Annotated in this window: 58 protein-coding genes and 1 riboswitch (1 of these 59 running past the window's edge); of the genes, 39 read left to right on the top strand and 19 right to left on the bottom strand. The window is 38.4% G+C overall.

Annotated features, from left to right (window positions below; genetic code table 11):
• Window positions 1-139: 139 nt before the first annotated feature.
• Window positions 140-1,369 carry an IS110 family RNA-guided transposase gene (locus LMB56_RS06770; protein ID WP_229282092.1) on the bottom strand — a complete coding sequence of 410 codons (1,230 nt, stop codon included), beginning with the start codon at window positions 1,367-1,369 and terminating at the stop codon, window positions 140-142.
• 363 nt (window positions 1,370-1,732) lie between these two features.
• On the opposite strand from LMB56_RS06770, the gene LMB56_RS06775 reads away from it, so the two are divergent.
• Window positions 1,733-2,266 (top strand): GNAT family N-acetyltransferase, encoded by a 534-nt coding sequence (locus tag LMB56_RS06775; RefSeq protein WP_016496894.1) that lies wholly within the window; start codon window positions 1,733-1,735, stop codon window positions 2,264-2,266.
• A gap of 191 nt (window positions 2,267-2,457) precedes the next feature.
• Here the strand turns inward: LMB56_RS06775 and LMB56_RS06780 are convergent, their stop codons facing one another.
• Window positions 2,458-2,769, bottom strand: coding sequence for a hypothetical protein (locus tag LMB56_RS06780; protein ID WP_003666102.1), 312 nt, complete (start codon window positions 2,767-2,769; stop codon window positions 2,458-2,460).
• Between the two features lie 197 nt (window positions 2,770-2,966).
• On the opposite strand from LMB56_RS06780, the gene LMB56_RS06785 reads away from it, so the two are divergent.
• Complete coding sequence (locus tag LMB56_RS06785; RefSeq protein WP_229283491.1) at window positions 2,967-4,889, top strand: amidase family protein; 1,923 nt, start codon at window positions 2,967-2,969, stop codon at window positions 4,887-4,889.
• 81 nt (window positions 4,890-4,970) lie between these two features.
• A complete protein-coding gene (locus tag LMB56_RS06790) occupies window positions 4,971-5,246 on the top strand; it encodes a hypothetical protein (protein ID WP_003666104.1) in 276 nt (91 codons plus the stop codon).
• A 58-nt stretch (window positions 5,247-5,304) separates the two neighbouring features.
• Here LMB56_RS06790 and LMB56_RS06795 read toward each other — a convergent pair whose 3' ends face one another.
• Window positions 5,305-5,796: a DUF805 domain-containing protein gene (locus LMB56_RS06795; RefSeq protein WP_229283490.1), complete on the bottom strand. Its 492-nt coding sequence runs from the start codon at window positions 5,794-5,796 to the stop codon at window positions 5,305-5,307.
• Between the two features lie 353 nt (window positions 5,797-6,149).
• Between LMB56_RS06795 and LMB56_RS06800 the strand changes: the two genes are divergently transcribed.
• A complete protein-coding gene (locus LMB56_RS06800) occupies window positions 6,150-6,770 on the top strand; it encodes a hypothetical protein (RefSeq protein WP_229283489.1) in 621 nt (206 codons plus the stop codon).
• A 162-nt stretch (window positions 6,771-6,932) separates the two neighbouring features.
• On the opposite strand, the gene LMB56_RS06805 is transcribed toward LMB56_RS06800, so the two are convergent.
• The gene (locus LMB56_RS06805) at window positions 6,933-7,172 is read right to left on the bottom strand and encodes a HigA family addiction module antitoxin (RefSeq protein ID WP_229283488.1); all 240 of its coding nucleotides are present in this window, start codon (window positions 7,170-7,172) and stop codon (window positions 6,933-6,935) included.
• A gap of 396 nt (window positions 7,173-7,568) precedes the next feature.
• Here LMB56_RS06805 and LMB56_RS06810 point away from each other — a divergent pair, with 396 nt between their 5' ends.
• From LMB56_RS06810 to LMB56_RS10430, 3 genes are all read left to right on the top strand, one after another.
• Window positions 7,569-9,227 carry a coiled-coil domain-containing protein gene (locus LMB56_RS06810; protein WP_229283487.1) on the top strand — a complete coding sequence of 553 codons (1,659 nt, stop codon included), beginning with the start codon at window positions 7,569-7,571 and terminating at the stop codon, window positions 9,225-9,227.
• Between the two features lie 49 nt (window positions 9,228-9,276).
• Window positions 9,277-11,544: a phospholipase D family protein gene (locus tag LMB56_RS06815; RefSeq protein ID WP_122481277.1), complete on the top strand. Its 2,268-nt coding sequence runs from the start codon at window positions 9,277-9,279 to the stop codon at window positions 11,542-11,544.
• A 169-nt stretch (window positions 11,545-11,713) separates the two neighbouring features.
• Window positions 11,714-11,839 carry a hypothetical protein gene (locus LMB56_RS10430; protein WP_003666121.1) on the top strand — a complete coding sequence of 42 codons (126 nt, stop codon included), beginning with the start codon at window positions 11,714-11,716 and terminating at the stop codon, window positions 11,837-11,839.
• Window positions 11,840-11,961: 122 nt separating this feature from the next.
• On the opposite strand, the gene LMB56_RS06820 is transcribed toward LMB56_RS10430, so the two are convergent.
• Window positions 11,962-12,558 carry an XTP/dITP diphosphatase gene (locus LMB56_RS06820; RefSeq protein WP_122481276.1) on the bottom strand — a complete coding sequence of 199 codons (597 nt, stop codon included), beginning with the start codon at window positions 12,556-12,558 and terminating at the stop codon, window positions 11,962-11,964.
• Between the two features lie 122 nt (window positions 12,559-12,680).
• Here LMB56_RS06820 and LMB56_RS06825 point away from each other — a divergent pair, with 122 nt between their 5' ends.
• The 13 genes from LMB56_RS06825 (at window position 12,681) to ribH (ending at window position 23,667) form a co-directional block, all read left to right on the top strand.
• Window positions 12,681-12,833, top strand: a complete 153-nt coding sequence (locus LMB56_RS06825; protein ID WP_156249899.1) for a hypothetical protein — start codon at window positions 12,681-12,683, stop codon at window positions 12,831-12,833.
• Window positions 12,833-13,903, top strand: a complete 1,071-nt coding sequence (locus LMB56_RS06830; RefSeq protein WP_122481275.1) for a PfkB family carbohydrate kinase — start codon at window positions 12,833-12,835, stop codon at window positions 13,901-13,903. The genes LMB56_RS06825 and LMB56_RS06830 overlap by 1 nt, the downstream gene beginning before the upstream one ends.
• A gap of 152 nt (window positions 13,904-14,055) precedes the next feature.
• Window positions 14,056-14,991, top strand: a complete 936-nt coding sequence (locus tag LMB56_RS06835; RefSeq protein WP_122481274.1) for a carbohydrate kinase family protein — start codon at window positions 14,056-14,058, stop codon at window positions 14,989-14,991.
• Between the two features lie 12 nt (window positions 14,992-15,003).
• Window positions 15,004-15,696, top strand: coding sequence for a phosphoribosylanthranilate isomerase (locus LMB56_RS06840; RefSeq protein ID WP_122481273.1), 693 nt, complete (start codon window positions 15,004-15,006; stop codon window positions 15,694-15,696).
• A 6-nt stretch (window positions 15,697-15,702) separates the two neighbouring features.
• Window positions 15,703-16,326 carry a YczE/YyaS/YitT family protein gene (locus LMB56_RS06845; RefSeq protein WP_122481272.1) on the top strand — a complete coding sequence of 208 codons (624 nt, stop codon included), beginning with the start codon at window positions 15,703-15,705 and terminating at the stop codon, window positions 16,324-16,326.
• A gap of 14 nt (window positions 16,327-16,340) precedes the next feature.
• On the top strand, window positions 16,341-17,492 hold the full coding sequence (locus tag LMB56_RS06850; RefSeq protein ID WP_229283486.1) for an iron-containing alcohol dehydrogenase: 1,152 nt from the start codon (window positions 16,341-16,343) through the stop codon (window positions 17,490-17,492).
• A gap of 24 nt (window positions 17,493-17,516) precedes the next feature.
• Window positions 17,517-18,701 carry a NupC/NupG family nucleoside CNT transporter gene (locus LMB56_RS06855; protein WP_229283485.1) on the top strand — a complete coding sequence of 395 codons (1,185 nt, stop codon included), beginning with the start codon at window positions 17,517-17,519 and terminating at the stop codon, window positions 18,699-18,701.
• Between the two features lie 19 nt (window positions 18,702-18,720).
• Window positions 18,721-19,104 (top strand): hypothetical protein, encoded by a 384-nt coding sequence (locus LMB56_RS06860; RefSeq protein ID WP_122481269.1) that lies wholly within the window; start codon window positions 18,721-18,723, stop codon window positions 19,102-19,104.
• Window positions 19,082-20,026 carry a pyrimidine-specific ribonucleoside hydrolase RihA gene (rihA, locus tag LMB56_RS06865; RefSeq protein WP_003667955.1) on the top strand — a complete coding sequence of 315 codons (945 nt, stop codon included), beginning with the start codon at window positions 19,082-19,084 and terminating at the stop codon, window positions 20,024-20,026. The genes LMB56_RS06860 and rihA overlap by 23 nt, the downstream gene beginning before the upstream one ends.
• A gap of 57 nt (window positions 20,027-20,083) precedes the next feature.
• Window positions 20,084-20,224, top strand: a riboswitch (FMN riboswitch).
• Between the two features lie 147 nt (window positions 20,225-20,371).
• The gene (gene ribD, locus LMB56_RS06870; RefSeq protein WP_183144993.1) at window positions 20,372-21,430 is read left to right on the top strand and encodes a bifunctional diaminohydroxyphosphoribosylaminopyrimidine deaminase/5-amino-6-(5-phosphoribosylamino)uracil reductase RibD; all 1,059 of its coding nucleotides are present in this window, start codon (window positions 20,372-20,374) and stop codon (window positions 21,428-21,430) included.
• Window positions 21,423-22,025, top strand: coding sequence for a riboflavin synthase (locus LMB56_RS06875; RefSeq protein WP_122481268.1), 603 nt, complete (start codon window positions 21,423-21,425; stop codon window positions 22,023-22,025). The genes ribD and LMB56_RS06875 overlap by 8 nt, the downstream gene beginning before the upstream one ends.
• Window positions 22,025-23,206 carry a GTP cyclohydrolase II gene (ribA, locus tag LMB56_RS06880; RefSeq protein WP_122481267.1) on the top strand — a complete coding sequence of 394 codons (1,182 nt, stop codon included), beginning with the start codon at window positions 22,025-22,027 and terminating at the stop codon, window positions 23,204-23,206. The genes LMB56_RS06875 and ribA overlap by 1 nt, the downstream gene beginning before the upstream one ends.
• Window positions 23,207-23,208: 2 nt before the next feature.
• On the top strand, window positions 23,209-23,667 hold the full coding sequence (ribH, locus tag LMB56_RS06885; protein ID WP_122481266.1) for a 6,7-dimethyl-8-ribityllumazine synthase: 459 nt from the start codon (window positions 23,209-23,211) through the stop codon (window positions 23,665-23,667).
• Window positions 23,668-23,712: 45 nt separating this feature from the next.
• On the opposite strand, the gene LMB56_RS06890 is transcribed toward ribH, so the two are convergent.
• The gene (locus tag LMB56_RS06890) at window positions 23,713-24,438 is read right to left on the bottom strand and encodes a potassium channel family protein (protein WP_011953459.1); all 726 of its coding nucleotides are present in this window, start codon (window positions 24,436-24,438) and stop codon (window positions 23,713-23,715) included.
• A gap of 73 nt (window positions 24,439-24,511) precedes the next feature.
• On the bottom strand, window positions 24,512-27,400 hold the full coding sequence (locus LMB56_RS06895) for a YfhO family protein (RefSeq protein WP_229283484.1): 2,889 nt from the start codon (window positions 27,398-27,400) through the stop codon (window positions 24,512-24,514).
• Between the two features lie 168 nt (window positions 27,401-27,568).
• On the opposite strand from LMB56_RS06895, the gene LMB56_RS06900 reads away from it, so the two are divergent.
• Complete coding sequence (locus LMB56_RS06900) at window positions 27,569-28,753, top strand: MFS transporter (protein ID WP_065532889.1); 1,185 nt, start codon at window positions 27,569-27,571, stop codon at window positions 28,751-28,753.
• Between the two features lie 65 nt (window positions 28,754-28,818).
• On the opposite strand, the gene LMB56_RS06905 is transcribed toward LMB56_RS06900, so the two are convergent.
• Window positions 28,819-29,394: an RNA polymerase sigma factor gene (locus LMB56_RS06905; protein ID WP_153702485.1), complete on the bottom strand. Its 576-nt coding sequence runs from the start codon at window positions 29,392-29,394 to the stop codon at window positions 28,819-28,821.
• A gap of 347 nt (window positions 29,395-29,741) precedes the next feature.
• Window positions 29,742-30,116 (bottom strand): PaaI family thioesterase, encoded by a 375-nt coding sequence (locus LMB56_RS06910; RefSeq protein ID WP_003667940.1) that lies wholly within the window; start codon window positions 30,114-30,116, stop codon window positions 29,742-29,744.
• Window positions 30,117-30,149: 33 nt separating this feature from the next.
• Between LMB56_RS06910 and menB the strand changes: the two genes are divergently transcribed.
• On the top strand, window positions 30,150-30,971 hold the full coding sequence (gene menB / locus LMB56_RS06915) for a 1,4-dihydroxy-2-naphthoyl-CoA synthase (RefSeq protein ID WP_003667939.1): 822 nt from the start codon (window positions 30,150-30,152) through the stop codon (window positions 30,969-30,971).
• A 15-nt stretch (window positions 30,972-30,986) separates the two neighbouring features.
• The gene (locus LMB56_RS06920) at window positions 30,987-32,408 is read left to right on the top strand and encodes an o-succinylbenzoate--CoA ligase (protein ID WP_229283483.1); all 1,422 of its coding nucleotides are present in this window, start codon (window positions 30,987-30,989) and stop codon (window positions 32,406-32,408) included.
• Window positions 32,409-32,505: 97 nt separating this feature from the next.
• On the opposite strand, the gene LMB56_RS06925 is transcribed toward LMB56_RS06920, so the two are convergent.
• The 3 genes from LMB56_RS06925 to LMB56_RS06935 are packed head-to-tail and all read right to left on the bottom strand — an operon-like array spanning window position 32,506 to window position 34,870.
• A complete protein-coding gene (locus tag LMB56_RS06925; protein ID WP_124216061.1) occupies window positions 32,506-32,664 on the bottom strand; it encodes a FeoB-associated Cys-rich membrane protein in 159 nt (52 codons plus the stop codon).
• A gap of 6 nt (window positions 32,665-32,670) precedes the next feature.
• A complete protein-coding gene (gene feoB, locus LMB56_RS06930; RefSeq protein WP_229283482.1) occupies window positions 32,671-34,662 on the bottom strand; it encodes a ferrous iron transport protein B in 1,992 nt (663 codons plus the stop codon).
• A 1-nt stretch (window position 34,663) separates the two neighbouring features.
• A complete protein-coding gene (locus LMB56_RS06935) occupies window positions 34,664-34,870 on the bottom strand; it encodes a FeoA family protein (protein WP_003667931.1) in 207 nt (68 codons plus the stop codon).
• Between the two features lie 234 nt (window positions 34,871-35,104).
• On the opposite strand from LMB56_RS06935, the gene sufC reads away from it, so the two are divergent.
• The 7 genes from sufC to LMB56_RS06970 are packed head-to-tail and all read left to right on the top strand — an operon-like array spanning window position 35,105 to window position 41,544.
• Window positions 35,105-35,902, top strand: a complete 798-nt coding sequence (gene sufC, locus LMB56_RS06940) for a Fe-S cluster assembly ATPase SufC (RefSeq protein WP_035157461.1) — start codon at window positions 35,105-35,107, stop codon at window positions 35,900-35,902.
• Window positions 35,903-35,913: 11 nt separating this feature from the next.
• Window positions 35,914-37,203, top strand: a complete 1,290-nt coding sequence (sufD, locus tag LMB56_RS06945) for a Fe-S cluster assembly protein SufD (protein WP_229283481.1) — start codon at window positions 35,914-35,916, stop codon at window positions 37,201-37,203.
• Window positions 37,184-38,422, top strand: a complete 1,239-nt coding sequence (locus tag LMB56_RS06950; RefSeq protein WP_229283480.1) for an aminotransferase class V-fold PLP-dependent enzyme — start codon at window positions 37,184-37,186, stop codon at window positions 38,420-38,422. The genes sufD and LMB56_RS06950 overlap by 20 nt, the downstream gene beginning before the upstream one ends.
• Complete coding sequence (sufU, locus tag LMB56_RS06955; protein ID WP_035157455.1) at window positions 38,409-38,870, top strand: Fe-S cluster assembly sulfur transfer protein SufU; 462 nt, start codon at window positions 38,409-38,411, stop codon at window positions 38,868-38,870. The genes LMB56_RS06950 and sufU overlap by 14 nt, the downstream gene beginning before the upstream one ends.
• Complete coding sequence (gene sufB / locus LMB56_RS06960) at window positions 38,863-40,272, top strand: Fe-S cluster assembly protein SufB (RefSeq protein WP_229283479.1); 1,410 nt, start codon at window positions 38,863-38,865, stop codon at window positions 40,270-40,272. Before sufU ends, sufB begins: the two co-directional genes overlap by 8 nt.
• A 32-nt stretch (window positions 40,273-40,304) precedes the next feature.
• A complete protein-coding gene (locus LMB56_RS06965) occupies window positions 40,305-40,637 on the top strand; it encodes a metal-sulfur cluster assembly factor (RefSeq protein ID WP_003667917.1) in 333 nt (110 codons plus the stop codon).
• A gap of 16 nt (window positions 40,638-40,653) precedes the next feature.
• A complete protein-coding gene (locus LMB56_RS06970; protein ID WP_019253383.1) occupies window positions 40,654-41,544 on the top strand; it encodes a helix-turn-helix domain-containing protein in 891 nt (296 codons plus the stop codon).
• Between the two features lie 216 nt (window positions 41,545-41,760).
• On the opposite strand, the gene LMB56_RS06975 is transcribed toward LMB56_RS06970, so the two are convergent.
• On the bottom strand, window positions 41,761-42,414 hold the full coding sequence (locus tag LMB56_RS06975; protein WP_229283478.1) for a response regulator: 654 nt from the start codon (window positions 42,412-42,414) through the stop codon (window positions 41,761-41,763).
• Window positions 42,415-42,899: 485 nt separating this feature from the next.
• Between LMB56_RS06975 and LMB56_RS06980 the strand changes: the two genes are divergently transcribed.
• Window positions 42,900-43,136, top strand: a complete 237-nt coding sequence (locus tag LMB56_RS06980) for a cytochrome b5 domain-containing protein (RefSeq protein WP_019254016.1) — start codon at window positions 42,900-42,902, stop codon at window positions 43,134-43,136.
• A 57-nt stretch (window positions 43,137-43,193) separates the two neighbouring features.
• On the opposite strand, the gene LMB56_RS06985 is transcribed toward LMB56_RS06980, so the two are convergent.
• Window positions 43,194-44,006 (bottom strand): Cof-type HAD-IIB family hydrolase, encoded by an 813-nt coding sequence (locus LMB56_RS06985; protein ID WP_065533673.1) that lies wholly within the window; start codon window positions 44,004-44,006, stop codon window positions 43,194-43,196.
• A gap of 144 nt (window positions 44,007-44,150) precedes the next feature.
• Here LMB56_RS06985 and LMB56_RS06990 point away from each other — a divergent pair, with 144 nt between their 5' ends.
• From LMB56_RS06990 to LMB56_RS07020, 7 genes are all read left to right on the top strand, one after another.
• Window positions 44,151-45,518 carry an RsmB/NOP family class I SAM-dependent RNA methyltransferase gene (locus LMB56_RS06990; protein WP_229283477.1) on the top strand — a complete coding sequence of 456 codons (1,368 nt, stop codon included), beginning with the start codon at window positions 44,151-44,153 and terminating at the stop codon, window positions 45,516-45,518.
• A gap of 18 nt (window positions 45,519-45,536) precedes the next feature.
• Window positions 45,537-46,403, top strand: coding sequence for an SPFH domain-containing protein (locus LMB56_RS06995; protein ID WP_020843095.1), 867 nt, complete (start codon window positions 45,537-45,539; stop codon window positions 46,401-46,403).
• On the top strand, window positions 46,404-48,167 hold the full coding sequence (locus LMB56_RS07000) for a sensor histidine kinase (protein WP_229283476.1): 1,764 nt from the start codon (window positions 46,404-46,406) through the stop codon (window positions 48,165-48,167).
• Entirely contained in the window at window positions 48,148-48,879 is a 732-nt protein-coding gene (locus tag LMB56_RS07005) for a LytR/AlgR family response regulator transcription factor (protein WP_153702847.1), read from the top strand. The genes LMB56_RS07000 and LMB56_RS07005 overlap by 20 nt, the downstream gene beginning before the upstream one ends.
• 203 nt (window positions 48,880-49,082) lie before the next feature.
• Window positions 49,083-49,502, top strand: a complete 420-nt coding sequence (locus LMB56_RS07010; RefSeq protein WP_003666169.1) for a CidA/LrgA family protein — start codon at window positions 49,083-49,085, stop codon at window positions 49,500-49,502.
• Window positions 49,495-50,235: an LrgB family protein gene (locus LMB56_RS07015; protein WP_094500817.1), complete on the top strand. Its 741-nt coding sequence runs from the start codon at window positions 49,495-49,497 to the stop codon at window positions 50,233-50,235. The genes LMB56_RS07010 and LMB56_RS07015 overlap by 8 nt, the downstream gene beginning before the upstream one ends.
• A 27-nt stretch (window positions 50,236-50,262) precedes the next feature.
• Complete coding sequence (locus LMB56_RS07020) at window positions 50,263-51,237, top strand: L-lactate dehydrogenase (RefSeq protein ID WP_153702848.1); 975 nt, start codon at window positions 50,263-50,265, stop codon at window positions 51,235-51,237.
• Between the two features lie 75 nt (window positions 51,238-51,312).
• On the opposite strand, the gene scrK is transcribed toward LMB56_RS07020, so the two are convergent.
• Together scrK and LMB56_RS07030 are read right to left on the bottom strand one after the other, a co-directional pair.
• Entirely contained in the window at window positions 51,313-52,191 is an 879-nt protein-coding gene (gene scrK, locus LMB56_RS07025; protein ID WP_229283475.1) for a fructokinase ScrK, read from the bottom strand.
• Window positions 52,192-52,312: 121 nt separating this feature from the next.
• The gene (locus LMB56_RS07030; protein WP_229283474.1) at window positions 52,313-53,332 is read right to left on the bottom strand and encodes a LacI family DNA-binding transcriptional regulator; all 1,020 of its coding nucleotides are present in this window, start codon (window positions 53,330-53,332) and stop codon (window positions 52,313-52,315) included.
• Window positions 53,333-53,495: 163 nt separating this feature from the next.
• Between LMB56_RS07030 and LMB56_RS07035 the strand changes: the two genes are divergently transcribed.
• Window positions 53,496-55,685, top strand: coding sequence for an alpha-galactosidase (locus LMB56_RS07035; protein WP_122481246.1), 2,190 nt, complete (start codon window positions 53,496-53,498; stop codon window positions 55,683-55,685).
• A gap of 44 nt (window positions 55,686-55,729) precedes the next feature.
• Here LMB56_RS07035 and LMB56_RS07040 read toward each other — a convergent pair whose 3' ends face one another.
• The 3 genes in view from LMB56_RS07040 to LMB56_RS07050 are tightly spaced (at most 60 nt apart) and all read right to left on the bottom strand, a layout consistent with a single transcriptional unit that may run on beyond the window.
• Window positions 55,730-56,218 (bottom strand): DUF1440 domain-containing protein, encoded by a 489-nt coding sequence (locus tag LMB56_RS07040; protein WP_003674130.1) that lies wholly within the window; start codon window positions 56,216-56,218, stop codon window positions 55,730-55,732.
• A 60-nt stretch (window positions 56,219-56,278) separates the two neighbouring features.
• Window positions 56,279-57,325 (bottom strand): type 2 isopentenyl-diphosphate Delta-isomerase, encoded by a 1,047-nt coding sequence (gene fni, locus LMB56_RS07045; RefSeq protein ID WP_122481245.1) that lies wholly within the window; start codon window positions 57,323-57,325, stop codon window positions 56,279-56,281.
• 15 nt (window positions 57,326-57,340) lie between these two features.
• Window positions 57,341-57,671 carry the final stretch of a phosphomevalonate kinase gene (locus LMB56_RS07050; protein ID WP_003666183.1) on the bottom strand. It continues 797 nt past the right edge of the window, so only the last 331 of its 1,128 coding nucleotides appear in the window; the start codon falls outside the window, past its right edge — the gene reads right to left on this strand; it ends in the stop codon at window positions 57,341-57,343.

Raw genomic sequence — 57,671 nt, forward strand, 5'->3', positions numbered from 1 at the left:
AGTCATGTGGTAATAAGTCAAGATAAAATTATCACTGACAAACTTGTTTTGACCAGATTTTTGACGCACTTAAATAAGCCTTGATCCCAAGGTGTTTTAAAAGCTAAGCGTCGAGAATCAGTTTATCTTCCTATACCAATTACCTCTTTTCCTGATAGATTTGATGATTTTTGAGTAGGAAGAAAATCACCCTAATAAGTTTACGTGCGGTAAGGACGAGAGCGCGTTTTGATGGGGTATGCTTTACTTCTTGATATTTACGCCGATAATATTCACCAAAAACTGGATCTTGGATTCTAACTCTGTTGGCAGCTTCAACCAAATAGTATCTAAGATAAGCATTACCAGTTCTCTTGAGCGGAGTATTATCACTAGCGTAAGCTCCGGACTGCTTTTCTCGCCAGGAAAGCCCAGCATATTTAGCCAATTTAGCTTCATTATCAAATCGTTCGATTTGACCAATTTCAGCTAAAATACCAGCAGCGTATACTGGTCCAATTCCGGGAATGGAGCGCAAAATCTGTTCTTCATCAGTTACTTGAACTACTTTCTCAATTGCTTTGTCGAGGTCTTTAATCATCTTCTGAAAAGCTTTAATTTCCTCGGCATAAACGGAGAGAACTGTATCAACTGAATTAGCAATTACTTTGTCTAAACGATAAGAAGCACGAACTGCCTTTTGAATTATTTTCGCCAAGGCTTCAGGGTTCGCGAAGCGACCCCGGCCGTGTTCATTCAGATAATCGGCTAAATCAGTAATCGAAAGATTAAGTAAGTCATCAGTAGTCATATCTTCAGTTAGCAGACTCATCATCGTTGAACCAAAGATAGAAGTATTCAGTTCATCAGAAATTACTAATTTATTGAGCTTGTAGTATAGGTTCTCAATAAAGTGTTGCTTAGCCCGAGCTAAGCTTTGAACAAGCTCATATCGGGAACGCGTTAAGCGTTGCAGGGCAATGTAGTTCTCTTGACGAACAATCCCTACTGAATAGCGTCCAACACGTAGGAAGTCAGCAATGTAAAAAGCGTCGATTTGATCATTTTTATCTTCAGCGAAGACATCATGATAGCGCTTAGTTTTCTTAGGATCGATAACCACGGATTGTGTATTGAACTTTTTAAGGTCCGAGTCTTCTTGGAAAAACATTGCTGGGTGAAAGCTGTAAATGGAAGTGGCTTCCATGCCAATCACAACTTGGTCGAGATGATTTGAATTCGCCGTATCGATAATCATGTTTTTTAATTCTGTTGCGCCTTTCAAATCATTAACAAAGTTACCATGGAAAACAACTTCAGTTGTTTCTTCAGAAATCATTGAAGTTACTAAATCTTTTGAGCTAACGTCAATACCGACAAAAAGTTTCATTGGAATGGCCTCCTTTCATTAAAATTTACTGGTCTTAATCTGATCACTGCATGATAGCCCCTAATTACAATCACTAAAAACATCCTCGCAAGTATCAGTATTCATTGGTTAGAGAGTTAAAGCTGCACCTAATCCTACTCTGAATTAGTAAACTATCTAATCGATACAGCATGTGAGTTCGAAAATCAGTAGATTGGCTGGGCGGCAGACTTCATAAGTAGTTAAAAACTACAGGAGGTATTAACCTATACCAGTTGACCAAAGCCAATGATAATTAGAGGTTATCATGCGGTGACCAGAAAACAAGTTGTAATGTAGCAAAATCCGTAAGGATATATTTATAGAATACGAGGAGGGATTACAATGAAAATCCGGAAAGCAACAATGGCAGATTTAGATGTAGTAGTAGATATTTTACGTGATGGACGTAACCAGTTAGCTGAGCGGGGCGTTGATCAATGGCAGGGGGATTATCCGAACGTTACCCATGTAAAAGAAGACATTGAGAATGGCTATGCTTATATCGTTAAAGCAGATGATGGACAAACAGTTGGCACGTTAGCAATTGTTGAAGCACCGGATCATTTTTATGATAAACTCAACGGGGAATGGCTAATTAATACTGAAAATTATGTTGTAATCCACCGCGTAGCTATTCATTCACGACATGCAGGAAAAGGATATGCATCCAAATTATTTTTGAGTTTGATTGAATATTTGGAAACTGAACGTCCAGAGATCAAATCAATTCGTTTAAGTACAAATGAAAATAATATGGCAATGCAACGGATCGCAACTAAGAGCGGCTTTAAAAAGGTAGGGACCCTCCATGGAGCTTTTCGTCCAAGTGAGTTGTCTTATGTTTATGAACTGTTAACAAAAGTGCGTGTAGCATAAAAAAGGGAGCGAGACAGAAGTCACTCGTGACTTCGTTTTTCGACGCGAAGCTAGCCTCTGGAAGCCCCCGCAAGCAACAATAGGCCTCCAATGTTCGGCTTTTTTGCCGAGCGTTGGAGGCCATTGTTGTACTGCGCTATTTGTTTTTTTCTGAAAGTAACTTAACTTATGTCATAGTCCCTTTAATTTCACTATTTTTCATTAATTTTCTTAGCGTATTCGCGAGCGTTGTAAAGTTCGTAGACTACCCAGGTTTCAATAAGGGTAATGACACAGATGAGAATAGCGGTATACATGTCTGGTAAAACGAACAGTAAGAGTAAAAAGATCCATGAAATCCATGACCACTGAGTTTCAATTGTAACGATTCGCTGAACTCGTTTAGTAGGTTCAATACGGCCGGATTGGTTAAAAATGGTCCGAATTTGGTAAAAATAACGAACTTCAAAAATACTTTCGATAATAAAAATTGCTGTTAAGATGATTAATAAAATGTTCATCATAAATAAGAGCCCCTTATCTTTCAATTTATCTCTAATTTTAGAACTCTTGGGCAAGAGAAGCAATTTAGATAGTCAAAAAATCAAACTATGCCATGATTAGTTAGAAGTGACTTTAGATGCTTTTTTTATTTCTTTTACGAAAACGGATTCAAATGGCGTATAATTTAAATATAATATCCAAAATTGGAGGATTTGTAATGAAAAAGCATCTGAAATTAGGGTTTATTCTTTGCTTAGCAATTCCATTAGGGCTTAGCTTATCTCATCCTACTCCCACTCATGCATCAGTGATAATGCAGGATAACACTCAAACTGATGTTAAAGTTGATGCTCAAAGTTCAAAAACGATTAAAAATGATGAGGATCAATCAGCCCTTGCAATTGCACAACAAGTTAAGAATCAACAAATCGATAGTCAGCAGCTAGTTAATGATACATATCAAAAAATAGCGGAAAATAAGGATCTTAATAGTGTGATTTATCAAGATCCAGTAAATGCACGGCAACAGGTAAATGCTTTGCCAGATACAAACACTACTTCAGAGCAGCCTTTTTACGGAGTGCCAATTCTAATTAAAGGGTTAGGCCAAGCATATAAAGGATATCCGAATACGAATGGACTTCCGTATATGGAAGATAATCGTTATGGTTATACTAAAAATTTTGTGGCAAAGTTGCAGAAAATGGGATTTGTAATTGTTGGTGAAACAAATTATCCTGAGTTAGGATTAATTAATGTTACAGATTCCAATTTATATGGGCCAGCGCATAATCCATGGGACCTCACGCGAAATGCTGGCGGATCTTCTGGTGGAGCGGCGGCAAGTGTGGCTGCTGGAATGGTACCGCTTGCAACCGGAAATGATGCTGGTGGTTCCTTAAGAATTCCTGCTTCGTGGTCAGGTGTAATTGGATTAAAACCTACTCAGGGAATTATTCTTGGGGATTCATTAACGCCTTCAGTGGTTAACTTTGCGGAAACGCGGCGAATTGATGACACGATCAAGTTATTTGAGGGCTTACTAGATCCAAAGCGTAAATCATTATTGAAGGAATTTCCGCTTAAGCTCCAAGACCTAAAAATTGCATATTCATTAAAATCGCCAGTAGGTTCTGTTGTTAGTGCGGACGCAAAAGCAGCTGTTTTAAATGCAGTAACCTTCTTACGGCAACAGGGCTTTCAAGTAGTCGAAAAGGATAGTCCGGTTGATGGGGTAAAGCTGATGCGTGCTTATTATTTAGGGGCTTTGAGTGACGGAACAGTTGCTAATTATCTGGCTCAGCAAAAACTGCACCGTAATCTGCAGGCTAGCGATGTCACAGAGCATTTGGTTAGTCCGATGACATATGCGTTGTATGAAGCTAGTAAAAAAGCACCCAAAGAAATAAAGCAAACTTACAATAATGAATTAGCGTTAGTTGCTGCTCAGATGAAGAGTTTTCATGAAGAATATCCGATTTATTTAACGCCAACTACCGCAACGGTTGCACCATTAAATTCTGATCCAGCATTTTTACCAGCAGATGTTGCTAAAATTTTGCAAATGGCCAAGATGCCTTTTGATCAACAAATGGATGTTATTTACAATGCTTGGTATCATGGATTAAGTAAAACGCCATTTACGCAATTAGCTAATTTAGCGGGAGAACCGGCGTTAAGTTTGCCAACCTATGTTAACGCACAAAGATTGCCATTAGGGATTCAGTTAGAAGGAGAAAAAGGCAGTGACCTGATTTTATTAGCGTTAGGGAAATTATTTGAAGAGAAAGGTAAACTAATCTTCCTAAGTGATTACCAAAAGTTAAACAATGATACCCAGCCTAGTGAGCCACAAAATGAAGACGCAGTAAATATATCAAAAGTTGTTGTACACAATTTAGGCAAAAAATCAGTTTATGAATTTCAAACTACTCCAAGTAAACTTAATTTTTCAGATGATGTTAGTCCGAAAGATGCAGTAAAAACTTCGCAACAAGTGAATGCTAGGAAATTACAATCGACAAATGAAAAGCAATTACCACAAACAGGCGCAAGTAATAATGATAGGTTAGTTTTGCTTGGACTAGCCTTATTCCCATTAAGTCTGATAAGTGTTTATCAAAACAAGCGAAAATTTTGATAAACAGTTTTGACTAATCCTGTACATAATTTATAATATGAGTAGGAAGAGAATTCTTGAATTGAATAGGAGGAAATAGATATGTCATTGATGCAAAATACCTCAGAAATTAACAAGACTGATAAGCAGGTGTACTTAATCACTTTATTGCGGAAGAGTACCAATATGCCACAATACATTGACCACATGATTTATGAAACTGCAGAAGGTGGTCAAGAATTTATGGCGCGCTTAGTCGAAGCTTTTTCACGGGCAGGTTACCGAGAAAAGAAGCTTAGCGACGACAAGTACAACCTCGATAACGGACTTGATAAGATCACTTTGCGGGGTTCATATCAACCTATTTACAAGGGATAATTAAAATTGACTAAATTAAAAGAGCTGATGCTGCATTCGAGGCACCAGCTCTTTTAATTTAATTATTGTTTCGTAGGGATAAAACATTAACATCGTTGTCGTAGTTAGCACTCCACCAACCTTGTTTATTGACGTAACCAGTTGGCAAGCAAAGAATCACTAAGAAGATTATATCAATGACTGAGGAAATAGTTTCCATCACCGCACTATCGTTACTTGTAAAAATAAGGGAAAGTAACCAGAAAACTAAGACAGTCCAGCCAGTCAAACCGGTATCACGAACCCGCCGGACACAGATAGCAATTCCGGGAATAATAATAGCAATAGCGAATACTGCAATAACGAAGAGCAAGAAAATTAAGAATCCAACGCCACGATTATAGCCATTCATAATCGAAGTGACAGAAGCAAAACCAGCGATTGCTAGTAAGAAATATAAAATAACAAAAATGATGAAATTAACTAATACGGGCCACCAAAAATCCGCCCGCGTTGAAGTAGCCCGGTACTTAAAGGCGTTTTGCCAGTAGTATTTGTAAGCTTCAAACATACAATTCTCCTCCTTTGATAGGTTTGCTTTGATTATAGCATTTTTGCGGGGATGTAGATTGACTTATGATTTGGGGGAGGAGAAATCATAGTCTTCTAGAAGAATAATATTTATTTTAAAAAGTAATTTCTATTTTTTATTTGAATAACCTGTCATGGAGAAATGGTAATTGCTGGAAATGGAGTTAATGTAAGAGCTGAATCAGTCGATAATTCAAATCTTTTATTAAGAACTTTAGTAAAATATGGTATTGTAAACATTAAAAGTAAGAATAGATTCTCAATATATAAAAAATAAAGAATTATATTCTGTGAGAATTACTAAAACTATAACTATTTAAGGATGTAAGTGAAATGAGATCGGATTATCATGGTAAACATAAAAGCAAAGATAATAAAAAAGCTTTAGACACTTTGCTTCATAGATGGTCAAAGATGTCGAAATTTGATAAAGTAATTAATTCTTTTTTAGGATTAGCGATTATTGTATTAATTCTAAGCCTAGGAATATTAATTTATTCAAACAGTTCGCCACAATACACTAAAAAATCAAATAGTAGAGAAATGGTGAACTTAACAAGTTCCAAGTCAAGTAAAAAGCAGGATCATCAAGTAGATGAAGAGATAAATGATGATTCTAGTAGCGCTTCTAGTACAAATGAAGTAGAAGAAGCTGGAGCAGTAATTAGTAGTAATAAAAATACTGACCGTAAAAATCATGGTGAAGTTTCAGAAGGTATGAATGCTGAATATCGCATGGCAAAGCAGGCTGGGATTATAGATGATAGTGAAAATGTTCAAGATTTTTATAATAATGTACAAGACAATATAGATGATGGTGGTCAAGGATCGTTTACTTATAATGGAAAAACTGTTTATGTTGAAAAAACATATCAAGGTAATCCTAATGGAATTGAATATGGAGGAACAATATACACGGATCCGGATCGCTATACTGTTACTACAGATCAATGATTGCAGAAATAGTATGAAAAAGTAAAATTGAGAATACTGTATATGTTTAAGTGTAATGTTTCAATATGAATAAAGTTAGGCTGCTTAAAAATAATAGTGTATAAATTTTAACTTTAAGATCATGTGATATACACTAGTTTTTTTAACTAATCTATAGTTCAACTACTTTCTTTCATTAATATCTTTTTGCAACTTCAAGAAATAATTGTCAGAGACACGAAACACTTGTCCTATCTGTTGCGAAATATCCGCATTAATTACTAACTTATTATGCAGAATATGGTCAATTTGCTCTAAAGAAATAGTAGTTTTCTTTGATAAAGCTACTGGTGATATACCCAGTGGAATTATAAATTCTTCTTGTAAAATTTCGCCAATGGTTGGTAGTGGAATTTTCGTCATTTTACTATCTCCTAAGCCTATAAAATAATCTATTTTAATTATATCTTAAATTAAAACACTACTACTTTATAAATTCTTTAAACCTGAAATCGCTTCCTTACATTATCGCCCAAATGCGTTATAATTAACTTAACTGATCAGCAAAGAGGCGATTAAATATGAAGTGTCCATGTCATAACTTATCAAAGAACCAAAAGATTGTTTTATTAACACTTGTCGCAGGAGCCTTAATTTGGCCAATGTACTTGCTATATAAGCTGGCAAAGAAAAACTAATTTTTATCCGAAGAATCACTTGCGGGTGGTTCTTTTATTTTGTACTTCTTTGCCGAACGTTTGTTTGATATAATGAAATTGGTACCAAATATGCGTAGAAATAATCAATGGGAGGCACGGAATGTCACGGGGAATTCGGATGAATGTTTTCATGAATAAAGCGATGATTAACCAAGCAAAGAAGCAATCGATGGAACATTCAAAAAATAATAAGACACGAAAGCAAGAATTAATTAAAAAGTATGAAAAGCACCAAAGGACAGCTACATCTCCGAAAAAAGCTATCAAACCAAACTATCCTAATAAAGAAATTCAAAAGTTACGCCAGCAAATCAATAAACTTGAGCAAGAACGCCAGCGCCTAATTGCCAAAAATAAACAAGCAGAGCAGCAAAATAAACAGCTGATACGACAATTAAAAAATGACAATCGAATTCTTCGTCAACAGTTACGAGACCAGGAAAAATCAATTAAGGATAGTCAACTTTATAACGATCAAACAGCTGCTAAATTAATGGTTGAGTATTCTGAAATTTCAAGTTGGTTAAAAATATTTGATTTACTAGAAATAGATCCTTTTACTGGCAGATCAGCACGGCTCCAACTGCAAAGTGAATACCGGGAGATGATCAGCTTCCAAATTTTGCTCCTTCAAGTTCTAAATATTGTCGAAAGAAAGACAGCCTCGTTTAAATCAAAGGCTCAGCAATATGATAAGGTAAAACATCAATGCAACCAGTTAGAAAGCCAATTAAAAAAGTTGCAAAAAAGCTACCAAGAACAATTTAAAACTTCAAGAAGGGATAAACGAGAATTTCGCCAAAAATTGCGGGACTTTGAGTTGGAAAACGAACGAATGCGTAATCGGTATGTAAATGGTGATCGGCTCAGCAACGCTTTTCATATTATGTTTGACCAGTTGAATGAAAAAACAGTTCAGCAGTATGCTCAGCTGGCACCACTTCTTGAACGCGTGATTATGACGTTTAAGGAGGCAACCGTAAAACATGATTCACCGTTTATGTATGGTTACTATTATGAGAAGGATGGTCAGGCTTATATTGGGGATCAGGATGGACAAGGACTCAAACCACTTCAAGATAATTCAATTACTAAACGAATGGCAGAAGATTTACAAGATGGGGTTGCAATTAAAGCACAACGAGTAGGCGGAACACACTATCAATTGGTAAATACGTTACCCTGGGTAAATAAACTATTTCGTTATTTAAGCGACTATGGTTCATTTCAACCTAACCGCCTCGTAGCAACTAAGGGAACGATAAAATTAAGTAAATTATTATGTGAGCGACCTAAAGAATCGAAAAAGTCGGCGCAGCCAGTTCCGAAGGTTATTATGGGTAAAATCATTGGAAACACTGTTAGAGCTCCCAAAGTAATCAACTGTAAAACGGCCAATTCAGAAAGAAAACCAGTTAAAGAAAAGGTTACAATTATTAATCCTGATAAAATTGCATGGCTTTATTCCAAGAATTTATTGTTAATTGGCAACAAGAAAATTGACTTTATGGTTACACAATTACGTAAGTATGTTAACTTATCAGTAATGGATGCGTATGAAGAGTCTCTCCCATTAATTTATAAGAAGATTCAGGCAGCAGACTATGTTTTTGTTTTGTTAGGATCGGTTCCTCATTCACTGACTAATTATTTAAAGCAACATCCAGAATTTGATAATAAAGTCGAGTATTTTTATCGTGCTGATGCAAATGAAGGTGTACGACGATTAAACTATTTGTATATGAATTCTGAAAAATAAAGTTCTTATGATATATTGAGTATATTAATCAAAAAAGGAGGCGAGTCACATGTTAGATATCCTGGATTACACTAAACAAGAATTAATTTCTGATGCCGATTTTTGGCAATTTGCGGGTGAACATCTTGAAAAGCCGACTGAATTTAGGGGTGTTTCATTTGTTTCCTCAATTAAGTTTATTGAGGAGCAACTATTACCGCGCTATGATAAGGTCACTTTGATCCTCGGCTTAAGCGATAATGGAAAAGAATCAATTGGCAAACGGATGAGGCAGTTAAATGACCGGACTGAATTTGTCAATTATGGTTATGAACACCCTGATAGTGAATTTACAAAGCGAATTTTAGACGGTAGCTTGCAACTTTTATTCACTAAGCAAGAATTAATTCATACCAAAATGTATTTAATGACAAGTGACGACCGGTATCTCTCATTTGCCGGTTCGATGAATTTAACCGAAGCAGCAATTCATCATAATTTAGAACAACTCGACAGTGACTATGGAATGCAAACTGATCCGCTTTATCAATGCCATGTCCAGATGTTCAACGATAACCTTCGCCATGCGACTACCTATCTGGACGCAAAGAAAATGGCCGGGTTCATTAAGGCGAAAAATAAAGAGCAACTTCAGATTAATGTCTATACCGATACGGTGAATATGGTGAAAAACAAGGATACCGGTGACCAGGATGCAGTGATTATCCCGGCAGAAGAAGTAAAAGAATATAAGGATCAGTATAGTTCTGACGAGGAATTAAAGAAACTATCAGCTCCAGAAAAATTGAGTGTCGCCCAAACTGTCAAGCTCTTTGGTAATGCTGGCTATAAGAAACGCAACCTCGAAAATATCGGAAAAGAACTCTACAGCCTTACTCAAGTAGTTAAACATGTGTCTCGAAACGATGATAACTCAGGAAAGATTACCCGTGAAGAAGATCTCTATCCTAAGCCCGTCTTGTTTTATAACAATGGTCAATTATTTGAAGCGCCCCGTGTTGGCGATAATGTAAAGTCGGAATTAATAACATCGAATTTAACGGGTGACCGTCTCCGTGAACAGCTGCAACTATTTAGTGATATTGCCCATGAGTACGATAATTACAAAGAAGTCGGCGAGGGATGGCAGGCATGTGATTTCATGTGTTTCCTATTTGAAGCGCCCTGGCTATGGAAAATCCGTAATATGTATGAATTATCGCCAAGCAGTAAATCGCGCGAAGATGTTCCCCTCGGAGTAGCCTTGATTGGTCAGGGACGAACAGGTAAATCGACGTTGGGCAAGCGGCTAGCAGCCAAGCTAACAGGGAGTGGTAACTTCCTTGATGGCGGTGTTTTTGATGCTAAAAATTATGCATTAGGGAAATCCAATATCAATATGACTATTACAACGGTTTTAAGCGATTATATGTATAGTGCTGGGCCCGTTAATCCGATGATGATTGATGATATTAGCCCCGACTTAACGACGCGACCTTATTTTGATCGCTTCATTAAAGAAATTACTAATAATCGTAGTTTAACTCAGCCACTCCCATCATTTATTTTTACGATGAATCGTCGTGAGGGTGACAGTAAATCGCAATTTTCCCTTAAGCCGGAAATTATGCGTCGTTTATGGTACCTCAGCTTTGAATCAACTTTTGCTGGGGATGAGGATGAACGAGAAGCTAAACTAAATGACTTGCTTGAGCGCGCTAACGATCAACTTTATCGTTATTGCCAAGTTGAACTCGCAAAATTCTTCAATGATGTGTCACCAGAGACAGAACAAAAGATTGAAAGGGATTACCTTTATCCAATCAAATATGTCTTGAAACAAGCGATGGACCAATTTGGGATGTTTGAGCTTGTTAAAGACTACTTTGACGATAATTATGACTATTCACTCTTTGTCGGGCGGAATGATTGGACAATGCTGATTAACCAGGCGGAAGTCGGTGCTGATCTAACGTTTATTCAGCAGGATGGTCAGTTAAAAGCGCAAATTAATAAGCAGCTTTTTAATAAGGTTTCAGATAGTACGGCGCGAAATAATGGGTCAATGATGATGGAACGGTACTTTCAATACCTGCCGCGAAAGTATCGGATTAGTTATCAGTATACTAGTACCGGTTTTATTGTCGATGTTGCTAATTTTGATCGGTGGCTTAACAGTGATACCCTTCAGCAAAAGTATAATAGCAGCGAGGTAGCTCGTGACGCTCAAAAGGTAAATACTGATGCAAAAATGACTGAATTGCTTACCCGATTAACAGAGGCACAAGAAAAGCAAGCGCATCGCCACGGGATATTTAGCTGGCTTAAAAAGAAATAAGGTGAACTTATGAAACATATTTGGAAACTTAACCTATTTCAAAAGATAATTGTTTGGTTATTTATAATTGCTTTAATTACCTGGCCCATATATTTTTACGTAAAGGCAAAATGGGGCTAAAATAAGAGTGTAGGTAGTGATAGGTTTTTGAACAAAGGAGTAGATTCTTATGAAGAAAAATAAAACTGAAAACAAAACTACACAACCTAAGAAGCATTCAAAGAAGAAGTTTACTATTTTAGCCCTTTTAGCTGGCGCTATTGCTTTACCAATTTATTTAGTAAAGAAAGCGTAAAATTATAACTTATATTGAAAAGGATCACGATTAGGTGGTCCTTTTATTATGGATAGTTTAAAATATAATAAGGACTTTTCTTTTGTTACAGTCAGTAATAAAAAGAAGTCCTTATTATAAAACTATTTTGAATACCACCATTTATCAAAGTTCTTTATAAATGATTTGAGAGCGTTGCCTCGATGACTAATTTTATTCTTTTGATTAGGAGACAATTCAGCCATTGAGCAGCCTAGAGCATCAACGTAAAATAGAGGATCGTAGCCAAATCCATTAGATCCTCTTTCGGTATTAAGAATATGTCCATTAACCCTGCCATTAGCAATTAATTTTTGTCCGTTTGGTTTGATTGCTACTATTGTTGTGTGAAAATGCGCAGTACGTTTTTCATAAGGAATATTTTGAAGTTTGGTTAAGAGCTTTTTACGATTAGCAACGTCATTATGATCACCTGCGTATCTAGCAGAATGAATGCCTGGTTCGTCATTGAGAGCATCAACAACTAAACCAGAATCATCTGCTAGTACTGGTAGACCTAACTCCATCATAACAGTGCTTGCTTTAATAGTTGCATTTTCTTCAAATGTAGTTCCGTTTTCTTCAATTTTAATTGGCGGAAAGTCTTTTAAAGTAGCTATTTCAAAACCAAGAGGAGTGAGAAAAGTTTTGTATTCTTTTACCTTGCCTACATTATTAGTAGCAATAACTAGTTTATTCATTTAAATCACCCTTTAAACAATTGTTTATTAATATATTACAATAGTTTAAATAAATAAAAAAGTATTGATTGAATTTACTTTAAATAATTACTTATAATTAAAAGCGTTAAGGAGCGAGTAAATTGTTAGAGATTATTGAAAAACAAACTAAAGAAATTGAACAAGAACAAATAAATGCTGCAATAAAAGTAGCAATTTCAAGAGCTAATTTAAAAGAGTTAAATAAGATTGAAAAACTCATAAATTTAAAAAAGAAAGAACTGACAAATAAATAATGCCAACTGAACGTGAACAACAGATATTAGATTTAATTCAGCAAAACCCAATGATTACACAGAAGGAATTAGCTAATATTTTGGGGATTACAAGACCGGGAGTTGCTTCTCATATTTCACGATTGATTAAAGAAGGGTTAATAAGTGGAAAAGGTTATGTTTTACCGAGAAAAGAATATGTAACTGTAATTGGTGCGGTAAATATGGATATTTATGGCATCATTCGTGAAAGAGACGTTGTATTAAAAGGTTCTAATTCTGGTCATGTAAAAATCCAATTGGGAGGAATTGGCCGAAATATAGCTGCTAATTTAACAGAACTGGGAATAAATACAAATTTAATTACAGTATTTGGAAATGATACTAATGGTGAAATTTTCAAACAGGATTCTGCAAAGCGAGAAATAAACATTTCATATGCAAAACAAATTATGAATGAGGAAACCTCTAATTACATATACATAAATGACCAAACTGGTGATCGTCTTATTGGGGTTGACGATATGGACATAAATCGTTATATTACACCCGAATTCTTAAAATCCCGATTACCAGGAATAAATGCAAGTAATCTTGTTATTTTTGATTCAAATATTCCTTCAAATACTATTAAATGGCTTTATGACAATGTAAAAGTACCGATGATTGCAAAAGCTGTTTCAGTAAATAAAGCAACTAATTTATTGCAGAAGAATGTTAATTTAAATTCTTTAGTTATAAATGGAATTGAAGCATCGATAATTACTAAGCAACAAATAGCAAGTTTAGAGGAAGCAAAAGAATGTGCAAAAAAGTTACGGAAGTTGTTCAATGCTAATATTTATTTGTACATTGATGATTTGGGATTGTTTGCAATAACAGATGAATTTCAAAAGACAAAATTATATTCTAAAGATATTAAAGTTCAAAATACTAATGGAATTGGTGCATCTATGGCGGCAGCAGTAGCATATACTAAATTACGAAATACTCCAACTGAAAAAAGCGCAGATTTTATAGTAAAAGTTGGTGAATTAACTATGCAGTCAACCGAAAGCGTAAGTAATAGGGTACGAGAGCTTATTAACTAAATAGCAAAATGATAGTTTTTCAAAAAAGGTCAGTAGTTAATCTACTGGTCTTTTTTTTACACATTATTGACAACGCTTTCACGAGGTGTTATTTTAAAGGCGTCAAAAGTTTAATTGATTAAACGTAAGTTTAAAATGAGAGGGTGAATAAAATGAAAAAACCTTATGTTGTTGTCGTCGGTGGTATGAATATGGATATATTTGGAATGCCAAATAAAAAAATCATTCCACGTGATTCAAACATCGGCCAGATTGGTTTAGCAGTTGGAGGAGTTGGACAAAATATTGCACAGAATCTTGCACATCTACATGTTCCTACTTATTTAATTACTGTTTATGGTGATGATATGAATGGAGCTGTTATGAAACAAGAATGTGACAAAAATAATATTAATTTAGACTATGCAATGGAAGAAAAAGGGCAAAGGTCTTCTGGATACATGTATATAACAGATGAAACTGGAGATATGCTAGTTGGAATAAATGATATGAAAATTTGTGAAAATATCACACCCGAATTCTTAAATTCTCGACTTAATTTTATGAATAACGCTGAGCTAGTTATGATTGACGCTAATTTATCTACAGAAGCTATTAAATGGTTAGGGGATAATCTCCAAGTTCCTATTTTTGTTGATCCAGTTTCAGTAAGTAAGGCAGAGCGAATCAAACCAATTCTTTCGAAAATTGATACGTTAAAACCTAATAAATTAGAAGCAGAACTTTTAACAGGAATAAAGATTAAAGATGATTCTGATGTTGAATTAGCAGCAAGAAAATTAATTCAGTTAGGTGTTAAAAATGTTTTTATTTCTTTAGGATCTAATGGCATTCTTGCAGCAAATGAAGAAGACATGGTTCATGTTGGTACTTTGACTACCAATATAGTAAATGCAAATGGTGCTGGTGATTGTAGTACTGCAACAATTGCATGGTGTAGATATCAAGGAATAAATGATTTGAAAGAAATTTGTCTTAATACACAGGCAGCTGCAAGTATTGCATTGGAAAGTGAAAAATCAGTCCCAGATATTACACCGCAACAGGTTGAAGAAAAATTAGAGGCAGCGAAAGCATTAAATTATTAGGAGGAAATAATCATGATAAAACAATTATATTCAATTATTCAATTAGACGAAGCTATTAAGACAATGGAAGCAGGAGCAGATAATATTGGATTGGTTCCCATGCAGAAAGGCGGTGTACCGGCTCATCGTGTTCCATTGTATCGTGTTGACCAAATTCACGAAGAATGTCTTAAACGTGGCGTGAAAATGGTACTGATAATGCTAACAAATGATCCTGAAGAAATGCTGGATTTAGCTCATCGTCTCCAACCTGAAATTCTTCACATTGCAGGAGATGAATATACAGCGGATGAAGATTTCGCAAAGCGGCTTAAAGAATTAGCACCAGAAACAGAACTTATGCAGGCAGTTCTTGTTGATAATAAGTCAGCTATTGAACGTGCAAAAAAGGTAGATCCTTTTGTTGACTACATTTTATTGGATTCAGGATTAGCAGCAGATACTGGAATAGGTGCATCTGGTGAAACTCATGATTGGAATATTGATGCACAAATTGTTAAAGAAGTAAATGCAAAGGTTGTTGAAGCAGGAGGATTGGGACCAGATAATGTCGCTGAAGCAATCAAAAAAATTCGACCTTATGGAGTGGATTCTTTAACTAAAACAAGTATTAAATACGATCATGGAAATATGGAAAAAGATATACCTAAAGTTAAAGCTTTTTGTGAGGAAGCAGATAAAGCAGCTGCTGAACTTGGGCTATAAGTCATTATGCAATTACAAGAGCGGTTTACTATCAAAAAAATCATTCTAGCAATGATAGGTATATTTCTTGTATGTATTGGAGTGGCTTTTAATAATAATACAAACTTAGGTAATGACCCTGTTGGCATTATTTATGATGGTATTCGCGTAACATTTGGAGTTCCTAAAATTAATTTAGGGATGGTATCAAATTTTATTAATATTGGATTACTTATCTTACTTTTTCTCATCGGCCGTCATTATGCTAATATCGGTTCTTTAATGTATTTGATTCCATATGGATTCTTTGTACTTGTTGGTTCTCACCTGTATTTAAGGTTATTTCCAGCAAATACTCAATTAATGAGAATATTTGGTGGGATAATAGGAATTTCTCTTTATTATATTGGAATTAGTTTATTTATTTGTGCTGATATTGGTGTTGATCCTTTTAGCGGTTTTATGCTTACTTTGCAGGACCATACGGGTTGGAGTCTGAGAAGAAGCAAAATAACTTTTGATGTGGTTCTTATTTTTATTGGGATACTACTTGGTGGAAAATTTGGTGTTATTACATTGATTACAGTTTGTACAACGGGACCTACGATTCAATATTTAAGTAGAAAATTTAAAAAGTTATTTAATTTATAAAGGGTGCGATATTTATGAAAATTAGGATGCAACAGCCAGTAAAAGTTGTAGTTGATCATAGTCTAACTAACGCTATTTTAGAATTATTAAATAAAGAAGATTTAAGTAGACCATTTATTGTATTGGATAAATTTCTTTTGGAAGTTCCGGTAGTAAAAGAATTACTTGAGACTTTAGAACAAAAGAAAATTAGTTATAGAGTATATGCAGATATAGTACCTGATCCACCAGCAGAAATTATTAATGAGGGAGCAAAATCAATGAAAGAATTTGATGCAGATTCTGTAATTGCTATTGGTGGTGGAAGTTCTCTTGATAGTGCGAAGGGAATTAACATAGTTGCAAGTGATGGCGGAAAAATTGAAGACTATGTCAAGGATGAATCCTTAATTCATGATCTAAAAACTCTTATTAGTATTCCAACTACTGCGGGAACTGGGAGCGAGATGTCAAATGCATTAGTTGTAACTGATGAAGAGACTGAGGAGAAAAATACGATTCTTTCAGATAAGATGCTAAGTGATTATGCTCTATTGATACCAGAATTAACTGTTAGTCTTCCCAAGCGACAAACAATAGCAAGTGGATTAGATGCATTTTCTCATGCTGCAGAAGGATACTTATCATTATTAAGCAGTCCTGTTGCAGATGCTATTTCTGAGAAAGTTATGTATCTTCTATATAACTATCTTCCAGAAGCTGTAAAAAACGGTGAGAATATTGAAGCACGTCAGCGAGTTATGGTAGCAGCTTGTTTAGCAGGGTGGATTTTAAACCAATCTGGAACAATTATTGCACACTCTGAAGCTCATATTTTAGGTTCAAAGTATCATTTGGTTCATGGTGAAGCTGTTGCATATGCATTGCCAGCAGTTCTTAAACTTGTAGCTCCAATTTATCCACAAAAAGTTAAAGAGATCGGTAAAATTTTAGGAGCCGATTTTAATGGTAATGAGTCCCCGAAAAAGATTGGAGAAATCACTGTAAAAGCTTATAAAAATTTTCGCGATAATGTTATTGGATTGCATCCTTTTGCGGATTATGGGATCGGTAATGATGAATTAGTAAAAGATGCAGAAGAAATAGTAAATGAACGATTTGCAGGAAATACTCCAGTAAAACTAACAAAGGAAAATGTTTCTGAGTTATTAGAAAACTTTGGTTAAGTGGTTCATGTGGGGTGAGATATTATGAACTTTGTATTTTTAATTACTGGGCTGTTATTTATATTTATAGTAGGCTGGCTAGTAAGCAGTGATAGAAAAAATATTAAGTATAAACGGATGGGAATTCTTTTTGCATTACAAATAGTAATATCGTTTTTATGCCTTCATACGTCCGGGGGAATTAAAACTTTATCAGCAATTTCTGGGTTCTTTAATTGGTTAATGAAACAAGCTGCTGGAGGAGTTGATTTTGTATTTGGCGGTTTTGCATTTAAACCTGGTGGAAGTGTATTTTTCCTAAATGTTTTAATGCCAATTGTATTCATTTCAGCTTTGGTAGGAATTCTTAATTATTTAAAAATTTTGCCGTTAATTATTAAGTGGACAGGATGGGCCTTAAATAAAATAGGACATATGGGAGAATTGGAAAGTTACTTTGCAGTTTCAACTGCTATTCTTGGTCAACCTGAAGTGTACTTGACTATTAAAGAGCAAATTCCTAAGTTGAATTCACAACGTTTATATACTATCTGTGCATCTGCAATGAGTGCAGTTTCAGCGGCTATGCTAGCATCATATATGAAAATGATTCTAGGAAAGTTCGTCGTTGTTGCTGTATTCTTAAATATTCTTTCTGCATTAATTATTTCCTGTATTATTAATCCATATGATGTGGATCCTAATGATGAGCTGGCAAAAATTGATCATGGACCACGCGAAGCATTCTTTGAGGTACTTGGAAACTACATTACTGATGGCTTCAAATTAGCAATTTCTGTTGCAGCAATGTTAATTGGTTTTGTTGCCTTGGTTACGTTTTTAAATAGTACTTTTGTTGCATTAATTCATATCTCGTTTACAACGTTAATTGGCTATATTTTTGCACCAATTGCTTGGTTAATGGGTGTACCTAATCAAGATATCGTTAAAGTGGGTAGTTTGATGGCAACTAAGTTAATTACTAATGAATTTGTTGCAATGGGGAATTTACAGCAGATGGCTTCTGGACTTACTGTTAAGGGCAATGCAATTATTTCAGCTTACTTAGTATCATTTGCAAACTTTGGAACAGTAGGTATTGTAACTGGTTCAATTAAAGCAATTAGTAAAAAACAAGGAAGTTATGTAGCAAAATTTTCAATGAAATTATTACTTGGTGCTACACTCGCTTCTGTTTTAACTGGAACAATTGTAGGAGTGTACTTCTAATTTAAAAGAAAGGATAACTATGATGCGAAAATTTAATAAGAAAATAGTTATTCTCATCTGTGTATCCGTGGTTTTATTTATTCTTTCTAGTACTCTAAATGCGGATATTGAGAAATTAGATAATAAAGAATTAATTAATCGTAGTATATACTGTATAGCTTTATATTTATGGACATTATGGATGTATGTAGGTAAGCATAGATTTTATAAATTTTTTACAGTTTTTACATTAATTGTATATACGTTTGGCTTTATAAGTTTTATTCTTGTACCATTATTAAATTTTCAAACTATATGTGAAATTGTTTTATCAGGATTAGGTATTATAATTAATGTAACCGCTATACTAATGATTCACAAAGAAAGGATGCCGATAACAAATGACCAAAAAGATAATTCTTGACTGTGATCCCGGACATGATGATGCATTGGCATTAACGATGGCCGTTGCTTCACCGAAGATTGATGTCCTTGCCGTAACAACTTCTGCTGGTAATCAAACACCAGACAAAACTTTAAATAATGCGATGCGGATGTTAACCTTACTCCATCGAGAAGATATTCCAGTTGCCCAGGGAAATCAAACTCCGCTGGTTGAGCCGCTTGAAACTGCACCGGAAGTTCATGGGGAGACAGGTTTGGATGGTGCGGACCTTCCTGATCCCGATTTCAAAGTTCAACCAATTCCAGCTATTGAGTTGATTGCTAAAACTCTTCGTGAAAGTGATGAGAAAGTTACCTTAGTAGTTACCGGTCCAATGACAAATGCGGCCTTATTCTTACGGGTCTATCCCGATTTGGCGAAAGAAAAGATTGATCAGATTGTCTTCATGGGTGGGGCAATGGGACTTGGTAACTGGCGGCCATCAGTCGAATTTAATATTTTTGTTGATCCAGAAGCAGCTAAAATTGTAATGAACTTCGGCCTGCCTCTGGTAATGGCACCGTTGAACGTGACCCATAAAGCTCAGATTATGAAGGATGAGATTGAGCAAATCGGGCAAATCAATAATCCAGTTGCCCAGGCTTTCCACGGTCTCCTAAACTTCTTTGAACAGTACCATGAAAATCCTAAGTGGGGCTTTAAGGGTGCGCCACTCCATGACCCATGTACGATTGCTTGGTTGATTGATCCCACCATGTTCGGTACTGACAAAATGAATGTAGATGTTGAAACTCAGGGCGATCTTACACGGGGAGAGACGGTTTGTGACTACTATCAGTTAACTGATAAGTCCCAAAATACTGAAGTCCTCCTTGATATTGATCGTGAGAAATTCATCCAATTGATCATTGATACCCTGCAAAGTTTCTCACAGAAATAAATTTGCTGTTTACAAAAAGAAAGTGAAGAGTTACACTATATGTAAATTTAACAATCTAATTTTCTTCGGGGCAGGGTGAAATTCCCAACCGACGGTAACAAGTACGCTTGGAGTCCGTGACCCGTTAGCATTTATGTTAACGGTTGAACCAGTGAAAATCTGGTACCGACAGTATAGTCTGGATGGGAGAAGAAAACTAAAAATTACACAATCAGTTTAAACGTAAAGCCCCGGATAGCAGTGATGTTATCCGGTTTTATTTTTGCCGAGCTGTTTTTTTAAGTTAACTATTTAACGTCCCGAGAGAAATCTTAGGACGTTTTTATTTTGGAAAGGATGGTTAGAGTGGAAGATGCTTATTTCATGCAAATGGCAATCGCTGAAGCAACAAAGGCTGGCAATGAAACCTGGAAAAATCCTCGTGTTGGGGCAGTTATTGTTAAGAATGGTCAAGTTTTAGCGCGAGGTCATACTCACGAATATGGTGGAATTCACGCTGAACGGGATGCAATAGGTAAACTTACGCCGAAACAGTTACAGGGAGCAACTCTTTATGTTACGTTGGAACCCTGCAATCACTATGGGAAACAACCACCATGTAGTCAGGCGATTATTGACGCGGGCATCAGAAGGGTTGTGATTGCGGAAACAGACCCGCACAAGCTTGTCACCGGGAAAGGAATTGCTACGCTTCAACAGCAAAATATTACTGTCAAAACGGGCGTCCTTAAAGAAGCAGCACAGGCCTTAAATCCGCATTACGATTTCTTCTATCGGTACCAACGACCATGGGTAACTTTAAAACAAGCAGTTAGTCTTGACTATCACGTGGCCGCAGAAAAAGGTCAACGAACGGCGATTACTAATTCTGCTGTGGCAAAAATGGTTCATACCGAGCGCGGCAATTTTCAAGGGATCTTGATTGGAAGCCAAACCGCAATTATTGATAATCCAACTTTATTAACGACTGCCCCTACAAAGTTCCCGCCAGTAAGGATTGTTCTTGACCGCCGGGGACGTTTAAAAGATAACCCAACCTTACACTTGTTAACTGACGGGCAGGCACCTACTTGGATTTTTACGGAAAATAGTTCGCTACAAGATCAGTTTGCTAAAGGCATTCGGGTGTTTTATCGCCGGACGTGGTCAATTAACGACATCTTGCATGAACTTGGTCGACAAGAAATTCAATCTGTTTATGTAGAAGGGGGTCCGACTGTTCATCAAGCGTTTTTACGGAAAGGATTGTTTGAAGAGCTTATTACTTATTTAGCTCCCCAGATGCTTGGCGAAAAAGGGGTGCCAGGGATGGAGTCACCTCATCAATTACATTTAGCCCATCAGGAAATTAAAGTTTTAGAGAATAATATTAGGATTGCGGGAAGGAAGATGGAACATGTTTAGTGGTTTAGTAGCAGGAGTTGGTCGGATAACAGAGATCAACCTACAAGGAGAAACAATTGAACTAGCAGTTACTCCGCGAATTGATGACTTTTTAACTACCGTCCAACTCGGAGATTCAATCGCGGTAAATGGCACTTGTTTAACGGTAGTAGGTATTAAAAATAATCAATTTACGACAACCCTAATGCCGCAAACGTTTGAAAAAACAACATTCAAGAATTTGAAAGAAGGCGCTGATGTTAACTTGGAACGCTCATTACAAATTGGTGAACGGCTAGAGGGCCATATTGTAACGGGGCATGTTGACGAACTATCACGAGTTTTAAAGCGGACTGTCAATGAAAATGCGATTGAAGTGCAATTTAGTATTCCACACCGCCTGCATGGTCAAGTGGTAGCGCAAGGAAGTGTCGCGATTAATGGTGTGAGTTTAACTGTGATGGAAACCGGTGACGATTGGTTTACGGTTGGCCTGATTCCTCACACTCAACTCGTTACTAATTTAGATGCGCTCAAAGTAGGGGATGAGGTTAATTTAGAAACTGATATTTTAGGAAAATATGTTGTCGCAAACTTATCAGGAGGCAAAAACTAATGGATGTAAAGAAAATTCAAGCAACAATTAAGTACCTACAACAAGGTGGACTTGCGATTGTTATGGATGATTTAGACCGCGAAGCAGAGGGAGATTTAGTTGGCCTTGCTAGTAAAGCTACCCCTGAAAAAGTTAACTTTATGACTAAGTATGCACGTGGATTGATGTGTGTTCCCATGGCACCGGAAGTAGCTAAACGACTGAAATTACCTCAGATGACTGCTGATAATTCTGATCCGTTTGGCACGGCTTTTACGATCAGCGTTGACCATCATTCGACAACAACGGGAATTTCAGCCTTTGATCGTTGGCGCACTATTACTCATCTTGCCGCACCGACTGCTAAAAACGAAGACTTCTACAAGCCAGGTCATATCTTTCCCTTGGTCGCCAAGAAAAATGGGGTATTAGAACGCGATGGTCATACTGAAGCCGCGGTTGACCTCGCGCGCTTGGCTGGAGTGGAACCAGTTGCTTATATCTGTGAGATTTTAAAAGACAATGGTAAAATGGCGCGATCAGTTGAACTTCATGAGAAAGCAGCCGAATTTGGCTTACCCATCATTACGATCAAAGAACTTCAGGAATACCGGCAAAGTTTAGCGAGCAAACCAGTAGAAGAGGTGCATCTCCCGTCTCAGTATGGTGACTTTCGCTTACGATGGTTTGATGACAATAATCTAGCGCTGATAAAAGGAGATATTGATCCAACTACTCCTGTAATGGTTCGCTTGCATTCAGAATGCTTTACTGGCGATGTTCTTGGTTCCCTTCGCTGTGATTGTGGTCCTCAACTTCATGAAGCAATGCGTCGAATTGAGAAAAACGGCAGCGGGATTATTATTTATTTGCGTCAAGAAGGCCGTGGAATTGGTTTAGCAAATAAGTTGCGAGCCTATCATTTGCAAGAACACGGCTATGATACTGTCGAGGCCAATGAAAAATTAGGTTTTGCGCCTGATGAACGGCAGTATGACCAAGCAATTGCGATTTTACACCAATTAGGGATAACCAAGATTAACCTACTTACTAATAATCCTGATAAAATTGAGCAATTACAACTTGGCGATATTGAAATCAATGAACGTCTACCATTAGAAATAGCGCCTAATAACTACGACGAGAATTATTTGATCACAAAGAAAAATAAATTTCACCATTTACTGAATCTGGAGGCTTAATCATGAAAGAATTTACTGGAAAATTTAATGTTCAAAGTGCAAAAATCGGGATTGTTGTTGCCGATTTTAATGAAACGGTTACTAAGCAATTGGTTCAAGGGGCCACAGAGATGTTAGCTAAGTTTGGCCTTGAAAATGTTGATGTTTATCATGTACCAGGAGCATTTGAAATTCCGTTTATGACGAAACAATTATTGGCAAAAAAGGAATATGACGGCATTTTGACGTTAGGCGCTGTTATCAAAGGTGAAACAGATCACTACGATTTAATTTGTCAAAATGTTGCTAGCGGCGTAATGAATCTTAACTTAAAGAGCAATATTCCAATTACATTTGGCATCCTTACTACCGATAACATTGAACAAGCAATGCAACGAGCGGGACTCAAAGCGGGTAATGAAGGAGCGATCACTGCACAAAGCTTACTAGAGATGATTTCGTTAAATCGACAAATAAATTAAAAATAACCTCCATTCAAGGATTTATCCAAGAATGGAGGTTATTTGCTAACGTTTATTTTTCTGAATCAAACGCTTGATTTCGTCTAACTCAGCCTTTAGTTGGCGATTTTCATGTTGGATTTTGACTAACTGGGCGGAAATCTTCCGTTCGTCTTTTTTGGCAAAGAACTCAGTAATTGTACTGGTAAGCATCCCAATAAAACCAATCCCCAAGAGCATCAGGACAATCGCAGCTGCCCGGCCAATTCCGGTCTTAGGAATCACATCCCCGTAACCAATCGTAGTAGCAGTTGTAATTGCCCACCACAGGGCTGTTTCGTAAGAGACTTTCTCCGAGATGCAAAACATTGCAGCGGCTACCATTATGACAGCAATCGTAATGTACAAGTAGTAGAGCAACTCATTTCGCTCAAAGAAGACACCCAGCCGACCGGTAAAACCGACCAAACGCATAATGCGCATGAGTTTAAGCATCTGAAAAGTTCTACCAATTTGCCCAATTCGGAAGAGAAAGAAAAGGCTACTGGCAGGAATGATTGATAGAAGGTCAAAGATGTTATCTTTAACAAATTCGCGTTTATTTGGTGAAATAATCAGGCGGATGACATAATCCGTAAAGAAGACCAACCAAATCCCATTGTCAATCATATTGTAAGGGTAGGTATCAATATTGATTCGCTTGGCATAATATGCGATTAGCATTCCAATCGAGATAACGGCTAAGATAGCCATAATAATTTGGTAGACAATGTAGGTAAACTTCTTATGCACGATTTTTTCTCCTGCCCATAGATTTAATTTTATCTTAAGCGTCTCTTAAAAGGGATGCAAGAACTATTCTGCTTTACTTGCGCTTTCGTTCCCATCCGATCGTAATGATTCCAGCAAGAATAGTCCAGACTAGACCAATCAAACTGAGTAATGCCCCTAATTTGATTCCTGGCAACTCATAGCTAAAGGTAACATGGTGAGTTCCGGCAGGTAAGTATACTCCTAAGAAAGCTTGGTTTGTTCGTAAGGTGGTTGCCTTTTTCCCATTAACTTTCGCTGACCAGCCAGTAGAATAAGGAATCGAAGAGGTGAGGACGCCAGGACGAGTCGTTTTAATTGTTCCCTGAACTTGGTTACGTTTGAATTTAACGTCCTTTAGGCGATGGCGCTGCAATGTCTTAACTTCACGATAATAGTTATTATCTAGTTTTTCTGCTACTATCCGGTATTTGAGCTCATAAGTTCCGAGTTTTGAAGGCTGGAAGGTGAGTGAAGTCGGCAGTTTACCATCATAATAACCAATATTAAGGGTCGAATTAGTAACGTGCTTAAACAAAGAAAGAGTACTTTGCCGTGCCTGTTCAATCGTGGCGGTTCCAAACTTACTGCCGATATTAAGCTTAAAGCTAATATCAGGTGAACCATTTAAAACGTGGTAACGCCAATAGCGATAGTGGGTATAGCGCTGATTAATAACATTTCCGGGATTAAGGACCGTTTCCTTCAGATGTGCTTGCTCATAGGCAATCTGTTCTTTCATGGAGAAAGGAGTGTATTTGATCTTCGAAAATTCAATATGCAACTCGCTGCCCTTTAATTTTTGCTGCATTTTTTTACTTTGCAGCTCTGGTAATTGCAATTGATAAGTTTCTTCACTATCGGTATAGGTCAGTTTAGCCGGGTTAACCTTATTCAAGCGGTTGGAAACTAACTCGCTTTTAAGGGGATAGACATGCGTCTTGAGCTTAGCGGCCTTCATTCCTCGGAGCTTTTTTTGCTTATCAACCAGAACACCGGTAGCTAAAACGCGTTCTTTTTCAGTTGGTGAGAGTGATTGATAATCTTTTTTACTAATGTAGTTATCTTGCCAGTAAAGTAATGGGAAGGCATAGTTTGTTTTATACCGCATCGTTTGCGTGGGCACAAACTCATCCTTGCTTTTGGGATTGCTTGGCTGTCCTTCATCATAATTGATGACTGGATCAGTTGCTTTATCTAAAAAGTAACCAGCGGGAATCTTTGTCGCGTTATCACCATTGCTTTGAACAAAAACATATTTAACGCCAAAGAAATTGTTCATAATTGTCCGATCATCGGCTTGCCGAATGGGGATGTTAGCCTGATACTGGTTATTTTGTAGGCTTGTATTAAACTGTCCCAAATATTTATTTTGCAGTGAATAGTAAGAATCAATGTTATGCAATCCAGAAGTAAGGTCATTATCAAGGTTCGGGCCGTCAATAATCTTATTTTGGCTAATTGTTGAAACGCGGTAAAAAGAATTGTTCTTCAAATCCTGATCAAGGTTACCGTAACGGTTGCTGGTAATTGCTTGATACTCTCCCCGACTCAGCATACTACTAGAGAAATCTCCGTTATAGGGAAAAGCCGCGTAAATTGCGTTCACCCCGGCGTTAAGCATTATAATTGCTAGTAGCCACCGGTAAGGATGAGTAAGTTTATTTAAGTGAATCAACCAGATGGCCATTAGGGAGCCAATTAAGAAAATAACCGGCATAAAAATATCATTCTCATTGTCAAAGAAGAAGGTTGCGATCAAGATAATGAGGTAAATCCCCGTTGCCCAACTTAGGACCGCCATTGTCTTTTGATCAAGCGTCGGAATGTTCTCTGCTAGAATACAGACGGCCATTGCTAATGGAAGGTAGATCAAGAGCGTCCAACGGTTAGAAGCTGACATCATTCCGTTGAAGAAAGCGCCGACTGCTGGAATTAGCAGCATGATGAGCGCTAGACCAAGGCTAATCGTTAGCAGGGGATACTTTCGGGGACGAGAATAAATGTAAACAAGGGCGATAAAACCAATTGAAACGATCCCTAGCGCAGACCAGAACATGAAATACCATTGACCACCGTTAATCAGTGACTTAGGCAAAAAGAGGTAGTAGTAAAGAGGATAGGTTTTTAAACCATTAGCAAATAATGATCCAGTCCTGGTTGAATTTGTGACCGCGATAATTTCGGGAACAAGCAAAACCGCTGATAAGAGGACACTAGTAATTGTTGCAAAAGCAAGTTTAAGAAAAGTTTTCCCGTAATTAAGCGTGCGACGATAATGTGTTCCTACTCGAAGAACAAGATAGAGGAATGAACCAATTCCTAAAACGTAAGCAAGGTAATAGTTGCTTACTAACATCCATGTAAAGGCACCAACAAGCGGCCAGGGTGATCCTTCTTGTAGTATCCGCTCAATCTGGACCACAATTAACGGAAAGATGATAAATGGCGTGGTAAAGAAAGGCTGGGCGATACAAGCATAGAGTAAAAACGAATTGACCAGGTAGGTTGTTGCCCCCATCAAAATGACGCTATTGCGAAACTTAAAGTGTTGAGCAAAATAGACGAAAGCGAGGCCAACACAATACATCCGGATAATATTAATTACCTGGTAGGCGAGGGTAATCTTTGCCGCGGGAAAAAGTAGTGCAAGGTAAGAGAAAACGTCTCCAATCGTATAGTAAGAATATACTTGAAAGGTATCACTGCCTAGTCCCATTTGCCATGACCAGAAGTTTAGGCGGGGATGGTGGAAGAAGCTAATCAGTGCTTCCCGATACTTTGCTAGTAAGGGCAAATGCTGGTTGAGAGCATCTTTGCTAAGGATAAAAGTATGACCAGTAATTAAGTATGTCCCGAAAATACATAAGGCTAAGAAGATGAATAAAATAGTGTATTCACCGTATAGTCTTTTTACCGGTCGTTTTTTAAATGAGAAATCCATAATTCCTCCTTGGATTAACAATCATTTTTTAGGATGTCTCTAATATTTTAACAAAAAAATATTAAGAGTGACGTTCTTAATTTTAGCGGACATTCTTAGAATTTGGGTGGTAAGTTCTAAAATGATCAATTACAATAAAAAAGATCTTTATATTAAAGGGGTAATTTTATGGAAAATATAGGTAACTTTACAGTAGCAAAACGATGGGGATCTTTTCTGCTACTATATTTAGGATATATGATTTTATTTGCTGACCGAACAGTGATGAATATTTCCCTTGCTTACATCGGTAAAGACTTTCATGTCGGAGCAGCAGCATTAGGGGCAACCGCCAGTGCGTTCTTCTTAGGGTACACTTTAATGCAGATACCTGGGGGATACTTAACTGATAAGTTTGGTAGTAAATTGATGGTGATTATTTCCCTGTTTGCCTGGTCGTTGATGACGATGGTGACTGGCTGGGCATGGTCGCTTGCTGCCTTGATTGCGATTCGGTTTCTGTTTGGGATTGCAGAAGGACCATATCCAGCAGCGGCATTAAAACGAATTTCTGAAAATTATGATAAGAGTGAGAAATCACAGGCAACTTCTGCCTTAATTTCATCGAATTATGCCGGGGCAGCAGTAGCACCACTAATTATTGTGCCAATTATTGCTAGCAGTGGTTGGCGAAATGCCTTTGTTTGGCTTGGGGTTGGTGGGTTTATTATTTTACTTGCCTATTACCTGGTAGAACGGCCAATTAATAGCAGTCAAGAAAACGGACAGGCGCGTCCCAAAATTGAATGGAAAAAGATTGATCACCGTGTCTGGGCTTTTGTGGTAATTGGGCTTGCCCTGAATATCATTACTAAGGGCCTTGAAACCTGGATGCCAGTTTATTTCTTACAGGAACAAGGAATTAACTTGAAGAACTTGGCCTGGTTAGTACCACTGCCAGTTATTTCTGGAGGTATTGCAGCATTTATTTCTGGCTTTGTGATGGTGCACTTGTTTAAGAAGCATGAACGGTGGATGATTAGCATTGCTTCATTCCTGACCCTGGTTTTCATGTTCGGTCTCTTCAAGTCAACTTCATTAGTAGGCGTTGTGATCTTTGATGTCTTGATCTATTTCGTTAAATCATTGGCATTTACTGGTATCTTTAGTTTCATTGCGCAGATTTTATCGGAGAGAACTTATGGATCATCAATTGGGATTGTTAACTTTGGTGGGCAACTTGGTGGCTTTGTTGGTCCGCTCTTAATTGGGTGGATTGTCCAAGCAGCTGGCTCATATTCAGCCGCTTTCTTCGGCCTTGTTATCAGTGCATTGGTTGCAGTGATTGCATGTTTGTTTATTAGAAAAGCGTAAAAAATAAGGTGTTGAGAGAAAATAAAAAGCTTTCTCTCAGCACCTTATTTTTGCTTTATAAGTCCTTACTTCATTAATACTTTTAATAGCTTGCCGTGGCAACGATGCAAGGCACTTTGGACGCTCCGTTTAGAGCAATCAAGAGTACCAGCAATCTCAGTTATCGAATAACCAGTATGGAGATAAACTAGTACTTTTCGTTCAAATGTAGAACAATGGCAAAGTAAACGGTCAAGACTCTGCCGGCAATAAATAATGTCATCAGGGGAATGATGTAAAAAGTCGGTAAGTGTTTCAGCAAAATCATCGCTTAATGCGTAAAGACAGCCTGCTGGGATCCGTTTGTGAGCCTGAGTTTGTCGTTGGATATCACGAATCCGGTTGGTTAAGCATTCCTTAAAAAAGCAGCTAAACATGCGCGGACCTTGATTATTGTATAAACGAATAACTTCTAGCATCACAAGGCGGGCTTCCTGTTCCCAATCTGCCAATTCAAGGCCGCTAATATTATATCGTTGCCACAGTCGGCGAACGAGCGGCCAATAACGGCGAAATAACTCTTCGAAGTCCTTATTGCTTCCGCGACGGGTATTGTTAATCAACTTAAGGTACTTTTCTTCATCTTCTTCATTGAAGCGCATATCAAAAATGCTCTCCTTTAAAACTATAATTTACGCGACATGCTTCCCATCATAGTGTTTGTCCTATTTATTTTTCTTCTCCCCAAATAGGTAAACTGACGACCTAAAAGAAGGGATTCATTCCTTAATTCAGGCAAGATAAAACGTTTTAATTTTATCACGCAGTTCGCCTCGCGTTGGTATTAATTTATCAAATGTCTTATTTTAGAACAATAACAGAATTTGTATAATCAGAACGATTAATCGAACGTTAAAGCGAAAAAAGATAGTAACAAAGGTGCATAACCATTTTTTATAATTCCGAATAATTTTATTTTCAAATACTAATTAAAGAATTGATCAGAAATTTACGGGTGAGGCTGGTTGATTAGGGTAACTATACTGGTACTAGTGCATTGATCATTACAATGGATATCGACTTGCCAGGTTTGGATTCGTCGTCCACATTTAATCGGCGTTGCAATGGCCCTTAATTCACCATTCGATACCGCAATGAGGTGCTCTGTGGTAATATTAACACCGAGAGCTATTTGATCTTGTTGACGATCAGCTAACCATTGATTGGCACCTAAGGAAGCTGCGGTTTCAGCGAGGACTGCATTTATCCCACCATGAACGATTCCATAAGGTTGCTTGAGTTTATCACTTACTTTAACAGTGATAACGCATTTGTTAGCTGTGACTGATTGAGTTTGAATATCTAAATTTTCTAATAGGTTCATTATTATTGACCTCACAAAAGGAGTAGAGTAGTTATGACAACAGTTGATTGGCAACCGGTTAAAGATTATTCTGAAATTATTTTTGAACGAGCGGGAAAGATTGCAAAAATTACAATGAATCGTCCAGAAAAGATGAACGCCTTTACCCCCGTTACAATTCAAGAAATGATCGACGCGTTTACCATCTGTCGTGATGATAGCACAATTGGGGTGATTATCCTAACCGGTGCCGGTGATAAGGCTTTCTCATCTGGTGGTGACCAAGGAGTTCGGGGTAACGGTGGATATGTCGGCCCCGATAAGATTGCCCGTCTCAATGTCCTTGACTTGCAGCATTTAATCCGGATTATCCCTAAACCAGTCATTGCGATGGTAAAAGGTTGGTCAGTTGGTGGCGGAAATATCTTGCAACTTGTCTGTGACTTAACAATTGCTGCTGACAATGCTAAATTTGGGCAAACCGGTCCCAAGGTCGGCAGTTTTGATGCTGGCTATGGATCTGGTTACCTTGCCCGCGTGATCGGTCACAAACGGGCAAAGGAAGTCTGGTTCTTAAACCACTTCTACAGTGCCGAAGAAGCCTACCAGATGAACTGGATTAATAAAGTTGTGCCATTAGACCAAGTTGAATCGGTTACCTTGGACTGGTGTAACGAAATTTTGAAGAAGTCACCAACGGCATTACGGTTTATTAAGGCTGCTATGAATGCTGATACTGATGGACTAGCTGGCCTCCAACAACTCGGTGGTGATGCGACGATGCTCTTCTACACCACTGATGAAGGTAAAGAAGGGCGCGATGCCTTTAACGAAAAACGGGACCCTGATTTTGACCAGTTCCCTAAATTCCCATAAAAAGAGGCAATTTAAATGGAAACACAAAACTGGCTATTAAAGCAAGCGGCAACTCAGCCGAACCAGATTGCAATTGATGACGGTAATGAGCGCCTATCATTTGCTGAATTAAAAAAACAAGTAGAGGTACTTGTGGGAAAAATTGACCACCTTAATCCTGGTTCGCGGGTAGGCCTCCTAGCTACTAATACTCTGATGAGCTATAAATTAGCATTAGCAATCATGTGTAGTGGCCGCACGATTGTCTGGTTGAACTGGCGGCTTGCCGGTGAAGAGCTTGAACGACAGATTAAAGATAGTGGGCTTCAGTTGTGCTTGGTTGAAAATTCTCTCTGGCGATCAGGAATGACGAATCCTTTTAAGTCTTACAGTGCATTCTTGATAACAAATGCTGATCCAGGAGAGTTGATTTCAGTATTTAAATCAGACTGGGTAGCCAGCATCATGTATACTTCTGGGACGACCGGTAAACCTAAAGGAGTTTTGCAAACTTTTGGCAACCATTTTTATTCAGCAGTCTCTTCTGCATTGAATTTAGGTTTATCGTCCGCAGATAAGTGGTTGTGTGTAGCGCCGATCTTTCATATTAGTGGTTTTTCGATTATTATGCGGGGATTAATTTACGGGATGACTGTTCGCTTGGTTGAGAAGTTCCGTGCTGAAGAAATTGAACGAATTTTAGCAAATGAAACTGTCACCATTATGTCGGTTGTGCCTTTTATGCTGAAAAAACTCATTCAGCAGCAAAATAAGACTAATACGCACTATAATTCAGCATTTCGTTGTATGTTACTTGGGGGCGGAACGATTGATCGAGAAACGCTCGAAGCATGTTTGCAACGGTCAATTCCTGTTGTTCAATGCTATGGAATGACGGAAACATGTTCCCAAATTGTCGCATTACGGTCAGCTGATGCACTCCTAAAATTAGGATCAGTTGGGCAGCCACTATTCTCAACCCAACTAAAACTTAGTAAAGATGGTGAAATTCTGCTGAAAACACCGGCTTTAACTCCGGGCTATCTTAACCTGCCTGATAAGTTGCCTTCTAAAATGATTGATGGTTGGTACCGGACAGGAGATGTTGGTCACCTGGATAAAGAAGGGTACCTCTATATCGATGGCCGCGCAGATGAAATGTTGATCTCTGGCGGAGAAAATATTTTCCCCCAAGAAGTTGAGCAGGTCTACCAACGTTACCCACAAATTAATGAAGTTGCAGTCGTTGGTCAAAATGATTCTGTCTGGGGACAAGTACCAGTTGCCTTTGTCGTCAGTGATCGTCGTCTTTCTCCAACTAAGTTAATAAATTATGGTTATGAACATCTGGCGCGATATAAGGTTCCTCAACACTATATTTTCGTTTCAGAATTGCCGAAAAACGCAAGTGGCAAGATTCGCCGGTTTATGTTACGAGAAAAATTGAATAATGAGTAAAAAAACGAGGCTGAGAGAAAACAAAAGTTTTCTCCCAGCCTCGTTTTTACGAACAATAGCAAGATAACGTGGAAAATAACCATACGTCTCCAGATTTTTATAATTGCTTTTTATTCTTTGCCAGCTTTTTGATTTCACAATCGTAGTCACAAGCTGCACATTTACCTTGCTTGCCTCGTTGAAAAGTTTTAACAAGGAGGTAAAAGGCTAACGCAATAATTGCAGCAATAATAATAAAGTTAATAATTAATTTCATTTTAAATCACCCAATAAACAATCGACCAATTTGAAAGATAATAAATGCAATCCCATAAGCAACGACTAAACTGGATGCAACAGAATAAAGCATCCACTTAGTCGAACCAGTTTCTTGCTTAATAGTTGCTAACGTTGCGAAACATGGTGCGTATAAGAGAATAAAGACTAGTAACGTATAAGCAGAAAGCGGAGTCATAAACTGGCCAAGTGAAGCAATGAGGAATGCTTTACTGCTTGTGTGGAACATTACCATCATACTAGAAGTAATAACCTCTTTGGCAAGGATTCCTGTAAACAAAGCACTGATTGGCTGCCACTGGTCAAGACCAATTGGCTTAAAGACCGGAACAAGGATGTGTCCAAGGCCGGCTGCAAAACTATTAGCCGAATTAGTAACAAAACCGCTAGGACCAAAACTTGATAATATCCAGATTAAAACAGTTCCGGCAAAAATAATTGTCCCAGCTTTTTTAATAAATCCCTTACCCTTATCCCATGTGCCGTGCCAAATTACATCAAGACGGGGAAGATGATAGTGCGGGAGTTCAACTACAAAAACTGAACTTTCTTTTACTTTAAAGATTACTTGATAGAATTTTGCCATTGCTAAAGCCACGACAATCCCTAGGAAGTAGACTGATAAAACAATCAGTGCTTGGTGACGTGGGAAGAAGGCGGCAACGAATAAGCTATAAATCGGTAGGCGGGCTGAACAGCTCATAAACGGCATGATTAAGGTAGTGATCAGTCGTTCTTTAGGCTGTTCAATTGTTCGTGCGGCCATGATTCCCGTAACATTACAACCAAAACCGATGATTAATGGAATAAAAGATTTACCGTTTAAACCAATCATCTGCATAACCCGGTCTGTTACTAAGGCTGCCCGCGCCATGTAACCAGAGTCCTCAAGCAGGGAAATACAGGCAAAGAGCATGAAGATTTGCGGAATAAAGGCTAAAACTCCTCCAACTCCGGCAATAATACCGTTAACGACTAGCGACCGTAATGCGGGAATTGCCCCGAGACTAGCTAAGGTTTGGTCGGCGGTAGTTGAAACCGGGCCTGATATAAATTGATCAAGCATATCGGAAAGTGGGGTACCAACCCAATCAAAAGATAGTTTAAACATTATAAAGAAAATTAAGACAAAAATTGGTAAGCCAAGAATCGGATTGGTAACGATTTTGTCGATTCGACTTGTTAGCTCAACTTGACCACCGTTGCTAAGTGGATGCCGCGCCTGATCAAGCGTGTCCTCAATAAACTGTAGCCGGACTTCAAAGATCTGGTCAGCAAACTTTTGCGCGTCATAATATTTTTGTTGCGAAAGCAGGGGAGTTAGCTCTTTTTCCTGGGCAAATTTGCGGATTACTTTATTCTTACTTATGAATTGAATCGCTAACCAACGCGCAACTTGGGGCGCAAAAGAATAATTGCTTTCCAGCGCTGTACTTGCCTGCCTGATTGCTTGTTTGATCATCGGGGGATAATCTAAATCTAGTTGGGTAGGATGGAGCGAATTACAATTGATAGTTTCTTTTCGTAATTGATCAATTCCTTGGTGTCCGCGCGCATTTGTTGTCATTACTTTACAACCCAGCCTTTTTTCAAGCAGGTCGAGGTCGTAGTCATACCCTGATCGACGGAGGTCATCAATCATGTTAAGAACCAATACAACAGGATAACCGAGTTCCAATACCTCGATTGTTAGCAAAAGGTTTCGTTTTAACTGACTAGCATTTGTAATATTTAAGACCATATTAGGTTGATTATGCATTAAGTAGTTAGTTACCACTGCTTCATCTTTTGTCAAAGGATCGAGTGAATATACACCAGGTAAATCGATGATAACAATATCCGTTCCCTTAAGCGTCCCTTGTTTCTTTTCAACTGTGACTCCTGTCCAATTACCAACATAGGCATATTTATCAGTGAGCGAGTTAAACAGGGTAGTTTTGCCAGTATTAGGGTTTCCAATCAGCGCAACTGTTGTCATCTCACTTTGCCTCCGTAAGCAATGCGAAAACGGTGTACCGCAAACCGATTCGTTGGTGGTCATTTTCGATTATCACTGGGCCATGAAAGGGGTATTTTTGAACTACTTTAATCGGACACCCTTCACATAAGCCCATATCATGTAGTCGGGCGGCAGTGGCTGTATTTAAACAGTCAAATGAGTGAAGAATATAATTTTGTTGAATCATTATCGCCACCTACCTTATTGAATATTCCAAAATTATATAAACACTATATTATATCTTCATTATACACTTAAATCATTTATTGAGAAAGCGCTTAAAATAAATTGAGATGAATAGTTTTATTTTTTTATTATTCGGATATAATAAGAATGTAAAGAATTTATTGATATTTATGGAATATTTACCGAGAATATTTTGGAATATTTTGGAATATTTCGGATCAGGAGGATGAATTTTATGGCAACACTAGAAATAAAGGATCTTCACGTTTCAGTTAAAGATGAAGAAAGTAAAGAAGAAAAGGAGATCCTTAAAGGGGTTAACCTCAAGATGAAGACTGGAGAAATCCATGCAATTATGGGACCAAATGGAACTGGTAAGTCTACTCTTTCTCAAACCATCATGGGTCACCCTAACTATCATGTTACGCAAGGAGATATCCTTCTTGATGGGGAGAGCATTGTTGACATGCCAGTCGATGAACGGGCACGAAAAGGCCTTTTTCTTGCAATGCAATATCCCGCTGAAATTCAAGGGGTTACTAATGCTGAATTCCTTCGAGCAGCGATCAATGCTCGTCGTCCTGAAGATGATCAAATTTCGGTAATGGACTTTATTAAGAAACTCGACAAGAATTTGGAATTGCTTGATATGAGTCAATCCATGACTGAACGTTATCTTAATGAGGGATTCTCTGGTGGTGAAAAGAAGCGGAATGAGATTTTGCAGCTTTTAATGATTGAACCTAGTTTTGCGATTCTTGATGAGATTGACTCTGGACTTGATATTGATGCCCTTAAGGTGGTTTCAAAGGGTGTTAATTCAATGCGGGGCGACAACTTTGGTTCATTAATTATTACCCACTATCAACGTCTTTTGAACTACATCGTTCCTGATACAGTTCACGTAATGATGGGTGGCCGAATTGTTAAAACTGGTGGCCCTGATCTTGCCAAGAAACTTGAAAATGAAGGTTACGCTGGCTTACGTGACGAATTAGGTCTTGATATCAAACTTGTAGATGATGAAGACTAGGAGGCAGTTTGATGACAGAATTAAACTCAGCAAAAGAACAAATAATTGCTGCTAGTAAGGCAAATAATGAACCTCAGCAATTGATTGATCGCCGGCTTAGTGCTCGGGAGTTGATGGAAAAGCTCCGTTTGCCACGAATGCAACGGTTCGATTTTCGAACTTGGCCCCTTATTGCGGATCGGCCATTGAAATGGGTTGAATCAGATACCAGCTTAGTTGAAAAACCAGTCGCCGATGATGAAGTAATTAAGGTAACCCAGTTGGGACAAACTTTGCTCCACGTTAACTTGCCGCAAAAGCTTCAAGATCAGGGGGTTATTCTCACAGATATCTTTACTGCTGCGCGCGAATATCCTGAACTTTTCAATAAGTATTTCATGACTGCTATTAACCCCGAAGAAAACCTCTTAACTGCTTATCATCTTGCCTACCTTAATGCCGGTTTATTCCTCTATATTCCAAAGAACGTTGAAATTGAAAAGCCAATTGAGGCCGAGATTATTCAGGACAGCACTCAAGATGAGCCCTTGATTTCGCATATTCTAGTAATTGCTGATCGTGGCAGCCGAATTAAGTTTATCCAACACCTTACAACGGTTGGTGACCATGAGAATGCTGCTAATATGATGATTGAATTAATGGCGCAGGAAAATAGTGAGATTGACTTTTCTTCCTTAGATGAATTTGGTCCTCATACCCATACTTACTTTAAGCGGCGTGCCGACATTGGCAAGGATGCGCACGTTGAATGGGCAGTTGGCTTAATGAATGATGGCGCCACAGTTGGTGACATGGATTCCGAATTGCTAGGTGATGGGGGTTATGCTAACTCAAAGATGATTGCCGTAACTACTCGTGACCAAGAAGTTGGCGTCAACAACCGCGTTACCAACCACGGCAAGCATACTACCGGATTGATAAACCAGCGAGGTGTCATTCTTGAAAAGTCTGAATTGATTTTTAATGGAATTGGGCAAATTATTCATGGTGCTCATGGTGCAAAGGCTGATCAACAAAATCGGGTGTTGATTATGTCTGATCAAGCACGGGGAGATGCTAACCCAATTCTGTTAATTGACGAAAATGATGTTGAGGCAGGACATGCGGCTAGTGTTGGCCCTGTTGATCAACAACAAATGTATTACTTAATGAGTCGGGGAATTCCGCGCGCACAAGCAGAACGAATGGTTATTCGAGGATTCTTAGGAGCAGTCTTGAGTGCAATCCCAGCAGCGGATGTACGGAATAAGTTAATTACGATTCTTGAAAGGAAGCTCGCCGATGGACAACAATACGAATGATTATTTAGCCGACTTTCCAGCACTTAATCAGCGGGTTAATGATGAACGCTTAGCCTACCTTGATAATGCTGCGACTGTTCAGCGCCCGCGTCAGGTAATTCAGGCACTTGCTAACTTTTATGAACAAGATAATGCAAATGTTCATCGAGGGGTTCATACGCTAGCAGAACGTGCAACTAAGGATTATGAAGAAGCGCGAAAAAAAGTGCAAAAGTTTATTAACGCGTCGAGTGCTAATGAGATTATCTTTACAAAGGGGTGTACGGATGGGTTGAATCTCGTCGCTGCAACCTATGGCGAACAAAACATTCAACCTGGTGATGAGATTGTTATTTCAATAATGGAACACCATAGTAACCTTATTCCTTGGCAACAATTAGCTAAGGAAAAGGGTGCTACCCTGAAATATATTGAATTAACTCCAGATGGCGAACTTGATCTTGCGGATGCTAAAAAGAAAATTACCGATAAGACAAAGCTTGTGGCAGTAGCCCATGCTAGTAATGTATTAGGAACAGTGACGCCCTTGAAAGAATTAGCAGCGATTGCGCACCAACATGGGGCAATCGTTGTCGGTGATGGAGCGCAAGCGGTTCCCCATATGCCAGTCGATGTACAAGATCTTGATGTTGACTTTTACGCCTTCTCTGGTCATAAGATGATGAGCCCGATGGGAATTGGGGTTTTATACGGAAAAGAGAGTTTATTACGAGCGATGCCTCCTTACCAATACGGTGGGGAAATGATTAATGATGTTCACCGGGATGAGAGTACATGGGCTGATATCCCGTTTAAATTTGAAGCAGGAACCCAAAATATTGCCGGGGCAGTTGGTCTTGGAGCCGCAATTGATTATTTAAATGGTATTGGAATGGATAGGATTGTGCAAAAAGAACAGGAACTTGTTAACTATGTTTTGCCCAAGTTAATTGCCATTCCAGATGTCGAAGTTTACGGTCCGCAATCGCCAGCAAAGCATACTGGGGTAATTGCCTTTAACATCAAAGGCCTTCATCCCCATGATGTTGCTACGGCCCTTGATATGGATGGGGTAGCAGTCCGCGCAGGTCACCATTGTGCGCAGCCACTCATGGAAGACTTGGGAGTAACAGCAACCGCTCGTGCCAGTTTTTATTTTTACAATACTAAAGAAGATGCTGATCAATTAATTAATGCAATCAAAGAAACAAAGGAGTTCTTTAACATTGGGACTATCTAAGTTAAATGGTTTATACCGTGAAGTGATTCTCGATTATGCCGATCATCCACATAATAAGGGAGAATTAGCAACTACTACGAATGCAATGACCCTTCATAATCCTACTTGTGGAGATACGATTAATCTTCAGGTCGAAGTAGAAGATAACAAGATCAAAAATATTGCCTATACTGGTGATGGTTGTACTATTAGTCAAGCATCAGCAAGCATGATGACCGATGCTGTTAAAGGAAAAACAACTGAAGAAGCCCTTGCGATGGCAAAGACTTTTTCTGATATGGCAATCGGTAAAGAACATTCAGAAGCTGACTTGGATCAACTAGGAGATGCCCGGATTCTTACCAGTATTATGGAATTCCCAGCTCGAATAAAGTGCGCCACGCTCTCATGGTGGGCATTACAACGAGCACTGTTGAAGGATAGCGAGGAGGAAGAAGATAATGAGTAATGATGCAGCAAGCATTATAAATAATAATGACCAGTACGAATACGGCTTTCATGATGATGTTGAGCCGGAATATTCAACTGGGAGAGGGCTGACAGAAGAAACTGTCCGCAAAATATCAGCTGCTAAGCATGAACCTCAATGGATGCTGGATTACCGGCTTAAGGCCTACAAGATTTATAAAGAATTGCCGATGCCAAAATTTGGGCCAGATTTATCAGAATTAGACCTTAAGAACATGCTTTACTACCAAAAGATGACGGATAAAAAGTTTCGCGACTGGGATGATGTGCCCGAAGATTTAAAACGGACTTTTGATCGCTTAGGGGTTCCAGAAGCAGAGCGAAAATACCTTGCCGGTTCATCTGCTCAATATGAATCCGAAGTTGTTTATCACAATATGAAAAATGAGTTTGAAAAGCTGGGGATTATTTTTGCTGATACAGATACAGCCTTAAAAGAGTACCCAGAATTATTTAAAAAATGGTTTGGTAAATTAGTTCAACCAACTGATAATAAATTTGCGGCCCTAAATGCAGCAGTATGGTCGGGTGGTTCATTTATTTATGTACCAAAGGGCGTTAAGACAAAGACGCCAATTCAATCTTACTTCCGGCTTAATGCGGAAAACTCAGGACAATTTGAGCGAACCTTGATTATTGTTGATGAAGGGGCAAGTGTCGATTATGTTGAAGGATGTACTGCTCCCAATTACTCTTCTGATAGTCTCCATGCTGCGGTTGTTGAAGTTAACGTCTGCAAGGATGCTTACTGCCGCTACACAACTATTCAGAACTGGTCTGATAATGTTTATAGTCTAGAAACAAAACGGGCCGCAGCGGCAGAAAATGCAACCATGGAATGGGTTGATGGGAACCTTGGCTCAAAAGTTACGATGAAGTACCCAAGTGTCTACCTTAATGGTGAGGGTGCACGTGGAACCATGCTTTCTATCGCAGTTGCCAGCAACGGAATCCACCAAGATTCGGGAGCCCGAATGATCCACAATGCTAAAAACACATCTAGTTCAATTGTTTCAAAATCGATTGCTAAGACAGGGGGCTCAACTGATTACCGCGGAACAGTCCGCTTTGGTAAGCACTCTGATGGCTCTAAAGCCCACGTTGAATGTGACACGATTATTATGGACGACCAATCATCATCAGATACGATTCCATATAATGAAATCGACAATGCCCATGTCGCAATGGAACATGAGGCTAAAGTATCTAAGATCTCTGAAGAACAACTTTACTATCTTATGAGCAGGGGAATTTCAGAAGCAAAGGCAACTGAAATGATTATTATGGGCTTCGTGGAACCATTTACGAAGCAATTGCCAATGGAATATGCAGTTGAATTGAATCGTTTAATCAGTTTTGAGATGGAAGGTTCAATTGGTTAATTGAATTAACAAATAAGTTTGGAGGAACGTTTATGGCTGACGAAAAAGATACCCCCTTTTCCCCAATTGAAAATAAAGTGATGGATGCGTTGGAAGAAGTTATTGATCCAGAATTGGGGATTGACCTCGTTAACCTTGGCCTTATTTATGATGTTAAGGTTGATGATAATGGTGAATGTACGGTCACAATGACTTTAACGACAATGGGCTGTCCATTAGGCGACATCTTAAATCGCGACATTACCAAGGCAGTTACTTCTGTTGAAGGTGTAACTAAATGTAATATTAATCTTGTGTGGGAGCCGGTTTGGGATTTGTCAAGAATGAGCAGGTTTGCTAAAATTGCATTAGGAATTCACGGCTAGATATAGGAGGTCAGACATGGATATTAAACGCTTTGTTTATCAACGAAAGAGGCTTGGCTATTCACAAGTTGCCTTAAGCAAGGGGATTTGTACCCAGTCGACCTTAAGTAAGTTTGAAAGCAATGGTCAAGTACCATCACTCACGATTCTGGCGCAGCTTTGCGACCGTCTAGGACTAACGATTGATGATTTAAGCAAAGACAATACATCCTCAATTCGTTATATGAGAAGTCTGCTTGACCAGATTGAATTGGCTTTAATGATTGAACACTTTCCTCAGGCAGTTAGTAACCTTAAGAAGATTCGGCTTGAAGAGTTAAAATCGCCACAAGATCGGATGCAATATTATTATTTAAAAGGGATGATTTATACCTTAACTAATAATAACGCATCGACAAGTCTCTTTAACTTTACTAAGATTTTAGATGAACTGGATGAGCAACATCGGACGATCTTTTCACCATTAGCATATTTAGGATCAGGGATTTTATATGCACGACAAAATTCAATGGAACATGCTGATTTCTTTTTCTCAAAGGTTATTTCATTTTTAAGATCAAAGGCTGATGAAGACTTAGCGGGTGTTGATCGGAATTATTATCTACGGATTGTAACGATGATGTACTACGCTGCCGAGTACCATTCATTAAATAAGCGGCTAGAGGTTAGTAACCAAGTTTTGGAGGCTACGACAAAGATCTGTGCTAGCAATCATGTTACTTATTTCTTACCACGAATTAAATTACTAGAAGCAAATAATGCAATTGAGTTAGGAGAAAGCTCGAAAAAAATACGCCGGCTTTTAACTGAAGCAGAAGTATTTGCTCGCTTCAATAAAAACAATGTTGTTGAAGTTCAAGTAGCTGCTCTGTTAAATAACTTTGATAAGACAATTAGTAATAAATGAAAATAATGAGGCTGGGAGAAAACTTTGTTTTCTCTCAGCCTAAATGGTTTTCGCGAATAATAGTAAGATAACGTGGAAAACCAAATAGGCTAGCTCCGCGTCGTAATCACAAGGCTCGAGGCTAAGTACGAACGACAATCAGCCCGTGCCGTGCTAATCACCGTTCTATCCTTAGCCCACCGCCTTGTCGAGAAGATTATTTTCCACTCCCTTTATCTATAGGTCTACTAACCGATGTTTAACTGCATAGTGGAGAAGTTCTGCGTGTGAAGCAAGGTTTAATTTTTGCATAATCTTTGTCTTATGGGCTTCAACAGTTTTAGGAGATATAAACATCTTAGTAGCGATTTCTTTGTTAGTATATCCTAGAACAATTAACGGTAAGATTTCTTGCTCACGTTTTGAAAGAGCAATGTAATTTCCTAAATCGAAGTGCGGAGAACCGCCTTTGATAACTAATAAATCTTTCTTTGTTACCATAATATTATTGTCTAAGTATTTTTCGCCATTAATAGCGTGTCTTAGGGCGTGAACTAGTTCTTTCGGTGAGGAGCTTTTAAAGATATAGCCATTTGCGCCATTATAAATTGCCTGATTGATGTATTGAGGTTCACTACGAGAAGAAAAAATAATAATTTTGGGGTTAGGGAAATGTTCATGAATTCTTTTGATTGTGATCAGACCATTTTCACCAGGAGGCATCGCTAAATCCATAATAATGATATCAATGTCTCCTTGTTCAACCCGCAATGAGGCATCTATTCCAGTTGTTTCTTCAGCAATTACTTTAAAATTATCTAGTTGTTCAACCAGATTTTTAACTGCCATTCGAATGATGGGATAATTATCCGCCACAAGTACTCTATACATCAATAAACCTGCTTTCATTCTTAAAGTTATCTCTTCTTCAGTATCTTCTTTTTGCTAATAATTATCAAGATCCAAAAGTTATTTTTCACACTTGCTGAAATAGTTTCAATAAACGGCTGGAATAATTGTGAAAATTTATTGCAGAATAAAACTAATGCTGTAAAATAAAAGAGGATCATTGATGACATGACAACATCAATGGTCCACAGTAGAAGTATGTTGGCGAAAGTGATTGCAGAATCACCTTCGCCTTTTATTATACCAATTTTTTGTCCTATTGTAATAAAGATTATCTTTTTATCTATAAATTATTTTATGAAAAGAGTGAAAAAGGCAAGAAGAGCAATCGAAAAGCCAATTTTAACAATTTTATTAAGTTGATTGAGGAAAAAATAATAATCATCTAATAATTAATGCATTTACGGATTGTTTGATCTAGAATGTAATTATTAGCTATTCTTGAATCAGAGAAAGGTGAAGCATTGATGGCAGAAAAAACATTTACAACAACCGAGCTCGCTGAGTTCGATGGTCGAAATGGACATCCCGCATACGTTGCCGTTAAAGGCGTTGTTTACGATGTCTCTAACGTTCCGCAATGGAAGGGTGGTAAACACCATGGAAACCTTGCTGGTCGTGATTTAACTTCAGTAATGCCTCGTTCTATCCATCTGGAATCAGTCCTTGAAGGTATCCCTGTTGTTGGCAAACTAGTTGACTAGGAATAACTATGTAAAAAGCTAGGAATTGGTAGTCTTAAACTATCTCTTCCTAGCTTTTTATATTGTAACTTTGAAATAAGCTCGCAAGTATTTCGCCAGCCCGTTATGCTCGTTATCAATTGGCGTTACATCATTAGCAATACTTTTAAGCTCAGAAATGGCATTATGCATTGCAACGCCACGTCCAGCTGCATCAAGCATTTCTAAATCATTATGCTCGTCACCGAAAGCAATAATATTTTGCCGGTCAATTTGGTACTGCTTAGCGATATAAAACATTCCTGACTCCTTATGAGTGCCACGATGGATCAATTCTAAGATGTTGTAAGGGCCGCCCCATACTCGTGGTTCAACGAAATCGCCGTATTTTTCATTAACTGCCTTAATGATTTCTTCTTGGTGTTCCGGTTCATATTGGATCGTCATTGCGATTGGATTGCCTGTTAAGTTAGTCGCGGTTAGGATTTGATCATCGCGCAACTTGTTTGGTAAGAATTCAGGTAAATCATTACTAGCTTGATTAGCCCATACATGATGTTTATTTTCAACGGTAATTGTTTTAATTCCTAGTTCTTTCCGGTGGGCTAGGAGATCGAGGGCTAGCTCCCGTGTTAATTCAACATCATATTCTTTATCCCAGTGTTCATGAGGTATATGCGTTAGGGCCCCATTAAAGTTTACCATCGGGGTCTTAATCCCAATTTCATCGTAAATATGTTTGGCAATCCGGTAAGGACGGCCAGTAATGATGCTGACAATATGACCATCCCGGGCAAGGGCACGTAAAGTTGTAATTGTCTCATTTGTTAATTTTGATTGATTATTTAATGTTGTGCCATCAAGATCAAGCGCAATCAAGTGTTGATCCATTACCATCTCACTTCTCTTTCCATAAAAAATTCAATTATAATATTGTAAACAAAAACTTAACGCTTTGCCAAGTATTTTGACTTAAAAAGACTAAAAAATACGTTACAATAAAGATATTACGATAAAGAGGAGCGAGAAACTAACGTGCAATTACCAAATGAATTTGTCACGAAATACAAAAAACTAATGGGAGCAGAGGCCGATGAGTTTTTATCAGCACTTGCCCAGTCAAGTTATAGTGGTTTTCGCGAGAATCCATTAAAGAACGGACAACCAGTTGCAACAATTGAAAAAGCTACGGGGAAAGTACCATATGTGCCGGCAGGATATTATGGCCAAGTGAATGGGAAATCATTAGACCATGTTACTGGGTGGGTATATAGTCAAGAGCCATCAGCAATGTTTGTAGGAGAAGTGGTTAACCCACAAGCAGGAGAACGAGTGCTAGACTTGTGTGCAGCTCCGGGAGGCAAAACAACCCACCTCATCGCTAAAATGAACAACCAAGGGCTATTAGTTGCTAATGAAATTTTCCCTAAACGGGCGAAGATTTTGGCGGAAAACTTGGAACGATGGGGCGCAAAAAATGCAGTTGTTACTAGTGAGAGTCCCGCAGATTTAGAAAAACAATTTCCTCAATATTTTGACCGGATTCTTGTTGACGCGCCTTGTTCGGGAGAAGGAATGTTTAGAAAAGAGCCCGCTGGAATTGAATATTGGTCACCAGAATACCCCGCTGAGTGTGCTAACCGCCAGCAAAAGATCTTAGCATCCGCAATGAAAATGCTAAAGCCAGGAGGAACATTAGTATATTCGACCTGTACTTTTGCACCAGAAGAGGATGAACAAAATATTTCATGGCTGCTCAATAACTATCCAGACTTGAAACTTATCCCAATTGAAAAGGCGTCCGGAATGGATGATGGCCGTCCGGAATGGGGGGATGGCAATGAAGAGTTGAAAAAGACAGTCCGATTATTCCCGCACCATCTCAAGGGGGAAGGACATTTCATTGCTAAGTTAGTAAATGGTGAACCAGAGTCAACTGATAAAAAGCGCAAAAAGAAGAATAAGCGGAAAAAGCAATCGATTGTTAAACCGGACAAAGAACAGGTCAAACTCTTTAACCAGTTTGCTACAAACGTTTTTCCGGACTATCAACCACACCAATTGATTTTATTTGGTGACCAGCTCTATGATTTGCCATTAGAAGAGGACAAGATCGAGGGACTAAATGTACTCCGACCTGGACTTCATCTCGGTGCTTTTAAGAAAAATCGATTTGAACCAGCGTTGGCATGGGCTCTTGCCAGCTTACCACAGGAGGCAAACCGGGTCATTGAACTAAGCCAGGAACAGTGGCACCAATATGTCCATGGGGATGTAATCAATATTGATGCTGACCTTCCGAATGGTTGGTATTTATTAGTATGCGAGGAACATACTGCTGGTTTTGGAAAGTTGGTCGGTAAAACAATCAAAAACTTTTATCCCAAGGGGTTACGTTTTTAAATTAGGAGGATTATCGAGATGAAGGAAAAAGCAGCCTTTCACGTTAACGGCTATCTCGGGTTACTCGGGGCGATTATTATCGGTTTAATTAGTTTGTGGCTGATGTTTGTTGGCTTTACGCGTAATTTTCCGGTGCTTCTGACAATTGGAATTATTTTATTCTTGATTGTGATTCTTTTTAGTACATCATTGACAATTATTCAGCCAAATGAAGCCAAAGTTTTAACTTTTTTTGGTAATTATATTGGGACTATTCGTGATGCGGGCTTATTTATGACAGTGCCATTTACAAATAAGGAGACTGTTTCTCTTCGTGTCTGCAATTTTAATAGTCAGATTTTAAAGGTCAATGATTCAAAGGGTAATCCAGTCGAAATTGCGGCCGTTATTGTCTACAAAGTTGTCGATACCGCAAAAGCGCTCTTTTCGGTTGATGATTATGAGCAATTTGTTCAAATTCAAAGTGAGTCTGCGGTTCGTCATGTTGCTAGTGAATATCCATATGATAGTTTTGAAGATCAAGATGCAATTACTCTTCGCGGAAATCCAACCGAAGTATCAGAGCGGTTAACTGCTGAATTGCAAGAGCGGCTAAACGTAGCGGGGGTCAAAATTATTGAAACACGGTTAACTCACTTAGCCTACGCAACTGAAATAGCCAGCGCCATGCTGCAAAAACAACAGTCATCGGCAATCCTATCAGCGCGGAAGATAATCGTTGAAGGGGCTGTTTCAATTACCGAAGAAGCAATTGAACGACTAAGCAAGGAAGCCAACCTTGATTTAACAGATGAGCAACGTTTGCAAATCATCAATAATATCATGGTAGCAATTATTAGTGAACGGGGAACGCAACCAGTAATAAATACAGGGACACAAGGATAAATGATATATTTAACGATTTTAATGGCTGAGCGGGTTGGTTTAATTATTATTCTAGCGTTTTTGCTAGTTAGTGTGCCCTTGTTCCGCCGCCTGTTATTTAATCAAACCATTAGTGCCAAAATTCAACTAACGATTCTTTTTTCTATTTTTGCTATTATGGCTAATATGACTGGAATAGAGATCGATGCAAATAACCAGTTGCATAACAAAATCATTCTTACGGCCATTTCAACAAATGACTCGATTGTCAATGCCCGAATTTTAGCTGTTTCAGTTGCTGGAATTATTGGTGGGCCATGGGTCGGTAGTTTAGTAGGATTAGTAGCGGGGGTTCATCGGATTATTCAAGGTGCGCCCCTGCAAGGTTGGTTTTATGTGCCTAGTTCAGTTTTGATTGGTGCGCTTTCTGGTTTTTTGTATCATGATCGAAAAAGTTATTTTAAGGTAATGACGCCATGGCATGGTTTTATTGTGGGGATTTTGATGGAAAGTATTCAAATGCTTTTTATCTTACTGTTCAGTCCCACGGGATGGGTCTTAGTTAAATATATTGCCTTGCCAATGATCTTGGTTAATTCGCTGGGGACATCGATTTTCTTATCAATCATTTCAATGTACCTTCACCAAGAGGAAGAACTGCGCGCTATGCAAACTCATTCTGTCTTACAATTAACAAATGAAACCTTGCCTTATTTTCGTCAAGGATTAAATAAAAGCTCAGCGCAACAAGTAGTCAAAATTATTAAAAAATATACTAATTTTGATGCAGTGAGTATCACCGACAGACAACGAATACTGGCGCATATTGGGGCTGGTGATGATCACCATATTCCAGGAAATAGGTTAGAAACTTCTTTATCCAGTAATGTGATCAAAACGGGCCAAATAAAGATCGCAAATAACAGTAAAATGATTGGTTGTATCGATCCCAATTGTCCTTTAGAAGCAGCGATTGTTGCTCCTCTGCGAATTGGGAATGAAGTTATCGGAACGTTAAAAATGTATTATACTGATCAATGGCATTTAACACCGGTTGAAATTCAGCTAGCAATCGGTCTATGTGAGATTTTTGCTAACCAAATTGCATTGGGTGAAGCAGAAGTGCAGGCGCAATTAGTTCGAGATGCTAAGATAAAAGCCTTACAAGCACAAATAAATCCGCATTTCTTTTTTAATGCTATTAATACGATTAGTGCAATTTTACGCCGGGATCAAGAGAAAGCGCGAGAACTTCTCCTCCAACTTAGTAATTACTTCCGAGCTAACTTAATTGGGGCCCGGGAGACCGAAATTACTTTGGGACAAGAGCGAACGCAAGTCGATGCATACCTTGAACTGGAACAAACTAGATTTCCACATAAATATAACATCACCTTTGATCAACAAGTCGAAAATGATGTTTACCTGCCGCCATTTACAATTCAAGTATTAGTTGAAAATGCGCTTAAACATGCTTTCGGAGCACGTAGAGACCATAATAATGTTCAAATAACAATAAAAAGGTTGGAAGCACGGTTAGAAATTCAAGTAGCTGATAATGGGGAAGGGATTGCACCGGAACTTCTTCCTAAGCTTGGAAAAGAACCATTGACATCTTCAAAGGGGAGTGGAAATGCGCTATATAACTTGAATCAGCGCTTAATTGGTCTATATGACCAGCATAGTGCCATTCAAATTACAAGTAGTAATAAAGGAACAAAGATCAAAATTTCTTTACCATATCACACTAAGGAAGGTGCAGACAATGAAAGTCTTAATCGTTGATGATGAACCGCTTGCTCGTGAAGAACTTCATTACTTAATTCAGGGAAATAGTGAAGTTACAGAAATACTTGAAGCAGACGGGATTTTTATGGCAGAGGAACAAGTAAAACATGAACACCCAGATATGGTTTTCTTGGATATAAAGTTATCGGATGGAAATGGGATGGCATTAGCTGAAAAAATAAAATCATTTGAGAATAGTCCTCATATTGTCTTTGCGACTGCTTATGATTCTTATGCGTTAGATGCCTTTGAAGCAGATGCAGTTGACTATATTTTGAAGCCATTTTCTGCTAAAAGGGTCAACGAAGCAATTATGCGGGTTGCAAAATTAATTCCGCCAGATGATGACACTACCAAAACCAAGATGGAATTAAGGCAGAATCCCCGAATTTCGATTCAAAATGACGAGCGAACGATTATTTTACAGAAAAAACAAATACTTTACGTACAGGCACAGCAAGGCTTTGTTTATATCTGGACTCTTAACAAGCATAAAATCATTAGTCGACAGACGCTCACTAATATTTATGACCAATTAAAATCTCCAGAATTTTTACAGATCCATCGTAGTTTTATTGTCAATTTGAATGGTGTAACAGAGCTTCAACCAAGTTTCAATCATACTTATGAACTGACTTTAATCGATGGAAGCAAATTACCAGTAAGTCGTTCATATGTTAATACAACCAAAAAAGCATTAGGTTTATAAAAAGGATTGGTGAATTGTTTATCTTTTCACCAATCCTTTTTTTGTGTAAGGCATTTTAAGCTAACTGGAGGGCATTTTAACGCAAATTTAGGTTATTTAATAGTGAAAACGAATACAAATCAGGAAAAGTTAGTAAAATAGATTGTGATAAATGGTATTAACGTTAATGCCTAAACATATTTATCATGTTTAGGAGGATTATCATGAAGAAAGAAGAAAAGAAGAAAGAAGCGCCCATTCTAGTTCAAATGGGAATCTTTGCTGCAATTTTATTCGTATCACAATTAATCTCTAATCTTTTTCCTAAGAGTTTCGTTGTTCCTACACCATTAATTGGAATGATTTTATTATATATTTTATTAGCTTGCCATATTGTTAAGTTGGAACAAGTTGAAAAGTTCGGAGATTTCATGATTAGTTTAATTGCCTTTCTGTTTGTCCCATCAGGAATTCAACTTGCTGGGAGCCTTGGCTTAATGAAAAAAGAAGGGCTACAAGATGTAATTGTTATTATTATTTCGACAATTATTTTATTAGCAGTAATTGCTTATGTTGGAGCATTCTTTATTGGGGTACATCATAAATTGTTCAAGACTAACAAGGGGGAAACTGATAATGACTAATGTATTTATTACAAATCTGGCGTTACCTTTTACCGGGGTATTTATTTCATTACTGGTCTATTTAATTGGGATGTGGCTTTTCAAAATTAGTAATGGTTTCTTCCTCTTCACCCCATTGTTAGTAGGGATGGTATTAGGAATTGTAATTTTGGCAATCTGGGCCAAGGTTGCTAATTCAACGACCGCAATAGTTTATAAAAAATTTTACCAGCCAGGCGGAAATTTGATTTTTTGGTTCCTAAACCCAGCAACAATGGCATTTGCGATTCCGCTTTATCGCCGGAATGATGTTTTTAAGAAATATTGGGTCGATGTAATTCTCACATTATTTGTGGGTGGATTCATTTCATTATTTTTGATTCAAGGAACAGCTAAATTATTTGCTCTTTCCCGTGTTTCAACCGCCGCTATGCTTCCTCAAGCAGCTACTACCGCTGTTGCGATGCCAATTGCAAAGGGAATCGGTGGTGATCCTGCGGTAACAGCGATGGCATGTATCTTAAATGCGGTTATTATTTATGCCCTTGCCGAATTCCTGATTAAGGTCTTTAGACTAAAGAAAATTTCTAAGGTTGGGACTGGTCTTGGTCTTGGATCCGCTGGTCACACTGTTGGATCTGCTAAGGCGGTTCAACTAGGTTCAATTCAAGGAGCAATGGCCGCAGTGGCAGTTGTTATCGTTTCGTTAGCAATGGACATTTTGGTTCCTATTTATGCTCATCTTTTTATGTAAAATTTAATTAGGGAGAGAAAAAGAAGTATGGCGACAGAAGAACATCAAAAGGTTGTTTTAATTGGTGATGGAGTTGTGGGGTCTGCTTATGCTTTTAGCGTGATCCAGCAAGGTTTAGCTGAGGAATTAGTTATTATAAATAAGAGTAATGAGCGAAGCGTTGGGGATGCACTAGATTTGGAAGACGCAACGCCATTTACTGCCCCAGTAAAGGTTAGGGCTGGTAGCTATCAAGATTGTAAAGATGCTGATATTGTTACTATTTGTGCAGGCGCGGCGCAAAAGCCTGGTGAAACACGGCTTAAATTAGTTGAACGTAACTTAAAGATTATGAAGGAAATCGTTCAAGAAGTAGTTAATACCGGGTTTAATGGAATCTTCTTAATTGCTGCCAACCCAGTCGATATCTTGACATATGCTGTTCAAAAAATTTCTGGCTTTCCAGCACATAAAGTTATTGGATCGGGAACTTCTCTTGATTCAGCACGCTTAAGAGTAGCGATTGGTAAAAAGTTAGCTATTGATCCCCGAGATGTTCATGTTGATATGTTAGCGGAGCATGGGGATTCAGAATTTGCTGCTTATTCTTGTGGGACAATCGGTGGAACGCCTTTAATGGATTATGCCTTGGCTAATGGACTGACAAAGCAAGAATTGTTAAAACTAGAAGAACAAGTACGTAATAAGGCGTATGAGATTATTAATCGAAAAGGCGCAACATATTATGGAGTAGCAACTGCTTTGGCAAGAATAACGAAAGCAATTTTGTATGACCAAAATACAGTATTACCCGTAAGTGCGTATTTAGATGGTGAATATGGGGAAAAGGATATTTACCTCGGAACACCGGCTGTAATTGATAAAGATGGTATTCAAAAGGTAGTAGAATTACCATTAGATTCGCGTGAACAAGAGGCTTTAATTAATTCAGCATCAGTTTTGCGTGAAACCACAGCAAATGGAATGACTAAAGCGGGTCTATTGAACTATCTTTGGAAATAAATAAAAATGACTAAGATTGAGGAGCAATATTTTCCTCAGTCTTAGTCATTTTTGCATTATAGTGACCGATGACGGTTATTTATTTGTTTCGATTAAGTGCTTAGCCAATGCAAAGTTGCCGAGAGTAGCAGAACCATTTCCTGGAACAGAAGGGTTGACAATATATTCATCGAGCGATCCAACTGGAAGATAATCGTTCCATAACATTGCAAATTGCTTTCGAACCCGTTCAAGAAAGGCTGGGCGCGAAACACTTCCACCAAAGATAATTTTTTGTGGCCGTAAAATGGCAGTTACTTGAACCGCAGCTTGTGCAACGTAATATGCCATGATATCCCAAACAGGGTGATTATCGGGAACATCTTCGCCACTAATACCGAGCCGTGCCTTGAAAGTTGGCCCAGCTACTAATCCCTCCAAGCAATCGTGGTGGTAAGGACAGATACCAGTAAAGTTCAGATCAGCTGGATGGCGTTGTAAGCGAACGTGGCCCATTTCAGGGGTACTAATTCCACCAATAAAGCGACCATCTTGAATTGCGCCAGCACCCACGCCAGTTCCAAGGGTATAGTAAACCAAGGCCGGATTATCGTACTTATCTTTTAAATTGACATATTCACCGTAAACCGAACCATTGACGTCCGTTGTCCAGTAGACGGGAATATTGAGGGCATCAGTCATTGTGCCGACAAAATTGCAATTTTGCCACTTAACTTTAGGAGTATCAGTAATATAACCGTACTTTTCACTAGCCGGATTAGTATCAATTGGTCCAAAACTGGCAATTGAAAGAGCAGCTAGTTCAGGGTACTGCTTAAAAAAATCAATTGAAGCCCCTAAAGTTTCTTCGGGGGTAGTTGTAGGGATAATTTTTTTATCAATTTCATTAAAATTTTCATCACCAACGGCACAGACAAACTTAGTACCGCCAGCTTCAATACTTCCTAATAACATAATCAAAAACCTCATTTAATTAAAGTGAACGTTTATCAATCTGATAACCATGTTTGAGTATAAACCTTAGAAAACGGTATCACAAGCACAATTACTCTCTTTTTACTTATAAAACGTTTCACTAATTCAAATTAATTTCTGAACTTTCGCGCCAAGTGGTTTTGGCGGGCAAATTAATATGAATAGGGATATCATTCGGATTATTCAGACGGTGGACCAGTCTTTGAACTGCTATTGTCCCCATTGAAAAACTTGCTGGATTGATCGATGAAAGGGACGGAACTAAATATTCAGCAATATCCGAATCATTATAGCTAATAATTTGAAGGTCTTGGGGAACTTTAAGCTGGTGTTGCTTCAGGGCTCGATATGCGCCGATAGTTAGTTGGTCACTAGCTATTAAGGCAGCCTGAAAATTATCTTTCAAAAGAGTATTCATGCTGTCAAAGCCATCTTTAGGAGTCCACCCATTAAGGACAATCAATGGAGAAATATTATGAAGTCTTGTCCACATCAAATAGGCCTTAGCTCGAATATCTTGATACGAGTCTGTCGTTTCGCCATTATTATTCATGGGATGAATATTTCCACCGATAAAGGCGATTTTATTAAGTCCATTTTCTAGTAACTGATCAAGAACGATCTGAGTAGCTTCAAAATACGAATTACGGATAATATCGTAAGCGGGGAGGTATCGATAGTCGTCAATTAAAACGATATGGGGATTGTTTTTAGCTAAATTAGCGTAGAATTCTTGCGTAAAAACTCCGGCAACAATTACGCCATCATATTTTTGCGCGTCAGTAAATTGAAAGGCTTTATTGGGAAAACGAACAAAAGCTTTGATTTGAATATTTTGCTTGGAAGCTTCTTGAATAATTCCATCATGGACTTGAATGAAATAAGGGTCATGAGCTTCTGTCTCGAGCGAATGAGTTGTAAGTACTAGAATTGAACGAGGAGTTATCGGCGGAGTAACGGCCCTATTTAGATGGGGATGGTAATTATACTTTGCTGCTACTTCTTTAATTCGTGCTCTTGTTTGTTTACTTACTGAAAAAGATGAATCATTGCTTAAGACACGTGAAACGCTGGCAGGAGATACACCAGCCTCACGTGCTATTTTTCTGATACCAGTCATAGGAAAACCTCCTTTTAATCAATTTCTAGCATAACATATTTTTAGTAAACGTTTAGTAGTCAATGGTGACGGTAAATTACTGTTATACCAATAATGAAAGCGCTTGACGAAAAATAACTAAACGTTTATTATAGAATCGATTTCAAGAAAGGGGCCACAACGAATGATTACATTTGATGAACAGCAACGTGTTTTTCACTTAAAAAATAAAGAAATTTCCTATTTATTTTCAGTAGAAGAGGGAAATATCCTCAGTCACCTTTACTTTGGACCGGCAATTCGCAACTACCATGGTGAACGTCGATATCCACGAGTTGATCGTGGATTTTCAGGGAACCTTCCTGGATCGATGGACCGAACTTACTCTAAAGATGATTTGTTGCAGGAGTATTCAGGAAACAATACCGGAGACTATCGCGTGCCTGCGATTATTATCAAAACAGAAAATGGTTCACGACTGACTGATTTCCGTTACAAGTCTTATAAGATTTTACCGGGGAAGCCCAAACTAGCTGGGTTACCTGCATCTTATGTTAAAAGTGATAAAGAAGCAGAAACGTTGGAAGTTATTTTGGTTGATGAAACAATTGGTGCGCAACTCATTCTTTCGTACACTATCTATAACGAACGGCCGGTTATTACAAGGAATGCGCGGTTAGTAAACACAAGCAATCAAGAATTACGAATTGAAAAGATTGCCTCAATGCAACTAGATTTAACTAAACATGATTATGACGTTATCTCCGTTCCAGGCCAGTATGCCCTTGAACGACAACCTGAACGACAAGAATTACGTCGGGGAATAACAGAATTTTCTAGCCGTCGAAATTCTAGTTCTCATCATATGAACCCGTTTGTGGCCTTGGTTGATAAGAATACCGATGAATTTCAAGGAAACGCTTTGGGAGTGCTCCTTGTTTACTCTGGTAATCACCAGTTTACCTTGGAAAAAGATCAGATTGACCAGATTCGCTTAATAACCGGAATTAATGATTATGACTTTGAATGGGTTCTTGAACCGGGAAAAGATTTTCAGACACCGGAAGCAATCATGGGCTTTAGTCAACAGGGCCTAAATGGGATGTCACAAGTATTCCACAAGTTATTACGGGACCGGGTTGCTCGCGGTAAGTATCAATATGCAGACCGCCCAATTGTTATTAATAATTGGGAAGCGACCTTCTTTGACTTTGATGATAAGAAGTTAGACCAAATTATTGATGAAGCAAAGCCATTGGGAATTGAAATGTTTGTTCTTGATGACGGCTGGTTTGGCCACCGGAATGATGATAATTCATCGCTTGGTGATTGGTTTGTTAACCAGGATAAGCTTACTGGTGGATTAAAGCGGGTAGCAGACCGGACCCACGAGCATGGCATGAAATTCGGCCTCTGGTTTGAGCCAGAAATGATTTCAGTCGATTCTAAGTTATATAAGGAACATCCAGACTATGCCTTACATGAACCGAACCGTGGCATGACACTTTCTCGTAATCAATTAGTACTAGACTTTAGCCGTAAAGAAGTCGTTGATAATATTTACAATCAAATGTGCTTAATTTTAGATAAGGTGCCGCTTGACTATATTAAATGGGACTTCAACCGTAATCTTACTGAAGTCTTCTCTAGCGCAGCGGATGCAGACCATCAAGGAGAAATTAGCCACCGTTATGTTTTAGGTTTATATGACTTAATGGAGCGGTTAGTTACCCGTTATCCTAATATTTTGTTTGAAGGCTGCTCTGGCGGTGGTGGTCGTTTCGATGCTGGTATCCTTTACTACATGCCGCAAAGTTGGCCATCAGATGATACAGACGCGGTCGAACGGTTAAAGATCCAATACGGAACATCTTTAACTTATCCAATCTCATCTATGACGGCGCATGTATCGGTTTCACCTAACCAGCAAACTGGTCGTTCTACTAGTTTTAAGATGCGGGGCGATGTTGCCATGAGCGGGGTCTTTGGCTATGAACTTGACTTAGCAGATTTGACTGAAGAAGATCGGCAAATGGTAAAGGAACAGATCAAGTTCTACAAGGCTCACCGCCACTTAATTCAATATGGTGACTTTATTCGCTTAGAAAGTCCTTTTGATAGCAATACGGTCGCTTGGGAATTTGTCAGTCCTGATAAGTCAGAAGCACTGCTATTTATGTTTAAGCAGTTGCATACTAACCGTTTTGAAATTAATAATACTAAGATGGCGGGACTTGATCCGACAATTGATTATCATGATGAGATGACTGATAAAACTTATGGTGGGGATGAATTGATGAATGTCGGTTTGTTTCGTGACCCGACTCATACGGGGGACTTCATTTCCGAAGTGCATTACTTTAAAGGCGAATAGTTTAAAATAATAAAAATCCGAGAAAATTTTCTCTCGGATTTTTATTATTCTTTACTTTTTATTAATGCATCAATCGTCCACATCCAGATTGCATGTCCTAAAAATTCAGAAACATGTTCTTCAAGTGGTTGATCTTTTGCAGCAGGAACTGTTCCCATTAATGGCATTAACTTGAGGTGGAAGAAATCCCAAACAGCAATCCCGAATGGTACTCCATCACCTTTTTTGATCCACGGTGCCAACTGTCCGCCGATACTATAGAGAACTCCAAAGCCAGCTGAGAAACTAAAGTGAACAACATAGCTTACCCATGGCAACTGTTGACCGGAATAGGTATAAGTAGCGTGTGTGATCTGTGCCGGAACGCCAAATTGTTCAAGCATTTTTTGCGGTGGGTTTGTTTGATCTCGCTCTGGTGTCCGTGGTGGGAGAATATTTTCCCAACCAAGTTTAACAAGACCAGCAACCAGACCAGCAGTTATACCCACTGTAATTGATTTACCCCAATTAATTTTATTCACTTCAATCACCATCCAAACCTTTAATTATTAAATCAATTGTATCAATCTTAATAGGAATTTCAATTATTTAGGTTAGCGTAAGTGTCGTTGACGAGCATATGATAGCAAGTCCGTTCCTAAAACATATTCAACACGTGAAAGTTCGGTAAATGATGAGCAACCAAGGAGCGCGAGCAAGCGTTTAACAATCACTTGCCATTCACCGAGTGTTTGGTCTAGTGCGTCATAGCCTTCATTTTGGAGAATATTGAGGAAGTAACCGGCAACACCAACTGCCCGGGCGCCTAATACACCAGCTTTGATAACATCGAGGGGAGAAGTAATTCCACCAGAGGCAATAATTTCAGTCTTACCGCGCCGAATTGAATGAGCTTCCAGTAGTGACTCGGGAGTTGTTTGTCCCCAGTCTAATAAACTCTCAAAATTGATATCATGGTTACGCCGATTCTCAATCGCTGCAAAGTTTGTCCCGCCACGTCCACTAACATTGATGAGGTGAACGTCATGGGTTTGCAGTTTGGCGATCGTCGTTTTGCTCATTCCAAAGCCAACCTCTTTTACAATAACAGGGACTTCCAGTTCACTGACAAGATACTGGATATTATCTAACCAATTAAAATCACGATCACCCTCAGGCATAATTAGTTCTTGGGCCGCATTGATATGCAGTTCAAGGGCATTTGCCTTCAGAAGAGAAATAGCATTTATCGCTTGGTCAAGACTGGCATTTGCACTTAAATTTGCAAAAATAATGCCATCTGGATTTTCTTCGCGGATTATCTCAAAAGACGAAAAGGATTGGGGGGCTTTTGAGATAATACTGAGAGATCCCGTTGCCATTGCCAAATGGTGTTTATGGGCTAATTGAGCAAGTTGCTGGTTGATTTTAAGGGCTTGATCACTTCCGCCAGTCATTGCCTCAATATAAAAAGGACATTCAATTTCTAAATTATCAGCTAATTGGACATGCAGATCAACATCATCTGTCGTCATTTCAGGTAAGCTATCATGAATTAGACGCACTTGATCAAAATAATGGTGTTGATGAACTTGGTCATAATATTTGGCAGCTAATGAAAGGTGTTCGTTTTTCCGTTGGGCATGACGTGATTCCATCATGGAGCCTCCTTTGATCTACTTGTGAATGTAAGAAAGATGGTGTTTAACAGATTTCTTGAAACTTTTTGCGTTGTCGATAAAGTGTACGGATAAAGGAAGTTGTTCGATATGATTTTTGGCCCAACTCTTTAAGACATTCCCAAAGTTAGAGTTGCTATCAATAGCGACGATCCCACAATCACCGCCACCGGCACCAGATGTCTTAGCGGCGCCACCAAAAGATTCAGCGATTTGGCAAAGCTTAGATAATGATTCGGTTTCGATGTTTACCCCTGAATTAGTGCCCAGTTGTTTTAAGAGGTCACGGTTATAACGGATTTCATTTTTAATTGCTTCAAGATCTTGA

Origin of the sequence: Limosilactobacillus reuteri (genome assembly GCF_020785355.1) — a bacterium.
Lineage (GTDB): Bacteria > Bacillota > Bacilli > Lactobacillales > Lactobacillaceae > Limosilactobacillus > Limosilactobacillus reuteri_I.

Excerpts from the sequence above, each read along its gene's own strand:
- LMB56_RS07010 (WP_003666169.1), top strand. The coding sequence starts at position 49,083 with ATGAAGAAAGAAGAAAAGAAGAAAGAAGCGCCCATTCTAGTTCAAATG.
- rihA (WP_003667955.1), top strand. The coding sequence starts at position 19,082 with ATGACCAAAAAGATAATTCTTGACTGTGATCCCGGACATGATGATGCA.
- sufB (WP_229283479.1), top strand. The coding sequence starts at position 38,863 with ATGAGTAATGATGCAGCAAGCATTATAAATAATAATGACCAGTACGAA.
- ribH (WP_122481266.1), top strand. The coding sequence starts at position 23,209 with ATGAAAGAATTTACTGGAAAATTTAATGTTCAAAGTGCAAAAATCGGG.
- LMB56_RS06980 (WP_019254016.1), top strand. The coding sequence starts at position 42,900 with ATGGCAGAAAAAACATTTACAACAACCGAGCTCGCTGAGTTCGATGGT.
- LMB56_RS06910 (WP_003667940.1), bottom strand. The coding sequence starts at position 30,116 with ATGAACCTATTAGAAAATTTAGATATTCAAACTCAATCAGTCACAGCT.
- LMB56_RS07040 (WP_003674130.1), bottom strand. The coding sequence starts at position 56,218 with ATGGTGATTGAAGTGAATAAAATTAATTGGGGTAAATCAATTACAGTG.
- LMB56_RS06920 (WP_229283483.1), top strand. The coding sequence starts at position 30,987 with ATGGAAACACAAAACTGGCTATTAAAGCAAGCGGCAACTCAGCCGAAC.
- ribA (WP_122481267.1), top strand. The coding sequence starts at position 22,025 with ATGGATGTAAAGAAAATTCAAGCAACAATTAAGTACCTACAACAAGGT.
- LMB56_RS06850 (WP_229283486.1), top strand. The coding sequence starts at position 16,341 with ATGAAAATTAGGATGCAACAGCCAGTAAAAGTTGTAGTTGATCATAGT.
- LMB56_RS06785 (WP_229283491.1), top strand. The coding sequence starts at position 2,967 with ATGAAAAAGCATCTGAAATTAGGGTTTATTCTTTGCTTAGCAATTCCA.
- LMB56_RS06905 (WP_153702485.1), bottom strand. The coding sequence starts at position 29,394 with ATGCGCTTCAATGAAGAAGATGAAGAAAAGTACCTTAAGTTGATTAAC.
- LMB56_RS10430 (WP_003666121.1), top strand. The coding sequence starts at position 11,714 with ATGAAGAAAAATAAAACTGAAAACAAAACTACACAACCTAAGAAGCAT.
- LMB56_RS07005 (WP_153702847.1), top strand. The coding sequence starts at position 48,148 with ATGAAAGTCTTAATCGTTGATGATGAACCGCTTGCTCGTGAAGAACTT.
- LMB56_RS06840 (WP_122481273.1), top strand. The coding sequence starts at position 15,004 with ATGATAAAACAATTATATTCAATTATTCAATTAGACGAAGCTATTAAG.
- LMB56_RS07020 (WP_153702848.1), top strand. The coding sequence starts at position 50,263 with ATGGCGACAGAAGAACATCAAAAGGTTGTTTTAATTGGTGATGGAGTT.
- sufC (WP_035157461.1), top strand. The coding sequence starts at position 35,105 with ATGGCAACACTAGAAATAAAGGATCTTCACGTTTCAGTTAAAGATGAA.
- LMB56_RS06875 (WP_122481268.1), top strand. The coding sequence starts at position 21,423 with ATGTTTAGTGGTTTAGTAGCAGGAGTTGGTCGGATAACAGAGATCAAC.
- LMB56_RS06995 (WP_020843095.1), top strand. The coding sequence starts at position 45,537 with ATGAAGGAAAAAGCAGCCTTTCACGTTAACGGCTATCTCGGGTTACTC.
- LMB56_RS07000 (WP_229283476.1), top strand. The coding sequence starts at position 46,404 with ATGATATATTTAACGATTTTAATGGCTGAGCGGGTTGGTTTAATTATT.
- LMB56_RS06860 (WP_122481269.1), top strand. The coding sequence starts at position 18,721 with ATGATGCGAAAATTTAATAAGAAAATAGTTATTCTCATCTGTGTATCC.
- LMB56_RS06780 (WP_003666102.1), bottom strand. The coding sequence starts at position 2,769 with ATGATGAACATTTTATTAATCATCTTAACAGCAATTTTTATTATCGAA.
- LMB56_RS06820 (WP_122481276.1), bottom strand. The coding sequence starts at position 12,558 with ATGAATAAACTAGTTATTGCTACTAATAATGTAGGCAAGGTAAAAGAA.
- LMB56_RS06935 (WP_003667931.1), bottom strand. The coding sequence starts at position 34,870 with ATGATTCAACAAAATTATATTCTTCACTCATTTGACTGTTTAAATACA.
- LMB56_RS06950 (WP_229283480.1), top strand. The coding sequence starts at position 37,184 with ATGGACAACAATACGAATGATTATTTAGCCGACTTTCCAGCACTTAAT.
- LMB56_RS06855 (WP_229283485.1), top strand. The coding sequence starts at position 17,517 with ATGAACTTTGTATTTTTAATTACTGGGCTGTTATTTATATTTATAGTA.
- LMB56_RS06895 (WP_229283484.1), bottom strand. The coding sequence starts at position 27,400 with ATGGATTTCTCATTTAAAAAACGACCGGTAAAAAGACTATACGGTGAA.
- LMB56_RS07030 (WP_229283474.1), bottom strand. The coding sequence starts at position 53,332 with ATGACTGGTATCAGAAAAATAGCACGTGAGGCTGGTGTATCTCCTGCC.
- LMB56_RS07035 (WP_122481246.1), top strand. The coding sequence starts at position 53,496 with ATGATTACATTTGATGAACAGCAACGTGTTTTTCACTTAAAAAATAAA.
- LMB56_RS06985 (WP_065533673.1), bottom strand. The coding sequence starts at position 44,006 with ATGGATCAACACTTGATTGCGCTTGATCTTGATGGCACAACATTAAAT.
- LMB56_RS06970 (WP_019253383.1), top strand. The coding sequence starts at position 40,654 with ATGGATATTAAACGCTTTGTTTATCAACGAAAGAGGCTTGGCTATTCA.
- LMB56_RS06975 (WP_229283478.1), bottom strand. The coding sequence starts at position 42,414 with ATGTATAGAGTACTTGTGGCGGATAATTATCCCATCATTCGAATGGCA.
- scrK (WP_229283475.1), bottom strand. The coding sequence starts at position 52,191 with ATGTTATTAGGAAGTATTGAAGCTGGCGGTACTAAGTTTGTCTGTGCC.
- LMB56_RS06800 (WP_229283489.1), top strand. The coding sequence starts at position 6,150 with ATGAGATCGGATTATCATGGTAAACATAAAAGCAAAGATAATAAAAAA.
- LMB56_RS07015 (WP_094500817.1), top strand. The coding sequence starts at position 49,495 with ATGACTAATGTATTTATTACAAATCTGGCGTTACCTTTTACCGGGGTA.
- LMB56_RS06925 (WP_124216061.1), bottom strand. The coding sequence starts at position 32,664 with ATGAAATTAATTATTAACTTTATTATTATTGCTGCAATTATTGCGTTA.
- fni (WP_122481245.1), bottom strand. The coding sequence starts at position 57,325 with ATGATGGAATCACGTCATGCCCAACGGAAAAACGAACACCTTTCATTA.
- LMB56_RS06830 (WP_122481275.1), top strand. The coding sequence starts at position 12,833 with ATGCCAACTGAACGTGAACAACAGATATTAGATTTAATTCAGCAAAAC.
- sufD (WP_229283481.1), top strand. The coding sequence starts at position 35,914 with ATGACAGAATTAAACTCAGCAAAAGAACAAATAATTGCTGCTAGTAAG.
- LMB56_RS06815 (WP_122481277.1), top strand. The coding sequence starts at position 9,277 with ATGTTAGATATCCTGGATTACACTAAACAAGAATTAATTTCTGATGCC.
- LMB56_RS06770 (WP_229282092.1), bottom strand. The coding sequence starts at position 1,369 with ATGAAACTTTTTGTCGGTATTGACGTTAGCTCAAAAGATTTAGTAACT.
- LMB56_RS06845 (WP_122481272.1), top strand. The coding sequence starts at position 15,703 with ATGCAATTACAAGAGCGGTTTACTATCAAAAAAATCATTCTAGCAATG.
- LMB56_RS06810 (WP_229283487.1), top strand. The coding sequence starts at position 7,569 with ATGTCACGGGGAATTCGGATGAATGTTTTCATGAATAAAGCGATGATT.
- feoB (WP_229283482.1), bottom strand. The coding sequence starts at position 34,662 with ATGACAACAGTTGCGCTGATTGGAAACCCTAATACTGGCAAAACTACC.
- LMB56_RS06835 (WP_122481274.1), top strand. The coding sequence starts at position 14,056 with ATGAAAAAACCTTATGTTGTTGTCGTCGGTGGTATGAATATGGATATA.
- LMB56_RS06790 (WP_003666104.1), top strand. The coding sequence starts at position 4,971 with ATGTCATTGATGCAAAATACCTCAGAAATTAACAAGACTGATAAGCAG.
- LMB56_RS06775 (WP_016496894.1), top strand. The coding sequence starts at position 1,733 with ATGAAAATCCGGAAAGCAACAATGGCAGATTTAGATGTAGTAGTAGAT.
- LMB56_RS06805 (WP_229283488.1), bottom strand. The coding sequence starts at position 7,172 with ATGACGAAAATTCCACTACCAACCATTGGCGAAATTTTACAAGAAGAA.
- menB (WP_003667939.1), top strand. The coding sequence starts at position 30,150 with ATGACAACAGTTGATTGGCAACCGGTTAAAGATTATTCTGAAATTATT.
- LMB56_RS06965 (WP_003667917.1), top strand. The coding sequence starts at position 40,305 with ATGGCTGACGAAAAAGATACCCCCTTTTCCCCAATTGAAAATAAAGTG.
- LMB56_RS06900 (WP_065532889.1), top strand. The coding sequence starts at position 27,569 with ATGGAAAATATAGGTAACTTTACAGTAGCAAAACGATGGGGATCTTTT.
- LMB56_RS06795 (WP_229283490.1), bottom strand. The coding sequence starts at position 5,796 with ATGTTTGAAGCTTACAAATACTACTGGCAAAACGCCTTTAAGTACCGG.